This window comes from Clostridium sp. 2218st1_F5_2218SCRN_220325 (assembly GCF_039062665.1).
GTDB lineage: Bacteria > Bacillota > Clostridia > Peptostreptococcales > Peptostreptococcaceae > Intestinibacter.
On record NZ_JBCLNH010000006.1, the window covers coordinates 60,932 to 118,602 of the forward strand.

General features: G+C 27.9%; 47 protein-coding genes and 2 riboswitches (2 of these 49 running past the window's edge). Of the genes, 38 read left to right on the plus strand and 9 right to left on the minus strand.

Annotated elements, in window-relative coordinates; translation table 11 throughout:
• Window positions 1–617: the final stretch of a DUF1846 domain-containing protein gene (locus tag ABCM86_RS05305; protein WP_195929581.1), read on the plus strand. It extends 889 nt beyond the left edge of the window; 617 of the gene's 1,506 nt are visible here — the last part of the coding sequence; the start codon falls outside the window, past its left edge; it ends in the stop codon at window positions 615–617.
• A 407-nt stretch (window positions 618–1,024) separates the two neighbouring features.
• Here the strand turns inward: ABCM86_RS05305 and ABCM86_RS05310 are convergent, their stop codons facing one another.
• Together ABCM86_RS05310 and hydF are read right to left on the minus strand one after the other, a co-directional pair.
• Window positions 1,025–2,449 (minus strand): aspartate ammonia-lyase, encoded by a 1,425-nt coding sequence (locus tag ABCM86_RS05310; protein ID WP_343003654.1) that lies wholly within the window; start codon window positions 2,447–2,449, stop codon window positions 1,025–1,027.
• Window positions 2,450–2,453: 4 nt separating this feature from the next.
• Window positions 2,454–3,680 carry a [FeFe] hydrogenase H-cluster maturation GTPase HydF gene (gene hydF, locus ABCM86_RS05315; protein ID WP_195929579.1) on the minus strand — a complete coding sequence of 409 codons (1,227 nt, stop codon included), beginning with the start codon at window positions 3,678–3,680 and terminating at the stop codon, window positions 2,454–2,456.
• A gap of 336 nt (window positions 3,681–4,016) precedes the next feature.
• Between hydF and ABCM86_RS05320 the strand changes: the two genes are divergently transcribed.
• The 5 genes from ABCM86_RS05320 to ABCM86_RS05340 all read left to right on the plus strand — a co-directional run bounded on the left by ABCM86_RS05320 (window position 4,017) and on the right by ABCM86_RS05340 (window position 9,365).
• Entirely contained in the window at window positions 4,017–5,924 is a 1,908-nt protein-coding gene (locus ABCM86_RS05320) for a hypothetical protein (protein WP_343003655.1), read from the plus strand.
• Between the two features lie 105 nt (window positions 5,925–6,029).
• Window positions 6,030–6,524: a hypothetical protein gene (locus ABCM86_RS05325; RefSeq protein WP_343003656.1), complete on the plus strand. Its 495-nt coding sequence runs from the start codon at window positions 6,030–6,032 to the stop codon at window positions 6,522–6,524.
• A 317-nt stretch (window positions 6,525–6,841) separates the two neighbouring features.
• A complete protein-coding gene (gene dinB, locus ABCM86_RS05330) occupies window positions 6,842–7,951 on the plus strand; it encodes a DNA polymerase IV (protein WP_343003657.1) in 1,110 nt (369 codons plus the stop codon).
• Window positions 7,952–8,081: 130 nt separating this feature from the next.
• A riboswitch (cobalamin riboswitch) is annotated at window positions 8,082–8,278 on the plus strand.
• A gap of 353 nt (window positions 8,279–8,631) precedes the next feature.
• Window positions 8,632–8,925 carry a metal-sensitive transcriptional regulator gene (locus ABCM86_RS05335; protein WP_195931864.1) on the plus strand — a complete coding sequence of 98 codons (294 nt, stop codon included), beginning with the start codon at window positions 8,632–8,634 and terminating at the stop codon, window positions 8,923–8,925.
• A gap of 11 nt (window positions 8,926–8,936) precedes the next feature.
• On the plus strand, window positions 8,937–9,365 hold the full coding sequence (locus ABCM86_RS05340) for a SoxR reducing system RseC family protein (protein WP_195931865.1): 429 nt from the start codon (window positions 8,937–8,939) through the stop codon (window positions 9,363–9,365).
• A 49-nt stretch (window positions 9,366–9,414) separates the two neighbouring features.
• Here the strand turns inward: ABCM86_RS05340 and ABCM86_RS05345 are convergent, their stop codons facing one another.
• Both ABCM86_RS05345 and ABCM86_RS05350 read right to left on the minus strand, forming a co-directional pair.
• Window positions 9,415–9,897 carry a threonine/serine exporter family protein gene (locus tag ABCM86_RS05345; RefSeq protein ID WP_195931866.1) on the minus strand — a complete coding sequence of 161 codons (483 nt, stop codon included), beginning with the start codon at window positions 9,895–9,897 and terminating at the stop codon, window positions 9,415–9,417.
• Between the two features lie 4 nt (window positions 9,898–9,901).
• Window positions 9,902–10,687, minus strand: coding sequence for a threonine/serine exporter family protein (locus tag ABCM86_RS05350; RefSeq protein ID WP_195931867.1), 786 nt, complete (start codon window positions 10,685–10,687; stop codon window positions 9,902–9,904).
• A 520-nt stretch (window positions 10,688–11,207) separates the two neighbouring features.
• Here ABCM86_RS05350 and ABCM86_RS05355 point away from each other — a divergent pair.
• From ABCM86_RS05355 to ABCM86_RS05405, 11 genes are all read left to right on the plus strand, one after another.
• On the plus strand, window positions 11,208–12,581 hold the full coding sequence (locus ABCM86_RS05355; RefSeq protein WP_195931898.1) for a hypothetical protein: 1,374 nt from the start codon (window positions 11,208–11,210) through the stop codon (window positions 12,579–12,581).
• Window positions 12,582–12,685: 104 nt separating this feature from the next.
• On the plus strand, window positions 12,686–13,171 hold the full coding sequence (locus ABCM86_RS05360; RefSeq protein WP_295675677.1) for a hypothetical protein: 486 nt from the start codon (window positions 12,686–12,688) through the stop codon (window positions 13,169–13,171).
• Window positions 13,172–13,397: 226 nt separating this feature from the next.
• Complete coding sequence (locus ABCM86_RS05365; RefSeq protein ID WP_195931845.1) at window positions 13,398–14,363, plus strand: dipeptidase; 966 nt, start codon at window positions 13,398–13,400, stop codon at window positions 14,361–14,363.
• Window positions 14,364–14,453: 90 nt separating this feature from the next.
• Window positions 14,454–16,313 carry a UvrD-helicase domain-containing protein gene (locus ABCM86_RS05370; RefSeq protein ID WP_343003658.1) on the plus strand — a complete coding sequence of 620 codons (1,860 nt, stop codon included), beginning with the start codon at window positions 14,454–14,456 and terminating at the stop codon, window positions 16,311–16,313.
• The gene (locus ABCM86_RS05375; protein WP_195930715.1) at window positions 16,306–18,516 is read left to right on the plus strand and encodes an ATP-dependent helicase; all 2,211 of its coding nucleotides are present in this window, start codon (window positions 16,306–16,308) and stop codon (window positions 18,514–18,516) included. Before ABCM86_RS05370 ends, ABCM86_RS05375 begins: the two co-directional genes overlap by 8 nt.
• Window positions 18,516–19,289 carry a PD-(D/E)XK nuclease family protein gene (locus ABCM86_RS05380; RefSeq protein ID WP_343003659.1) on the plus strand — a complete coding sequence of 258 codons (774 nt, stop codon included), beginning with the start codon at window positions 18,516–18,518 and terminating at the stop codon, window positions 19,287–19,289. Before ABCM86_RS05375 ends, ABCM86_RS05380 begins: the two co-directional genes overlap by 1 nt.
• A complete protein-coding gene (gene addB, locus ABCM86_RS05385; RefSeq protein ID WP_343003660.1) occupies window positions 19,289–22,744 on the plus strand; it encodes a helicase-exonuclease AddAB subunit AddB in 3,456 nt (1,151 codons plus the stop codon). Before ABCM86_RS05380 ends, addB begins: the two co-directional genes overlap by 1 nt.
• Window positions 22,744–26,898 carry a helicase-exonuclease AddAB subunit AddA gene (gene addA / locus ABCM86_RS05390; RefSeq protein ID WP_343003661.1) on the plus strand — a complete coding sequence of 1,385 codons (4,155 nt, stop codon included), beginning with the start codon at window positions 22,744–22,746 and terminating at the stop codon, window positions 26,896–26,898. The genes addB and addA overlap by 1 nt, the downstream gene beginning before the upstream one ends.
• 54 nt (window positions 26,899–26,952) lie before the next feature.
• Window positions 26,953–28,152: an exonuclease subunit SbcD gene (sbcD, locus tag ABCM86_RS05395; RefSeq protein ID WP_295574877.1), complete on the plus strand. Its 1,200-nt coding sequence runs from the start codon at window positions 26,953–26,955 to the stop codon at window positions 28,150–28,152.
• A complete protein-coding gene (locus ABCM86_RS05400; protein WP_343003662.1) occupies window positions 28,149–31,679 on the plus strand; it encodes an AAA family ATPase in 3,531 nt (1,176 codons plus the stop codon). Before sbcD ends, ABCM86_RS05400 begins: the two co-directional genes overlap by 4 nt.
• A gap of 912 nt (window positions 31,680–32,591) precedes the next feature.
• Window positions 32,592–33,842, plus strand: coding sequence for a hemolysin family protein (locus ABCM86_RS05405; protein ID WP_207743865.1), 1,251 nt, complete (start codon window positions 32,592–32,594; stop codon window positions 33,840–33,842).
• Between the two features lie 49 nt (window positions 33,843–33,891).
• Here ABCM86_RS05405 and yfcE read toward each other — a convergent pair whose 3' ends face one another.
• Complete coding sequence (gene yfcE / locus ABCM86_RS05410; protein WP_195931243.1) at window positions 33,892–34,458, minus strand: phosphodiesterase; 567 nt, start codon at window positions 34,456–34,458, stop codon at window positions 33,892–33,894.
• Window positions 34,459–34,492: 34 nt separating this feature from the next.
• Window positions 34,493–35,293, minus strand: a complete 801-nt coding sequence (locus tag ABCM86_RS05415) for an NAD(+)/NADH kinase (RefSeq protein ID WP_195931245.1) — start codon at window positions 35,291–35,293, stop codon at window positions 34,493–34,495.
• A 198-nt stretch (window positions 35,294–35,491) separates the two neighbouring features.
• On the opposite strand from ABCM86_RS05415, the gene ABCM86_RS05420 reads away from it, so the two are divergent.
• From ABCM86_RS05420 to ABCM86_RS05445, 6 genes are all read left to right on the plus strand, one after another.
• A complete protein-coding gene (locus tag ABCM86_RS05420; RefSeq protein ID WP_195931258.1) occupies window positions 35,492–35,986 on the plus strand; it encodes a YbaK/EbsC family protein in 495 nt (164 codons plus the stop codon).
• A gap of 169 nt (window positions 35,987–36,155) precedes the next feature.
• Complete coding sequence (locus ABCM86_RS05425) at window positions 36,156–37,067, plus strand: RluA family pseudouridine synthase (RefSeq protein WP_330593232.1); 912 nt, start codon at window positions 36,156–36,158, stop codon at window positions 37,065–37,067.
• A gap of 14 nt (window positions 37,068–37,081) precedes the next feature.
• Window positions 37,082–38,086, plus strand: a complete 1,005-nt coding sequence (locus ABCM86_RS05430; RefSeq protein WP_343003663.1) for a nucleoid-associated protein — start codon at window positions 37,082–37,084, stop codon at window positions 38,084–38,086.
• An 86-nt stretch (window positions 38,087–38,172) separates the two neighbouring features.
• Window positions 38,173–38,350, plus strand: a riboswitch (cobalamin riboswitch).
• A 301-nt stretch (window positions 38,351–38,651) separates the two neighbouring features.
• Window positions 38,652–39,566 carry an ABC transporter substrate-binding protein gene (locus tag ABCM86_RS05435; protein ID WP_195931249.1) on the plus strand — a complete coding sequence of 305 codons (915 nt, stop codon included), beginning with the start codon at window positions 38,652–38,654 and terminating at the stop codon, window positions 39,564–39,566.
• The gene (locus ABCM86_RS05440) at window positions 39,547–40,572 is read left to right on the plus strand and encodes an iron ABC transporter permease (RefSeq protein WP_195931251.1); all 1,026 of its coding nucleotides are present in this window, start codon (window positions 39,547–39,549) and stop codon (window positions 40,570–40,572) included. The genes ABCM86_RS05435 and ABCM86_RS05440 overlap by 20 nt, the downstream gene beginning before the upstream one ends.
• 5 nt (window positions 40,573–40,577) lie before the next feature.
• Window positions 40,578–41,366 (plus strand): ABC transporter ATP-binding protein, encoded by a 789-nt coding sequence (locus ABCM86_RS05445; RefSeq protein WP_343003664.1) that lies wholly within the window; start codon window positions 40,578–40,580, stop codon window positions 41,364–41,366.
• 88 nt (window positions 41,367–41,454) lie between these two features.
• On the opposite strand, the gene ABCM86_RS05450 is transcribed toward ABCM86_RS05445, so the two are convergent.
• Window positions 41,455–42,210 (minus strand): alpha/beta hydrolase-fold protein, encoded by a 756-nt coding sequence (locus tag ABCM86_RS05450; protein WP_195931254.1) that lies wholly within the window; start codon window positions 42,208–42,210, stop codon window positions 41,455–41,457.
• 301 nt (window positions 42,211–42,511) lie between these two features.
• On the minus strand, window positions 42,512–42,739 hold the full coding sequence (gene acpP / locus ABCM86_RS05455) for an acyl carrier protein (RefSeq protein ID WP_295677763.1): 228 nt from the start codon (window positions 42,737–42,739) through the stop codon (window positions 42,512–42,514).
• 279 nt (window positions 42,740–43,018) lie between these two features.
• Between acpP and ABCM86_RS05460 the strand changes: the two genes are divergently transcribed.
• From ABCM86_RS05460 to ABCM86_RS05510, 11 genes are all read left to right on the plus strand, one after another.
• Complete coding sequence (locus ABCM86_RS05460) at window positions 43,019–43,225, plus strand: hypothetical protein (protein ID WP_195931640.1); 207 nt, start codon at window positions 43,019–43,021, stop codon at window positions 43,223–43,225.
• A gap of 303 nt (window positions 43,226–43,528) precedes the next feature.
• A complete protein-coding gene (locus ABCM86_RS05465; protein WP_295677805.1) occupies window positions 43,529–44,197 on the plus strand; it encodes a GDSL-type esterase/lipase family protein in 669 nt (222 codons plus the stop codon).
• Between the two features lie 26 nt (window positions 44,198–44,223).
• Complete coding sequence (locus tag ABCM86_RS05470; RefSeq protein ID WP_207743888.1) at window positions 44,224–44,697, plus strand: DUF4358 domain-containing protein; 474 nt, start codon at window positions 44,224–44,226, stop codon at window positions 44,695–44,697.
• Between the two features lie 15 nt (window positions 44,698–44,712).
• Entirely contained in the window at window positions 44,713–46,119 is a 1,407-nt protein-coding gene (locus tag ABCM86_RS05475) for an MBOAT family O-acyltransferase (RefSeq protein ID WP_295762454.1), read from the plus strand.
• Window positions 46,120–46,133: 14 nt separating this feature from the next.
• A complete protein-coding gene (locus tag ABCM86_RS05480; protein WP_343003665.1) occupies window positions 46,134–47,348 on the plus strand; it encodes a DHHW family protein in 1,215 nt (404 codons plus the stop codon).
• Window positions 47,349–47,457: 109 nt separating this feature from the next.
• Window positions 47,458–47,655 (plus strand): hypothetical protein, encoded by a 198-nt coding sequence (locus ABCM86_RS05485; RefSeq protein ID WP_195931637.1) that lies wholly within the window; start codon window positions 47,458–47,460, stop codon window positions 47,653–47,655.
• A gap of 165 nt (window positions 47,656–47,820) precedes the next feature.
• A complete protein-coding gene (locus tag ABCM86_RS05490) occupies window positions 47,821–48,042 on the plus strand; it encodes a hypothetical protein (protein ID WP_295762243.1) in 222 nt (73 codons plus the stop codon).
• Between the two features lie 101 nt (window positions 48,043–48,143).
• Complete coding sequence (locus ABCM86_RS05495; protein ID WP_195931635.1) at window positions 48,144–48,320, plus strand: hypothetical protein; 177 nt, start codon at window positions 48,144–48,146, stop codon at window positions 48,318–48,320.
• Window positions 48,321–48,344: 24 nt separating this feature from the next.
• Complete coding sequence (locus ABCM86_RS05500; RefSeq protein WP_195931634.1) at window positions 48,345–48,548, plus strand: hypothetical protein; 204 nt, start codon at window positions 48,345–48,347, stop codon at window positions 48,546–48,548.
• A 429-nt stretch (window positions 48,549–48,977) separates the two neighbouring features.
• Complete coding sequence (locus ABCM86_RS05505; RefSeq protein WP_195930133.1) at window positions 48,978–49,991, plus strand: LacI family DNA-binding transcriptional regulator; 1,014 nt, start codon at window positions 48,978–48,980, stop codon at window positions 49,989–49,991.
• 221 nt (window positions 49,992–50,212) lie between these two features.
• A complete protein-coding gene (locus ABCM86_RS05510) occupies window positions 50,213–50,707 on the plus strand; it encodes an acyl-CoA thioester hydrolase/BAAT C-terminal domain-containing protein (protein ID WP_343003666.1) in 495 nt (164 codons plus the stop codon).
• Window positions 50,708–50,763: 56 nt separating this feature from the next.
• On the opposite strand, the gene ABCM86_RS05515 is transcribed toward ABCM86_RS05510, so the two are convergent.
• Window positions 50,764–51,675, minus strand: coding sequence for an AraC family transcriptional regulator (locus tag ABCM86_RS05515; RefSeq protein ID WP_295762247.1), 912 nt, complete (start codon window positions 51,673–51,675; stop codon window positions 50,764–50,766).
• Window positions 51,676–51,915: 240 nt separating this feature from the next.
• On the opposite strand from ABCM86_RS05515, the gene hutH reads away from it, so the two are divergent.
• From hutH to hutI, 4 genes are all read left to right on the plus strand, one after another.
• On the plus strand, window positions 51,916–53,487 hold the full coding sequence (gene hutH, locus ABCM86_RS05520; protein WP_343003667.1) for a histidine ammonia-lyase: 1,572 nt from the start codon (window positions 51,916–51,918) through the stop codon (window positions 53,485–53,487).
• A gap of 47 nt (window positions 53,488–53,534) precedes the next feature.
• Window positions 53,535–55,559 carry a urocanate hydratase gene (locus tag ABCM86_RS05525; protein WP_343003675.1) on the plus strand — a complete coding sequence of 675 codons (2,025 nt, stop codon included), beginning with the start codon at window positions 53,535–53,537 and terminating at the stop codon, window positions 55,557–55,559.
• A gap of 103 nt (window positions 55,560–55,662) precedes the next feature.
• A complete protein-coding gene (gene ftcD / locus ABCM86_RS05530) occupies window positions 55,663–56,556 on the plus strand; it encodes a glutamate formimidoyltransferase (protein WP_195930128.1) in 894 nt (297 codons plus the stop codon).
• A 37-nt stretch (window positions 56,557–56,593) separates the two neighbouring features.
• Window positions 56,594–57,671, plus strand: partial view of an imidazolonepropionase gene (hutI, locus tag ABCM86_RS05535; protein WP_343003668.1) — the 5' portion only. It continues 200 nt past the right edge of the window; 1,078 of the gene's 1,278 nt are visible here — the first part of the coding sequence; it begins with the start codon at window positions 56,594–56,596; its stop codon lies off the right edge, out of view.

A 57,671-nucleotide genomic window follows, 5' to 3' on the forward strand; every position in this document is an offset into this window, starting at 1 on the left:
AAGCATCAAGACAAGAAATAATAAGAAGATACTTTAAAACTGGTTGTGAATACAAAAAAGGTGAAGTAAATAAAAGTTCATATGAAACTATGTCTTTAATAATGGAAAAATCAAACTTAAAACCTGAAGATAGAAAAGTTGTTATACCAGCTAGAGAATATAGCGAAAAATTAAAAGCAGCTGGAGAAAAAGATGAATTATGCACAGTAGTAGCATTAGAATTAAATGATGGAAATATAATAACAGGAAGAAGCTCAGAATTAATGGGAGCTAGTGCAGCAGCAGTATTAAATGCAGTAAAAGTTCTAGCTAATATTCCAGATGATATGTTATTAATATCACCAGTTATATTAGAACCAATCATAAAATTAAAAACTGATACTTTAGGAAGTAGACAAGTTTCATTAAGCTTAGAAGAAGTATTAACAGCACTTTCAATATGTGCAGTTACAAATCCAGCAGCTCAAATGGCTATGGATCAATTAGTAAAATTAGAAGGAGCACAAGCTCATTCAACTACTATGCTTAGCAAAGATGATGAACAAACATTTAGAAAATTAGGTATAGATGTGACTTGTGAAGCAGTTTACCCTTCTCAAAATTTATACTATGTGTAAATTGTATTTGATAGGAAAATAAATTGTAGATAAATTTTTATATATAGAAAATGAGCCTTCTATCGTAGATAGAAGGCTATAAATTATTTTTATTCGTATAATTTTTTGTGTAAGTATTTTGTGTAAGTATTAAGTATTTTAAAGACCTCAAATTTTTGAGGTGGAATATTATTGTATAATTTTTTTATAGAAAAGTCAATGTATTTTTCATAAAAAATTATATTATAAATGTAAGTTAATATTTGTGATATATTTTTGTTGAGAGAGTGTAGTAGTGTTAAACTGCTACACTCTCTTTTTATAATATATAAAAGTAAATCTAAAGAATGAACAAAGTCGACCGCGAATGGCTGCAGTGAATCTTTGAGCAACGGACGAAGTCGTTGGCGATATGAACGCAGTGAATCTTATAAATAAGTTATAGAATGGTTGTAATTTAAGATTTCATCTAATTTATTTTTATCTAATAATCCTCTTTCTAAGACGATTTCTTTTACCTTTTTAGGATCATTATTGCTTTTAGATACAATTTCGCAAGCCATATCATAACCTATGTAAGGAACTAATGCAGTTGCGAGAAGAACGATTGAATTATCTAGATGTTTTTTGCAATTTTCCTCATTGGCAGTAATAGTATTAATACATTTTGTTCTAAATATTTTTAATGTTTCTGTAAGCAATGTTAAACTTTCAAGTATACTATCTGCAATTAAAGGCATAAATGCATTTAATTCAAAATTACCGTTCGCTGCACACATACTGATTGCAATGTCATTTGCCATGACTTTTATTGCTACTTGTGTTACCATTTCTGGAATTACAGGATTTACTTTACCGGGCATAATCGTACTTCCGGCTTGCATATCAGCAAGATGTATTTCATTAAATGGTTTTGAGTTCATTATGCGTAAATCTGTAGATATTTTCATAATATTTACCGCTAATGATTTTAAAAGTCCTGATACTTCAACAAATACATCATTGTTTTGAGTTAAATCTATAGGATATTCAGATTTTGCAAGTCCAATTCCTGTTAAATCTCTAATTATTTCAATAACTCTAAAAGTATATAATCTATTTGCATTACTTCCTGTGCCTATAGCAGTTCCACCTAAGTTTACTTGTCTTAATCTTTCTTCAACTTTATAAATTCGCCACCTATCTCTAGCAATTGCCTGAGCATATGCTCCAAATTCTTGTCCTAAAGTTATGGGAAGGGCATCCATCATTTCAGTACGTCCTAGTTTAACTACAAATTCAAATTCATTTTCTTTTCTTTGTAGTGCTTCTTGCAACTTACTACATTCATCACTAAGAGCTCTAACTAAGTTAATACATGCAATCCTTAAAGCTGTTGGATACACATCATTTGTAGATTGCCCCATATTTACATGGTCTAAAGGATGAATATAATCGTAATCGCCAGGTTCTTTCCCAAAAATTTTTAATGCTAAGTTAGCTATAACTTCATTTACATTCATATTAGTGGAAGTTCCAGCACCACCTTGAAGGGCATTAGTTATAAAATTTTCATCATACTTTCCAGATAAAATTGCATTACATGCTTCAACTATTGCATTTGCTCTTTCTTTATCTAATGTTTTAACTTTTTCATTTGCCATAGCAGCAGCTTTTTTAACAGTTACCATAGCATAAATAAGTTCTTTTCTTACTTTTGAATTGCTTATATTAAAATTTTCAAAAGCACGGGCAGTTTGAATTCCATAAAGTAGGTCTTTATCAATACTTACTGTCCCTAACTTATCTTTTTCAATTCTTTTTTTAGGATTATTATTTGTTTTGTCAGTTTGATTTATTGTAATATTGTCCATAAAATCACTCCTGTTCTTCTAATAAGTAAGATACATGAGGAAAGGCTTCTACTGTTCTGTGTAAAATTCCCTGCATATATGCTATTAAAATACCATAATTAGTTATAGGAATATTTTGATCTTGTGCACATTTTATTCTATATTTCATCTCTCTAGCATTTAGAGTACATCCACCACAGTGAACTATCATCTTGTACTTTGATAAATCGTATGGGAATTCTACGCCACTTGAAAATTCAAAATTAAGTCTTTTACCACAATGTTGCATTATCCATCTCGGTATTTTTACACGACCGATATCATCACATTGTCTATGGTGTGTACATCCTTCAGAAAGTAAAACAGTATCACCATCGTTTAAACTTTCTATGGCTTTTGCACCTTTTACTAATTCTTCTAAATCGCCTTTATATCTGGCAAATAGAATTGAAAAGGAAGTTAATAAAATATCTTTTGGAGTATCTGCTGAAACTTTAGCAAAAACTTGAGAATCAGTTATTACTATTTTAGGTTTTTTACCTAAGCTAGCTAAAGTATCTCTAAGTTCATATTCTTTTACAACAATTGCAGTTGCATCTGATTCTAATATATCTCTTATTGTTTGTTGTTGAGGAAGTATCAATCTTCCTTTTGGAGCGGCTTTATCTATAGGGACTACAAGGACTACAAAATCAGAAGGGTCTAATAAATCGCCTACAATTTGAAATTTTGATTCATCTGAAGGTGCTTGTTTGGCTATAAGTTCTTTTAATTCATATATATTTTCTTTTGTTATAGAGCTGACCCACATAGTATTAGGAGAGTCTTCTAGAGGTAAGTCTATATTTTTTTCTTTTACTAAGTCTAATTTATTCATTACTACTATATACGGAATTTTCTTTTCTTTAAATTTTTCTATTAAAGCGTTGTCTTGTGGAGTTACCCCGATTAATCCATCGACAACTAATATGCCTATATCGGTTTTATTTAAAACTTGATAACTTTTTTTAACACGCATTTTACCAAGTTCCCCAGTATCATCAAGACCAGGAGTATCAATTATCATTACAGGACCTAAAGGCAACAGTTCCATAGCCTTTGAAACAGGGTCAGTAGTTGTACCTTTTACATCAGATACTATTGCTAAATCTTGATCTGTTATTGCATTTATTACACTTGATTTTCCAGCATTACGTTTCCCAAATATACCTATATGCACACGTTCTGCAGAAGGTGTAGAGTTTAAGCTCATCTAAATTTCCCCCTTAAAATAAAATTACCTTGCAAAAAGCAAGGATATTAAAAAATATTTTGAAACCTTATACTTTTTCCTCGGAATAACCTCTGAATCAGTTTGGTCTTTTATATTAGTTATAACAAAAATAATTTCGGCTACAACTTTAATAAAATTATATCACAGTAAGTTTTTAATTATCAATAAATGGAAAAATTAATATGAAAAGTGTCAAAGATTGGTGTTTTTAGGTTGGAAAATTTATAAATTAACAATATAATTTAAGTAGAAGACAGAATTAGGGTTTATGTGTAATTTTCAAAATTGAAATATAAATAAAAGAAGGTTATTAATATGGATAAAAAACAAATACAAAGAGAAAATCTAAAAAATATACTATATAGTATATTTGATAATTATGGAGATTTATCAAAAAAGATATACATAGTAATTAGTGATGTAGAAAATAATAAACATATTTGTGAAGAAATTTTAAAAATAATAAACAAAAATACACCATCATTTATTAGAAAAATATTAGTTGGTTATAATGATGATAACAAAAATGTCACGGTTAAATTAAAAAGAAGAAATGAAAAATTTAACATAGTAGAAAAATACGATTTAAATAGCAAAGATGACGTAGTAGTAGATGTATATAATATGGATTTATCTAAAGAAAAAGAAAAGTACAGTTATGAAAGTAAATTTATTGTAGATTATATTGTAAGTTTAGATGATATTAAAAAGACTAAATTCTTTAAAGAGATAAAAAAGAAAATTATATCTAATAAAGAAGTTAAAAGTGAAAATCAAATAGCTTTAAATCTAAATGATTTATATAATATTTGCATAGAGCAGACACTATGGAAAAATGAAGATGATATAAGTAAAATGAATAATTGGATTTACAATATAATAAATCCACATGCTTTAAATAGCGAATTACTTAATAAAATGCTAGGTACAATAAATGAGCAATTAGATAATCTAAAATTTTCTTCATACTTAGAATATATTTTATCTAAAAGCGAAAATAAAACACTAGATTATATTTCACCATCAGGAGATTTATACAAACTACTACTTTTTGAAGATATACTTAGAATAGATTATAAAGATAAATGTAAAGTAAAAATTGATTTAGATGTAGAGTATATAGGCAGATGGTGGAGCGAAAATATACTACCTCTATTTAAAGCAAAATATAATAAAGAAGATTTAGTAAACGAATTACAACTAGAAATTAAAAAGAATGAAATAATAGATTTTCATGGGAAAAATTTTGAAAAGTTCAAAAATAAAATAATAAGTGAGATACAAAAAGAATATAGCGAACTTGAAGTTTTAGAAGATAATTCTGAAAAAGATGAGAAAATATCTTTAGAGCAAAATATAAAAGAACTGAAGACTGAAAATATATCGGATTTAGAACATACAATTGAGCAAAGTCATCTAAAATATCAAGGAAATAGGGAACTTTTAAAAGAATATTGTAGCGATAAATTTATAGATATATTAGAAAACAAAGAAAAAAGTTATAGCCTAAAAGAATTAGAACAATTTCTAAGAGAAAATGAAGACTACTTCAATGATAAAGCATATGTATATTTTGAAATATGTATACAAAAGAAAATTCAAAACTTAGAAGAAAATCTTTTAAATGATATTTGTGATGTAAAAGATTTACCAGACCTTGAAAACTTACATAATAAAATTTTAGAAAATGGTGACTTTGTAAAATGTGAAGATCTAGAGAGTATTATTTTTACAAAAATGGAGTCAATCATAAAAAAATTAAATTTAGCAGAAATAAACGACGAGGACAATATAAGAATAGCAAACAATATATATGATAATACTGGATCAATTAATTTAGAAAAATATCCTGTTGCTGAATTGCTTATCTGCAGAGATATAAATATAGACTTAGACAACGTAATGGATTCCATAAATTATTTGAAAGATACAATAGACGAAATCAAAGAAACTGTAGTAGATAACTGTATTTTTAATTATGAATATTACAATATGAATATACAAATAAATGGAACAGACAATTACTATACTATTAAATTTAGATACTTAAATGATTTAGTAGACTATATAAAAATAAAAGAGGGAAATAAATTTTTACTTAATTTAAAAAGCATAAATAAAGATGTAAAATATAAGAAAAGAGTTTTTAATAAAGGCAATACTGAAATAATAAAAGAAATAGATAATTTCTATTTAGAAAAACAACTTGCTAAAAGTAAATAAAAATATACTAGAAACTTTATTCGAGGTTATATATTAAAACATATAAAGACAATTATAAAAATATTTGATATACTTAACAGTGAATTTAAATTTGGGAGGGAAAATATGAACAATAAGGAAATAAGCATCACCCCATCTAACAGCAAGAAAGTTTCATATTTAGTAGTTTTTGCAATAGTTGCATTAGTATATCTAGTAATGATGAAATTTAACTGGATTACACGTGAACTTGGAATAGGGTTAGTAGCATTTTGTGCATGTGTATCACTTTATTTTTTATATAGCTTATGTTTTCCAAAAGCATCTCTTGTTATCAATCAAGATGGTATAAAAGAAAAAGCTATAAGAGGTAAAGGTCTTATTAAATGGGAAAAAATAAGTGAAGTGTATATATGTATAATTCCAAAGAAAAAATACGATACATATTACTTAGGTATTAAATACCGTAAAGATGAAAACGATAAAAGAAAAGTTAAATTTAAAGGTAAAGTCAACGAACGTATAGGAGATGTTGTACTTACTTTAGATGAACTTGAAATGGAGCCTTATGAAATTTATAATAATATTCAAAAATACTATAGCAAATTTATAAAAAGATAGTAAAATTATTATAATATAAGAAACAAAAAAGGGAGTCTTAAAAATAGAAATAACTATTTTTTAGTCTCCCTTATATAATTTCACAAAAAGAAAAGACCTATTTAATGAAACGGTCTTTTTACAATAAAGTAAATAAAATAATTTGGTTATGAGTAAGGAATTCTTAATTCCCTGGATAATTTAATTTTATATTATTTTTATTATGATTTCAATATATATAACAAAAAATAATCATATGAAGAGGAATAATAGATATAAACAATAAGAGAAATATTTTAACTTATAATAAATTAAAAACTATAAAAAAGGTGATTTAAATGGAGCAAATTAGGAAAATAATACATATAGATATGGATGCCTTTTTTGCATCTGTAGAACAAAGGGACAATCCAAATTTAAAAGGGAAACCAGTTATAGTAGGAGGAAGCCCAAACAGTAGAGGAGTAGTGGCGACTTGTTCTTATGAAGCTAGAAGATACGGGATTCATTCCGCAATGCCATCAAAAATAGCTCAAAAAAGATGCCCCTATGCCGTTTTTGTAAGACCTAGATTTAATACTTATAGACAAGTATCAAACCAAATAAGAGATATATTTCATAGGTATACAGATTTAGTAGAGCCGTTATCATTAGACGAAGCTTTCTTAGATGTGACTAATCCCAAAATACCTATAAAATATGCTACAACTATTGCAAAGTTTATAAAAAGAGATATCTTAATGGAGACAGGACTTACTGCTTCTGCGGGTATTTCATACAACAAATTTCTGGCTAAATTAGCATCTGACTATAATAAACCAAATGGATTTACAGTAATAACCCCAGATAATGCTCAAGATTTTTTAGATAAATTACAAATACAAAAGTTTTTTGGTATTGGAAAGGTAACTGCTAAAACACTAAAACTTATGGGAATAAATAATGGATACGATCTTAGACAACTTAGTTTATATGAATTAGAAAAATTGTTTAAAAGCAGAGGATATATTTATTATAATTTTGCGAGAGGAATAGATAATAGACCTGTTGAACCATATAGAGAACGTAAATCTGTAGGTTCAGAAACAACACTAGACCACAATTACAGATTAGATGAAGAAGAACTTGTAAATATATTAGATGAATTATGTCTAGATGTAAGCAATAGAATTATGTATTTAAATAAATTAGGCAAAACAGTAACACTTAAGATGAAGTTTGAGGATTTTACACAAATAACGCGCAGTACAAGTCTAGAATACGGAATAAACTCACATAAAGATATAAGAAAAAATATATACAATCTATTTAGAAATATACAGTGTAATAATCTACAAATACGTTTAGTAGGTGTAACTTTATCAAATTTAATAGATATAAATGAGAGTACACACAATATAACACTATTTGAATATATGGAAAATATAAGCGCTGATAAAGATGATTAAAATAAATTTATTTAAATATTGTATAATAAAATAGCATATCATAAAGTATTATAATTTATTGAAAAAATTGTAAAATAAGGATATAATTAAGTATACACATTGTTGTATAGATTTTTTGAATAAGATTCACGAATTGAATATTGTTCAAGGTGTATTTAAAACAATACTTAAAAGGGAATGTGGTGAAAAGCCACAGCAGCCCCCGCTACTGTAAGAATGACGAAAGCTTAAGGTTTTGGAGAACTTAACCTCCACTGTTAAATCGGGAAGGAGAAGCAAGTAGGATGATTTCAAGCCAGGAGACCTGCCTAAAATGATACATGCTCTTTCGGAGGGAGAGAAATACTGTAATATGGGTTATTTATAATCGCGCGGAAAATAGACAATATACATATTATAGATTTTTTTGGGACCGAAGAAAATGGTTCTTTTTTTGTGAATAATAAAAGAACATTAATTCAATTTGTGAGTCTTATTTTATTGGATAAATTTAATAAAAAGAAAGTGTAATATTTAGTAACTTAGATATTTAAAGTTAAACATATTAGTAAGATTTTAAAATAATAAAAAATATATAATAAACCATTTTTTGAAATATGAAAATGAATAATTTTTAGGAGTTAAATTTACACTTTTTTAATGATATAATAATATATATCACTAATAAGAGGTGTTAAATAATGAGTGAAAAAAAATTGGCTAAAGGAAATGACAAAGCTGCACTAAATAGAAGGCTTAAGAGAATTGAAGGACAAGTAAAAGGAATTCAAAAAATGGTAGAAGATGATAGATATTGTGTAGATATATTAGTTCAAATATCAGCAATTAGATCTGCTATAGATAATGTAGGCACAATGATACTAGAAAACCATATTAAGGGCTGTGTTTCTAATGATATAAAATATGGAAATGAAGAAGAAAGTGAAGCGGCAATTAAGGAATTAATGGATACAATAAAAAAATTCACAAAATAGGGGGGGCTATTATGAATCAACAGGGGTTTATAGTTGAAATAGTAGATGATAAAACTGCTAAAATGCGTATGCAAAGACATTCTGCATGTGCTTCATGTGGTAAATGTGCAAAATTAACTTCAGAAAGTCAAGATTTAATAGTAGAAGTCGACAATCAAATTGGAGCAAAAGTAGGGGATCACGTAGAAGTTAGTATGGATAGTGTAAAAGTAATGAAAGCAACTATGTTGGCATATATGTTGCCACTAGTATTTTTAATTGCAGGGACAGCTATATGCTTTTTTGTACTTAATAATATAAACTTTAACGGTCCAATAGAATTATTAAGTGGACTATGTGGATTATTATGTACATTTTTAAGCTATCTTTATCTAAGAAAAAACGATAAAAAATATAGAGAGAGCAGAGATTATATTCCGATAGTAGTGAGAATAATTTAAATATAAGGGGTTTTGTAGCTGTAATTAATAAACCACAGCCACAAAACCCCTATTTTTCTAACTTTTCTTCAAGTTTTTTTAAATGCATCTTTTTAACAAGTATATAATAAGTTTTTGTAAAAGATGTAATTATAAGAATTCCGATTGCTATTCCAGTACTTTTAAATAGAGAATCCGTTCCAGTAGATACAGCAAGTGCATAATCTTTTTGAACTAATGAATACATAGTATTATATAATCCAAGACCAGGCACAAGTGGAAGTATTCCAGGTATTATAAAGTTTATAGCTGGATATTTTAATTTACGAGCTAAAATTTCACTAAATAATGAAACAACAGCAGATGCTATAACCATAGAAAATACATTTGAAATATATTCTGAGTTAGCCATAACAACATAAGTACACCATCCTATACCACCTACTATACCACATGGAATAAGTGATTTTTTAGGTGCATTAAAGAATATAGAAAAACCTGCTGTAACTGCAAATGAAAATATAAAGTTTATTATTAAATCTTTAATAGTCATTTAATCAACCTCCAATTTTAATCCAAAAATCAAGTACAACACCGACTCCTACAGCTATAGCTCCTGCTGTTAAAAATGCTTCAAATACACGAGAAACACCAGAAACTAAATCACCAGATATTAAATCCCTAAGTCCTTTTACGAAAGCAACTCCAGGAAGTAGAGGCATTATAGAACCTACTATAAGCATTTTAGGGTCATGTAAAATTCCAATCTGACAAAAAGCAACCCCAAACGTAGCTATTGCAAATGAAGATACTAATGTAGCCATAAATGCCATAGAGTTAAGTTTCATTATTCCATTATATATAATAGTTCCAACAACTGAGATTATTAATGTAAGTAAAAAATCTGCTATACTTGTACCACCTATTAAATAAGCGAAACATGCAGAAGAAATTGCAGTCCCCGCATAAAAAGAAATTATTCCATATGGTGGAGGTAAAGTAGCTATTTTTTTAAGTTTATTAATCGCTTCATCAGTTGTCATTTCAGGGTTTTGAACAAAATCTCTAGATACAGTATTTAAAAGGTCTATTTTGTTTAAGTCGATACTTCTACGCTTTATAGTTCTCATAAATGACAATCCGTCGAACTTATCATCTGCAATTATTATACACGTAGGAGTTGTAAATACATTAATATGTCTGTATCCACGAGAAGTACAAACTCTTAAAACACTGTCTTCCGCACGAGATGTTTCTACACCATTAGTCAACATTAATTCTCCTAGAAAAAGAGCAAACCTAAGAATCTCTTTTTTCTGTATTAATTGATATTCTTCCCTCATAAAATCATCTTATTGTCAAAAATATAATTTTGACAGACTCCTTTCCTTTTTATTTAGTTTTTTCATAGTAATAATTAGACTATTATAATATGTTATTAAACATCTAATACTAATTAATTTAGTGAGAAATAGTCTAAATTGGATTTTTTACTTAAAAAACCTATGTATATATTTACTATATTATACTTGATTATATCAAAAAAATAAAAAATGTATATATATATTATTTTAAACTTAAATAATATATAGCGCTTCCGATATATTATAAAAAATTATTATACATAATTTGGCCAAAGATTTAAATATATATTTTTAATATATCCTCAAAAATTTAATTTATTATAAAGTTGTAGCAAAGTAATTATAAAAATACAGTTATTTATAATTAAATAAATAATTTATCATAAATGCTTAATAAATTAAGAAATGTGCTTATTTTCATATGTTATATCAATGTAACCAAAATTTAACACAATCATATAATACTATTATCTAAAAATTGAAAAGGAGAATAAAGTATATGACATTAACAGGAGCGCATTATATTTATATTTTATTCATGGTTATAGTCCTTGTAACTATGATTATGAAAAAGGATGTTATAATTCCGTGTATCCTAGGAATCTTTTGTCTAGGATTGTTTTATACGCATAATATTGCAGGATCGTTAGGAGCAGTATTTAATTCATTTATTGTGTCTTTAAATGAACTCGGTTCCATAATTTTGATTATATCTATTATGGTTGCGTTGTCAAAAACACTGGAAACAAATAAAGCCATAAATTATATGGTTAAACCTTTTTCACGATTTATAAAGAATCCTACATCAGCATTCTTTGTAACAGGTTTAGTTATGTTACTACTTTCTTGGTTTTTCTGGCCAACACCAGCAGTAGCATTAGTAGGAGCGGTTTTCCTACCAGTTGCTTTAAATGCAGGTCTTCCAGCTATAGGTGTGGCAGTAGCGCTAAATCTATTTGGGCATGGTTTAGCATTATCTACTGACTTTGTAATTCAAGGTGCACCAGCTATAACAGCAGGAGCTGCAGGGATTGAAATATCTCAAGTAATTCAAGAAGGTATGCCTTTGTATTGGGTTATGGCAATAGTTACAATAGGTGTAGCTTTTTATGGACTTAGAAAAGATATCAAAAAAGGAAAATTTGATTTAGAATTACAAGCTGTAGAGCATGAAGAAATCACAGAATTTAATCCAAAAGCAAAAATAGCTGTATTTTTAGTATTAATAGGATTTGCTTTAGATATAGTAGCAATGTATGTATTCAAATTAACAGGTGGAGATGCAGCTGCATTATTAGGTGGAACTGCTGTACTTCTTATAATAATAATTAATATAATGAATTTTAATAAAAAATGTTTTGAACAAACATGTGATAATATTATAGAAGGATTTGTATTTGGTATTAAGATATTTGCAGCAATAATTCCTATAGCAGCATTCTTCTATATGGGTGAAGTTGCGCCAATAACTGCTGTATTAGGTGAAGTATTGCCAAGTGGCTCACAAGGTTTATTATCTGATATGGGTGTAGCATTATCAAATACAATACCACTTAACAAATTTGCAGTTTGTAGTATACAGACAGTAGTAGGTGCAATAACAGGTCTTGATGGATCTGGATTCTCAGGTATATCATTAGTAGGTTCTTTAGCTAACGTATTTGGTACAGCTGTAAACGGTAGCGTAGGAGCTTTATGTGCATTAGGTCAAATTGCAGGTATATGGACTGGTGGAGGATGTTTAGTTCCTTGGGGATTAATTTCAGCAGCAGCAATATGTGGTGTAAGCCCAATAGAACTTGCAAAGAGAAACTTAAAACCTATATTAATAGGATTTGCTGTTACTACAATAGTAGCTGTATTTATAATTTAATATAACGTATTTATAAACTTAAAATAACATATATTTATTAATAAAAGAGTCACAATCCCTTTATTTTGTGAATATAATAAAATAAAGGGATTAGAGGTGACTTTATGGAGAGAATAATTAAATACGGAGGAAAATTATTTTTTGGCAGTTTAATTATATGTATATTGTCATTTTTTTATTTTAAGTTAATTCCTTATAGTCAAATAAGCAATTTAATTGGATATATATTTTTGGAAATATTCCTTATTTATAGTTTTTATATAGGTTATAGATATAAATTAAGTATAAAAGAATCTTTGATGAGTGGAATTTTGGGGTGCGGAGTTGGACTATTTTTGTTATTTTTTGCAACTTATACGTATTATATAATTGATACGTATTGGGGAATTTGGATGGTAGAATTCTATTTTATACCAACAATGTCACTTATAAATGATTTTTTTGAGAATATAACACTTAGTTATACAGTTGTTTTAATAATGCTTAATATATTTTTAGTATTATTAGGTTCAAGGGTAAGATTTATAAAAGAGAAAATAATTTCGATTAAACAAAAAAATAATTTATGTACAAAAAAAGACTTCTTATAATATGAGAAGTCTTTTTTTTATAAGAAAATTATATTGATTTATAATTTGATATAAGTTCAATAATAGAGTTTAATATATAATTATAATATTGAAACTATAAATTAATAGTTTAGTTGAGATTTATTTTATGATTTTATATCATTTTAGATAATTAATAATAATAATTTATTATCACAAGAAGATTATGATAAATAAAAAATATATTATAAAGTTTTGGAGGCTTAATATGAAGGTTATAGATATGCATTGTGATACAATGAAGGCGATTTTAGATAATCGAGATGAAAATAGATATGTTAATTTAAAAAAGAATGGTTTTAGTGTTGATATAGAGAAAATGAAACAAGGAGATTATATGTTACAAGTATTTGCAGCATTTACAAATATGGCCGAGGGCGATACACTAGTAAACTGTTTGAGAACTATTGATCTTTTTCACGACGAAATAAAAGCAAATTCACAAGATATAGGGATAGTTTTGAGCTATGATGATATATTAAAAAATATAGAGCAAAATAAAATGAGTGCGCTTTTATCTATAGAAGAAGGGGCTTGCTGTAAAGGTGATTTAGGTATTCTTAGAAATTTTTATAGACTGGGTGTTAGGATGATGACTTTAACTTGGAATTATGAAAATGAGCTTGGATTCCCAAATGAAATAATAAACAATAAATTAGTTTGTGATAGAGGATTAAAAGACAGAGGATTTGAATTTATAGAAGAAATGGAGAATCTAGGTATTATTATAGATGTATCTCATTTATCAGATGCTGGATTTTATGATATTTTAAATAATACTAAAAAGCCATTTGTTGCAAGTCATTCAAATGCAAGGAGCATTTGTAATCACCGTCGCAACATGACCGATGATATGATAAAAAAACTAGCAGACAGAGGCGGAGTTATGGGTCTTAATTTTTATTCTAACTTTTTAAATGAAAATACAAAGTTTAGCGACTTATCAAAATTAGACGACATGATAAAACACTTAAAACATATTAAAAATATAGGTGGAATAGAAGTTATAGGATTAGGAAGTGACTTTGACGGAATAGATTGTAAAGTAGAAATTGAAAATGCATCAAAAATGCAAATTTTAGCGGAAAAGATAAAAAAAGAAGGATTTACGGAAGATGAAGTAGAACATATATTCTATAAAAATGTTTTGAATTTATTCAAAGAAATATTATAATATATTTTAAACAAGAAAATAAATTTTTAAAAATATATAAAATTAAAGCTTGCTATATGCAGGCTTTAATGTTTTAAGAGAGGTGACAGTATGATTACTAAATTGCACAATAAAAATAAAATCTTAGATAAATATATAGAAATAATAAAACAAAATAACTTTAAATCAAGTGATATACTTGTGTTTGTGGATAATAATATAAATCGACTAGAGTATATAAAAAAGATAGAACTTAAAATAAGTGAAGAACTTAAGATATGTACATATAGTCAATTTGTAAGGGGCGAAATAATAACATACTGGCCGATTATTTTAAATGATTGCGAAGATATAATAAAAAAGAATTTGACGCCGACATTTATATCTAGTAATTTAAAGACGTATATATTTGAAAAAAAGGTAGAAATGAAGAGAAATAAGGAAAATTATTTTGACGATATTACGGGGACTAACAAATCAATAGCATCTAATATTATGAATAATTTAGATAATGCTATTTATAATCAAATAGATTATAAAAAAATAGGAAAAAAGATTTACAACTCAAAAGCTAATAAAGAGAATATCAAAGACAAATCTTATATTGAAATGGAAAAAATAATAGAAGAATATCTAAATGAAATGATAAGCAACTCCATGGTAGATGATAGTATAAGTATTTACCTATACAATCAGTATCTATTAAAAAATAAATTATATAAAGAACAATTATTAAATAGATATAAATACTTATTTATAGACGATTTACAAAATATAAGTGTTAGTCAGGTAAACTTGATAAAAGAATTTGACAATAATGAAAAAGAAATATTTGTTTATTGCTATCACAGTAGGTATTTCTCTTCATTTATCAAAAATGATATTAACTATGTATATAAACAATTATTAGGACGAGATGAAACTTACAGCAATATAGGAGTTTTTGATTTAATTAATGAAAATGCAAGTATAGAGTTGGACCAAAGTAGTCAGCTATATGGCGAAATGATAGAGAATATATCACAAAAAATAGAAAGCTTAATTTCAAATGGAGTTTCTAAAAAAGATATTGTAGTAATAAATCCTATAAATACTCCAGTATTAGATTATGAAATTACAAATAAGTTAAAGGCTAAAGATATAGAGATATTAAATACAAAGAAAACAAGCAAAATAATAGATTATCCATATGGAAATTTATTATATGTTGCAGTCGCTATATATTGCGAACTTCAATCTCATATAAAAGAAGAAGAGTATATAAATTTTATTCAGATTTTATTTAATTTAAATAGGATAAAATCATATAAAATCTATAGAAATAGGGATAAAGAAGAAGATTATAAACAAATAATAAAATATATAGATGAAAAACGAAAAGAAAAGCTCAGTATAGGAGAGTTTCTAACTAAATTTTATATAGATAAAGTTTTAAATTTAAAAGATGGAAAAGAAAATGTATCTATTTGTAAAAATATAATTGAAGAAAGTGAGTCATTTATAGACTCTTTAGATAAATTAGATTTAAATAAAAATGCAGATGAAGTATTTATAATATCATTAAAAAAATTTATAAAAGACTACTTTAATGCAAGACAAATAGAAGAAATAAAAGATAGAGATGCAGTATTAATAACGACACCTTTTTCTTATATATCAAATAATATTAAAAGAAAGACTCAAATATGGGTAGATATAGGAAGTAATACTTGGAATATGAAGATAGAAAAAGATTTAGCAAATCCACTTGTCTTAAAAAAATCTTTTAGAGATGAAGATATATACACAAGTGATATGGAGGAAAGTTATAAAAAGTACTTCTTATACAACACTGTTTATAATTTGCTAAAATACGCTGAAAATGTATATGCATATAAAAGTGATTATTCTATAAATGGGTATATACAAGAAGGTGGATTATACAGCTTACTGCTTAGACTTATAAATAAAGGAGGGGACGCTCTTGAGTAAGATAAATTATAGAAAAGACCAAATACCAATAATGAACTATGAAAATGGGACGATGGCAGTGCCGGCAGTACCAGGAGCGGGAAAGACTTTTATAGTGACAAATTTAGTTACTAAACTACTAGCAGAAAATAAAAATGAAAAAGGGAAGATATTGATTCTTACATATATGAACAGTGCCGCAAATAATTTTAAAGGCAGAATAAAAAAGATTTTAGAAGAAAAGGGAATAGACTCTACTAACGGATTTGAAGTAATGACGATACATTCTCTTGCAGCTAAAATAATAAAAGAAAAGCCAGAAGTCATGATGTTGAGTGAAGACTTTAATATTGCAGATGATCTTCAAAAAACGATGATGTTAAATGACTGTATAAATACGTTTAGGGCTAGTGGAGGAGAAACTGCATATAGATATTTTTTAAAAGAGCAAAAAAATCAAATGTGGTACGATATACAACTTGAAGCGTGGCAAGATGGATTTTTTGAATTAGTAGCTAAAGCTATAAGTAGTTTAAAATACAACGATATAACCCCACAAAAGCTAGAAGAAAATACACTTAGCAACAAAGGTATTTTAAAAATGATAAGTTTTATATATAAAGATTATGATAAAAAATTAAAACAAAATGGTCTTTTAGATTATGATGATTTATTAATTTATGCTTATAAAACTTTGAGTATAGACGAGCAGCTAAGAGAAAAATTCCAAAATAGATATAAATATATATTTGAAGATGAATGTCAAGATTCTAATGAGATTCAAGGGAAGATAATAAAATTAATCTGTGAAAAAAACAATAACTTAGTTAGAGTTGGAGATGTAAATCAAAGTATAACAGGTACATTTTCTTCTTCTGATCCTAGATTCTTTAAGGAATTTATGGAAGAAGCTGATCATTGTTATGAAATGAATATGTCCAATAGAAGTTCAGCAGACATACTAGAACTTGCTAATAACTTAGTGGAGTTTGTATGTAATGATTTAGAAGAAACAGAATGTAGGGAAGCTCTACAACAAATAGAGATAGAAACAGTAGAAAAAGGACAAGGCTATAAAGAAAATCCTAATCCAGATAAATATCAAATAAATGCAATGTGGTATAAAACTTTTGAAGAAGAAATACTTCAAACAGTTAGATATGTAAAAGGATTAAAATTAAAATATCCAGAAAAGAGTATAGGAATTTTAGTTCCTTATAACTCACAATTAAGCCAAGTTTCAAAAGTTCTTGAACAAGAAGGACTAGAATTTGAAGAATTGGGGCCAAATTCAAAAAACAAAAGAAGGATAATCGATAATATAGCTAAAATAATAAATTTTATAATAAATTGTGACGATATAGAAGTTTTAATAGATGTCCTTTCTAGTGTATTTATAAAAACAGACAACAGAGAAGGCAAAAATGACTTTTTAAATATATTAAGAGAGTATAGTGTAGAAGAGTTGTTATATAGCAATGTAAAAGATAAACCTCTTATAATAGACGACAAATGTGAGATGTATATAACTTTTAAACAAGGACTAAATTCTTTAGTTGAAATTTTAGAACATTCTACAACAAAGATTGATGAGTTGATTTTATTTATTAAAGAAAAACTAGATTTAAAAGACGAAGAAAAGTCACTAGTTGATTATATTGCATTTTATGTTAGATATATTACAAATGAAATGCCAAATATAACGCTTTGGGAGATATACGACGTTTTATCTGACAATAAAAGCAAAGTATTTAATTATATGATAGATGTAGTATACGAAATAAATGGATATGAACCACAACCGGGAAGCATAACAGTATGCAATTATCATAAATCTAAAGGGATGGAATGGGATTGTGTATTTTTACTTCAATTGACGCAGTTTCATTTCCCAGATAATATAAATCAGAAGTTTCAATGTGATAAATGGTACTTAAAAGATAAATATAAAAATACTGAGGCTTTAATCAACAATCAAATAGACTTAATAGTAAATGGGAAGTTGACACAAAATTATTATAAACAGACGAAAATAGATATTATAAATGAAAAAATTAGGCTGTTATATGTAGGTATTACAAGAGCTAAGGAAATGCTTATAATGATGGGAAGTAGTTATAAATCAGAAGAAGAATCAAAAAACACTAAGAAAAAACAAGAGCCTTGTTTATATCTTAAAATATTAAATCAATTAATAAAAGAAAAAAGGGAGATGAATAAATAATGGATCAAAAACTTAAATATTTTCTATACAGTCAAAATTCATTAAACACATTTAAATCATGTCCTTTAAAGTTTAAATATAAATATATAGACAATATAAATTGGAGATTAGATTCCATAGAAAGCCGAGATTATTATGAAGGACTAAAATCGGGGAGTGAGTTTCATTTATTATGCGAAAGATATTTTAAAAATATTCCAATTGGAGAAAATATAAGTGAAGAGTTTAAATTATGGATAGAAAAGATAAAGGACATAATTTATATAGATGAATCTAAAATATATTTGCCAGAATACGAAGTTAGAATTAAAATAGGAGAAAATTACTTAACTGCAAAATACGATTTAGTAATTATAGATGATAACAGCATCGAAATTTGGGATTGGAAGACAGAATCACAAAACTCAAGCTATAAAAACATAGAAAATAGAATGCAGACAATAGTGTATATGTATCTAGCAAAAGAAGTAATTCAAAAGATTTACAATTTAAATATTGATACTGAAAATATAAGTATGAAGTACTTTAGATTGAAAATAGATAACTACCCTATAACTGTAAAATACAATAAAGAAAAACATCTAAAAAGTAAATATATTATAGAAAGCTTTATAAACAATATAAGCAATTTGGATTTTGATGGATATATACAAAAAAATAAAAATCACTGTAAATACTGTGAGTTTAATAAACTTTGTAACAATAAAAATATAAACTACGATATTATAGATGAAAATATAGATTTTGATGAAATGATAGAGGAGGAGGATTAATGGGACTTAGATTTGTATTTGGAAGAGGCGGAAGCGGAAAAAGTACATATTTGTTAAATGAAATAAAACAAAGAGTTCAAGACAATGAGACAACACCTGTAATATTATTAGTTCCAGAGCAGTATTCCTTCGAGATGGAGAAAAAAATAAGTTCTCTATATTTAGGAAAAGAAAAGGACAAGTATATGAGAACTAGAGTACTTACATTTAATACTATGAGTGCTCTTGTATTTACTAAAACAGGCGGTTTAACAGATGTAAATATAAATTCAAGTGGTAAAGCAATGATAACTTATAAAGCTATAGAAAAAGTAGCAAGTGAGTTAAATGTATTTTCAAAGGCAGCAGCACAAACTGGATTTGTAGGTTCAGTAAGTGAGATAATAAGCGAATTAAAACAATATAATGTAAATTACGATATGCTAGAGTATATAGCTGAAGATATTGAAAACGAAACACTTAGATTAAAATTAAAAGATGTAAGTAAAATATACGAAGCTTTTGAAAATGAGCTACACGAAAACTACGTAGACTCACAAGATATGCTTGGTTCTCTAGCTCAAAAGCTAGAAAATACTAGTTACTTTGATGGATGTTATGTATATATAGATGAATTTACAGGGTTTACACCAAAACAGTACTCTATTTTAGCAAAACTTCTTAAAAAGGCAAAAGAAGTTAGTATATCGCTTACTGTAGACAATGTAAACTACTTAAACTATAGAAAAAATGATCCATTCTCAAGAACTAAATACACTTATGAAAAGTTGAGAAAAATAGCTATGGATAATGGAGTAAAAATAAATCCATATATAGACTTAAATAAAGGTAAAATAAAGCGTTTTGAAAATAATAACGAGCTTTTACATTTAGAAAGATACTATAATGCTTATCCATACCATGATTATGAAAAAGAAGTTAATTATCTTAAGATAAAAGAATTTAACAACTTATATGAAGAAGTTGAACATATTGCAAAGGAAATAGTCAACTTAGTCAGAGATAAAAATATAAGATATAAAGATATAACTGTGGCGACAAGGGACTTAAATAGATATGACTTTTTAGTACATTCTATATTTAATGAGTACGAAATACCAAACTTTATAGATAAAAAAAGAGATGTCAAATCAAACCCAATAATAGTATTGATTACTTCAGCGCTTGAAATAAAAAATAAAAGATATTCATATGAAGTTATGTTTAGATACTTAAAAAGTGGACTTATAGGTCTTAGTGTAGATGAAGTCAGCTTAATCGAAAATTACGTAATATTAAACGGAATAAAAGGCAAGAAGTGGTTAGAAGAAAAATGGGAATATAGGGCTGTGAATAACTATAATTCTGATATAACAGAAGAAGAATCTCAAACTATACAAACTATAAATGAAATAAAAAATAGAGTTCTAAGTCCAGTTATAAAATTACAAAATAAATTAAAAGGCAAAAAAAGCTGTAGAGAGATCTGTAAAAATATATATGAATTTTTAGTAGAAATAGACATGGAACAAACTATTTACGACTTGGTTGAAGACTTTAAAGCTAAAGGTGAGTTGGAAGTTGCGAGCCAATACTCTCAAGTTTGGGATATAGTAATCGATATACTAGACCAAATTGTAGAGATAATGGGAGATGATGTCGTATCTATAGACAGATTTATTAAAATAATAAGCCTTGGATTTGAAGAATATGAATTGGGATTAGTCCCACCAAGTATAGACCAAGTTTTAGTCAGTAGTGTAGACAGAATGAAAAATCCAAACACAAAATACCTTTATTTAATTGGAGTTACTGACGGGATATTTCCGCTAATAGCTAAAGAAAAGGGAATATTAAACGACAAAGATAGAAATACCCTTATGGATAGAGGGGTTGAAATAGATATAGATAGTAAGACAAAGACTTTTGAAGAACAATTTTTAGTTTATAAGGCGCTTACTTCAACTTCAGAAAATCTTATATTAACTTATCCAGTTGCTGATTCAGAGGGAAGAAGTTTGAGACCGTCTATTATAATATCTAGGGTTAAAAAGATATTCCCAAAACTAGAAGTAGAAAGTTATTTACTAGAAAATAAAAGAGAAAATGAAGAAGAAATGATGGACGATATAACTGTTAAATCTCCAACATTTAATAAAATGGTAAATAAAATAAAATCATTTGACAATGGTGAAGAAATCGAAAATTTATGGCTAGATGTATATAGATATTTTGCAAATGACAATAAATATAGAGAAATTACAAGAAAAATAATTTCAGGACTTACTTATACGAATATGGTACACAAGGTATCACAAGAAAAAATAAATAAATTATACGAAACACATAATTTAAGTGTATCTAAGTTAGAAAAGTATTCAGCTTGTCCATTTGCCTACTTTATTCAATACGGGCTTAAGGCACAAGAAAGAAAAGAATATTCATTTGCTGCACCGGATTTAGGAACATTTATACATAACATAATGTACGAGTTCTCAAAATCACTAGAAAAAGATGGTCTTCATTGGAACCAAATTAACGAAGCCTATATAGATAAAAAGGTAAACTCTATTGTGGATTTCATGGTTTTACAAATTCCAGGATTTATATTAAATAGTTCACCAAGATATAAATACCTATCTTATAGACTTAAAAAAATGCTTATGGCAGCTATAAATATAATTGCCAAACAAATTAAATCTGGAGAATTTGAACCTATAGATTATGAAGTTAACTTTGGTCAAACGGGAAAATATCCACCTATAAGAATAATATTAGAAGATGGAACACAGATAAATCTAATCGGTCAAATAGATAGAATAGATGAATTTGATGAAGGTGATGATAGATATATAAGAATAATAGATTATAAATCATCAGATAAAAATGTAAACCTTACAGAAGTATACTACGGATTGCAACTTCAATTATTAGTATACTTAGACGCGATAATTGAAAGTGCAATGAAAAAAGGAACAAGTATCCATCCAGCGGCAATTTTATATTGTAAGATTGACAATCCAATTGCAAAGTTTAGCGAAAATAAAGATGAAGAACAGATAGACGAAGAAATATTAAAACAATCTAAGATGAAGGGACTTCTTGCAAAAGATGCCCACATAATAAAGAAAATGGATAAGGCACTTTATGAAGAAGATGTTAAAAACTCACTTATAGTTCCTGCTGGTTTAAATAAAGATGGAAGTCTATCAAAAAGTACAAATAGTGTAACATATCAAGAGTTTGAAATACTTAGAAAATATGTAAAACACGAGATAAAGGATTTATGTGAAGGTATGTTAGGTGGAGATATAAGTATAAGCCCTAATAAACATAAAGACAGGACTTCATGTGATTTCTGTATATATAACTCTATATGTCAGTTTGACCCTACACTTAAAGACAATAATTACAATATTATAAAAGATAAAAAGAACGAAGAAATTATTCAAATGATGGCAGAGGAGGTGGAATAATGAGTTCTCCAAAATGGACAAGTGAACAACAAAGTGTAATTGATAGTAGAGGTGGGAACTTATTAGTTGCAGCAGCTGCTGGCTCTGGTAAAACTGCTGTTCTTGTAGAACGTATAATACAGATGATTTTAAATCCAGACTTAAAAGTAGATATAGATAAATTATTAGTCGTTACATTTACAAATGCAGCAGCATCTGAGATGAGAGAGAGAATAGGAGATGCTATATCTAAGAAATTAGATGAAAATCCAGAAGATGAACACCTTCAAGACCAATTAGTACTTTTAAATAAAGCTAGTATAACGACAATACATTCATTTTGTTTAGAAGTTATAAAATCAAATTTTCATAAAATAAATTTAGACCCTAATTTTAGAATAGGTGATGAGACAGAGTGTTCTCTTATGAAATTAGAAGCTATAGATGAAGCATTTGATATTTTATATGAAGAACAAGACGAAGAGTTTTGTTATTTAGTAGATTGTTATGCCGAAAAAAGAGGAGATTCAAATTTACAAAACTTGATTTTATCTATATATAGTTTTGTTATGGCATCTCCATATCCAAAAGAATGGTTAATACAAAGTGCAGAAGATTTTAATATAGATGAAAACTTTGATTTTGCAACATCAAAATGGGCTAAAGCTATACTTGAAACTGTAAAAATACAAGTTGAAGGTGTGGAGGCATCTATGGCTAAGGCGATTGAAGATGTATCTGGGATAGAAGAGTTAGAGACTTTTATAGCTAAGTTAAAGATAGAGTATGAAAAAATAAAAGATATATTAGATGCATGTGATATATCTTGGAATGAGGCTTATTCACAAATAGCGACTATGCAATTTGAAAACTATGCAAAAGGAGTCAAAAGAATTCCAAAAGATGCACCACCTTATGTAAAAGAAGAAAAAGATAAAGCTAAAAACACTAGAGATAATGCTAAAAAATCTATAGAAAAAATAAAAACATCAGTATTTAGTAAACATTACGATGATTTAAAAGAAGAGATTAAATTTTTATATCCAGTAGTTAAATCGCTATCAGATGTAGTTTTAATATTTGATAAAATCTATAACCAGAAAAAACGAGACAAGGGAATTATAGATTTCCACGATATAGAGCATTTTGCACTACAAATTTTAACACAAACTGATGAAAATGGAGATTTCTTATTTGATAAAGATGGTAAAAATATACCTTCTGATATTGCGCTTGAATATAGAGAAAAATTCTATGAAATCTTTATAGATGAATACCAAGATAGTAACCAAGTACAGGAAGTTATCTTGTCTACAATAGCTAAACAAAATGAACCAAATAGGTTTATGGTTGGTGACGTTAAGCAGAGTATATACAGATTTAGACAGGCAAAACCAGAAATATTCCTTCAAAAATATGCGACTTATGATACTGATTTAAGCAGTAAATATAAAAAAATAATGCTTTATAAAAACTTCAGAAGTAGAAAAGAAGTAGTAGATAGTGTCAATTATATATTTGAGCATATTATGAGTAAAAATTTAGGTGAAATTGAGTATAACGAAGAAGAAAAACTAAACTTAGGGGCTAGTTTTGAAGAAGTAGATGACGAAAAAATAATACTAGGTGGGCCTACAGAAATTCATCTAATGGAAAAGAAAGTCGAAGAAGCTGAAAATCCAGAAAAGGATGAGGAAGAGTCAGAAGATCTAGATGCAAGTCAAATAGAAGCTAGAATGGTCGGTAAAATAATAAGAGATATTATGAGACCTAATGAAAATGGCGAAATAATGCAGGTATTTGACAAAAAAAGTGGAGAATATAGAAATATCGAATATAAAGATATTGTAATATTACTTAGAGCCACATCAGCATGGGCACCAGTATTTGCGGAAGAACTAATAAATATGGATATTCCGACATATGCAGATATGGGACAGGGATATTTTGAAACTATGGAAATACAAGTTATAATGTCTTTCCTAAAAGTAATAGATAATCCAATGCAAGATATTGCCCTTATTTCAGTACTTCGTTCTCCTATATATGGATTTACTCCAGAAGACTTTATAGATATAAGAACGGTAGATAAAAAGGTAAGTTTTTATGAAGCTATGAAAAAGTACGCTGGAGAAAGTATAGACTTAAGTATATCAGAAGAAGAAAATAGTGATGATGATAAAGATATAGATGAAGTTATAGACCAAGAAATTGAAAAGCTTAGCTCTACTATAATAACTCATATAGAAAATGAAGTTGATAATCAAAATATTCAAGATGAAATAGATGATTATTATCAAAATATAGACTACAGTGATTTTATATATGAAGATGAAGAAATAACATATAATGATGAGATTATATACGATCAAGATTATATAAACTATCAAGTAGATTCAGAAAATCAATACGATGAAGAGTTTAATAATCAATATAGCGAAGAATATATGTATCATAATCAAGATGATTCTATTTATAATATAGATTTAGAGACTCAAGATAAAAATCACCAAGAAGAAAAAACATTAAGTGAGCTTGATTTAAAAGTAAGAAGATTTTTAGATGATTTAAAAGAACTTCAAGAAAAATCTATGTATATGAGTACAGATGAATTTTTATGGTATATATATACAAATAGTGGATATTATGCATATTGTGGAGCTTTGCCAGGTGGAAGTCAAAGACAAGCTAATTTAAGAATTCTATTTGAAAGGGCTAAACAATTTGAAGAGACTAGCTTTAAAGGTATTTTTAACTTTATAAACTTTATAAGCAAACTTAAGAAATCTAATTCTGATATGGGAAGTGCAAAGACTTTAGGAGAAAATGCAAATGTAGTCAGAATAATGAGTATCCACAAAAGCAAAGGGCTAGAATTCCCAATCGTTATTTGCTCTGGCATGGGAAGAAACTTCAACACCATGGACTTTAGAAAAGACGTATTATATCATCATGAACTAGGGTATGGTCCACAGATTGTAGATTTTGAAAGAAGAATCTCGTATCCAAGTATTGCAAAAGAAGCTCTAAAATGCAAAATAAATATAGAAAATATATCAGAAGAGATGAGAATACTATATGTTGCACTTACTAGAGCGAAAGAAAAACTTATAATAACAGCATCTATAAAAGATATTGAGCAAACTATACATAAGTGGTCGTCAAATATATCTAATGAAAGAAGAGTTTCAAAATACGATATATTAAACGGTAAAAACTATCTAGATTGGATGATGCCAGCAGTTATAAAACATAGAGATTTAGAATCTATTAGAGAAAAATATAATATATGTACGAGAATATCACTAGAAGATGAATCAAGATGGTCTGTTAAGACTTGGGTTAGAGCTGATATAGATTTTGAAAAACATGAAAAAGAAGGCATCAGAGAAGTTTTAAATAATATTGATTTATCACAAAGTGATACACAATATTATGATCAAATACAAAATAAATTGAATTTTGAGTACCCGTATTTAGGTGTTGTAAAAAAAGCAGCAAGTATATCTGTTACTGAAATAAAAAAGAGACAAGAAGAATATGAAGAACAAGATGAATTATCAAATCTTTATAAAATGAAGACAACACTTAAAAAGCCAAAGTTCTTGAGTGAAGCTCAAACAAAAGAAAAAATAACAGGTGCGAGACGAGGTACAATAGTACACTTAATAATGGAGGTTTTAGACTTTAATAAAGTAAAAACAGAATCAGAGATAAAAGCTCAAATTGAAGATTTGATAAAACGAAGAGTTATAACAGAAAAAGAGTCTAAAGTTTTATCTCCTAGAAAAATACTTAAATTCTTTAAAAGCCCTATAGCGAAAAGAATATTATCATCAAACTTTGTCAAAAGAGAACAAAAGATATACACTCAGGTAAAAATGAATGATATATATTTAAATGACGATATTTTTAAGAATAATAGAGAAATATATGAAGATGAGTCTGTGATGCTTAGAGGAGTTATAGATTTATACTTTGAAGAAGATGATGGACTAGTAATTTTAGACTATAAGACAGATTGGATAGATAACAACAATAAAAAAGAAATTATCCATAAATATAAAAAACAATTAGAAATTTATGCAGAGGTACTTTCTACATTAACTGGTAAAAAAATAAAAGAAAAATATTTATATTTATTTAGTATAGATGAACAAGTAAAAATTGAGTAAAATAATCGGACACATATTAGTGGGCGAGGTATTAAAGGAGAGATAGATAAAACGATGAGATTTATTCATACATCAGATTGGCACTTGGGAAAAACATTAGAGGGAAATAGTAGACTAGAAGAACAAGAGATGTTTTTAAATGATTTTGTAAATATAGTCGAAGAAAATAATATAGATATGGTAATAATAGCTGGAGATATTTATGATACATCAAATCCTCCAGCTGCTGCTGAAAAATTATTTTATAAAACTGCATGCAGATTAGCTGATGATGGGAATAGATGCGTTATAGTCATTTCTGGAAATCATGATAATCCAGAGAGATTATCGGCGATTACACCTTTAGCAGAAGAAATGGGCATATTAGTATTTGGATATCCACTTAGCAAAACTAATAAAGCTAAATATAAAGGTTTTGAAATAACTGAAGCATTAGAAGGGTGTACAAAATTTGATTTTAAGGGTGAAAAAGTAACTTTAATTACTCTTCCTTATCCAAGTGAAAAAAGGCTAAATGAAGTTATAAAAGGAGATACTGATAGAGAGCAGCAGATATCATATAGTAAAAAAGTAGGTGATTTATTTAGAAAATTAGAGCAAAACTTTGAAGAAGGTAGTATAAATATAGCTACAAGTCATCTATTTGTTGTTGGAGGTGAATCGACAGATTCTGAAAGACCGATAGAGTTAGGTGGAAGTCTTCTTGTTCAAAAAAATGACTTACCACAAAACTCACAATATACAGCACTAGGTCATCTACATAAGCCTCAAAAAGCATCAGAGAGATTACATGCATATTATAGTGGTTCTCCAATTCAATACAGTAAAAGTGAAAGAGTATACTCAAAGGGTGCTAAAATAGTAGAAGTTCATCCAGGACAAGACGCTATAATAGAAGATATTTATTTTAAAAATTATAAACCTATAGAAGTATTTAAATGTAAAGGAATAGAAGAAGCAATAAATATATGCGAAGAAAATAAAGACAGAAATATATGGTCTTATTTTGAAATAGTTACTGACGAAGTAATAAATCAAAAGAATATAAAAACAATGAAATCTCTATTAAAAGATATTATAGAAATAAAACCTATAATAAATCAGAAGTTTGAGTATGAACATGTAGATATGAGAGAAAAAACGATGAAAGAATTATTTATCGAATACTATAAATTTAGAAACAAAGTAGAGCCAAAAGGTGAATTATTAGATTTATTTTTAAACATAGTTGAAAAAGAGGGTGACAATAATTGAGACCAATTAGATTGGAGATAAGTGGATTAAATAGTTATATAGAAAAACAAGTTATTGATTTTAGCGAGTTAACATCGAGAGGTCTATTTGGTATATTTGGAAAGACTGGTAGCGGAAAATCCACTATACTAGATGCTATAACTATAGCTATGTATGGAAATATATCTAGAGATACTAAAGAGTATATAAATACATCGTGCAATAGCGCTAAAATAAAATATATATTTGAAATAGGCAATAAACACAATAAAAGAAAATACTGTGTTGAGAGAATATTAAATAAAAACAAATCAGGAAGTGCTAATTCATATAGGGCTATATTGACTGAAATTCATATGGATGGCAAAGAAACTGTTATAGCAGAGCAAAAAACTAATGTAGATAAAGCTATTATAGATATAGTAGGTCTTACAGCATCTGATTTTACAAGATCAGTTGTTTTGCCACAAGGTAAATTTAGTGAGTTTTTACAATTAGACGACAGTAAAAGACGTGAAATGCTTGAAAGAATTTTCAATCTTGAAAAATACGGTAAAGTTCTTACAGATAAAATAAAAGGCAATAGAGATAATAAAAAGATAGAAATAGACAAACTAGAAAGCAACCTTTTACAATATGATGGAACTACACAAGAGATATTTGATGAAACGTATGAAAAACTTACACAGTTACAAGCTACATCTAGAAGTATGAGACAAGAGTTAGAAGATACTGAAAAAACATACAATCAATATAAAGAAACTATAGGATATCAACAGTCATTAGAAGATAAAGAAAATAAAAAGAGAAAGCTAGATGAAAAAGAGCCAAAAATAAATGAAAATAGAGTTAAAGTAGAGCGTTCTGGTCATGCAAAGATAGTAAACCCACATATAAAAAATGTGCAGGAATTTGAAAAATCTATAGAAGAGTATAGTATGGAATTAGCCACTTTAGAACATGATTTTACATCATTAAATAGAGAGTATGAGTCTACTAAACTGAAATATGAACATGCACAAAAAGAAAAAGATACTAAATTAGAAGGACTAATTTCTAGCAAACAGAGATTTGAAAGTGCAATAAAAATAGAAGAAAAAATAAAAGAAATAATAGAAGAAATAGATGATTTAAAATCTAAAATCTATGATTTTGAAAAAGAAAAAACTACTTTAATAAAAGAAATTAATGGGTTAGATGAAGAAAATAATAAAGTAAATAACTCTATAAAAGAAAATGAAGCTAAAATAGCTGAACTTAGAACGAGTGAAGACTTTAAAGAAAAAGTATACAAGGCGTTTGAGATAGAAAAAGAATATTTGAGAGTTAAAAAAGACCTTGAGGAAAATAGAAAATATATTCCAGAGTTGACAAAAGAGCTTGAAACATTAAAAAGTAATTTTAGATATGCAGAAAACTCTACAAAAGAAGTAAATACAGAGCTTAAAAATATTAATGATAAGTACTCAATATTACTATCAAAATCACCTGGAACTAATGATGAGGTTGTGCTTATGTCCACTAAACTTTCATCATTAAAATCACTTTATGAAGCTACAAAACAAAATGAAACAAAATTAAACTCATTACAAGATAAGCTTAATAAAGATAAAGAAGAAAAATTTAAGTTAGATAGAAATGTAAAGAATTTAGAACAACAACTTGAAAGATATAAAAATGAAAAAAATAGATTAGAAAAAAATCTAAATGAAGAAAAGTTTTTAAATTTGGCAAATGAATTGAGAAGCGAACTACAAGATGGGTGTCCATGCCCAGTATGTGGTTCAACTCATCACCCAAATATAGATAAAATAAATAATAATGACAAAATTTTATATATAGAAAGTCAAATTAAAAAAATAGATGAGAAGATAAGTTATGCAACAAAAGACTATGATGAATCTATACGTTCTCAAAGTCAATTATTGAGTACAATAAGTATAACAGAGCAATCAATAGCAGAGATAAAGCAAGAAATTGGGGATTCAAACTCATATGAGATTGATGAAGAATTCAATAAACTCTCAAAAGAAGTTATTTCGCTTAGAGAGAAGATTGCTGATTGGACTAAAAATAAAGAAGATTTAGAAGAAGAGATCAAAGAATTAGAGAAGAGTAAAAATAAAAAAGAAAAAGAAGAAATAGAATTAAGTAAAGATATTTTAAATAAGACTGAAAATCTAAATGCAATCAAAGAAAATGTAGAAAAAATAACTAAACAATATGATTCTATAAAAACAGAGTATTTATATTTAAGTTCTAGCTTAAAAATAGATGACTTAAAGTCAAAGGTAGAAGAAATAAATAAAAATTCTAGAATTGTTGAACAAATAGAAGAAGAAAATTCTTCACTAAAGCTTAAAAAAGAAGAAATAGATTCTAATTTAAACCAAAAAAGAAATACTTTTATAGAATTAGATAAAAATATATCTAGTTTAAATAAAGAAAATGAAAGCAATCAAAGAGATAAGGTTGAAAAAGAAACTGAATTTAATTTAATAACTAAGGGGCAAAACCCAAAACATCTTTTAAATAATATAATTGATGAAATAGATAGCATAACTTCGACAGAAGCTAAACTTAGAGTTGAAGTAGAAGAAGAAAAATATGCAACTGAAAAATTAAAATCAAAAATAAGCCAAGTAAAAGGTAAGCTTGAAGAGTCAAAAGACAAGTATAAATCATCTAAAGAAAATCTAAAAGAGTTATTATTTGAATACAAATTTGAAAGTATTTATGCAGTTAAAAATGCTCTAATAGATGAAACTGAAAGAGAAAAATTAAAAGATGAGATAGAGTTCTTTGAAAAAGAAGAAAAAACTCTTTCGGCTGAAATAAAAACATTAAAAGAAAAACTAGATAAAAAGACAGTAAATTTAGATGAGTTTTTAAATCTTGAAAAAAATAAATATAAATTAGCACATGATATTGATGAAATAACAAAAGAAATAGGTGCAAAACAAAATGAAGTTATGACATTAGAAAAGAACTTAAAAAAGGTTAAAGAACTTCAAAAGCAATTAGATGAATCTGAACATAAATTAGAATTATTAAAAGAAATAGAAAAATTATTGCAAGGAAAAAGATTTGTAGAGTTTGTAGCTAAAAATCAACTTGAGTACATAGTCATAGAGGCATCTAAAAGACTTGATATAATGACGAAAGGTAGATATGTACTAGAGATAGACGATAATCTTAATTTTGTTATAAGAGATAATTATAATGGTGGGTTGAGGAGAAGTATCAAAACTTTATCTGGAGGAGAAACTTTCTTGACATCATTAGCATTGGCGCTTGCACTATCTTCACAAATTCAATTAAAGGGAAGTGCGCCGTTAGAATTCTTCTTCTTAGATGAAGGATTTGGATCTTTGGACAATGAGCTTTTAGATATTGTTATGGAATCATTAGAAAAACTTCACAGCGAACAGTTAAGCGTAGGTATTATAAGTCATGTTGAAGAACTTAAAAATAGAGTACCAGTTAAACTTATTGTAACTCCTAATGATGGAGGAAATGGCTCAAAGATAAATATTGAATATAGTTAAAATAAATTTAAAAAGCATCTATAGTAAAAATAAAACTATAGATGCTTTTTGTTATATATGGTGAAGACTTAAAATTAACTTATAATAAATATTTATTTAAATTTTTATATCAAAATTTATCAAAATAATGCGATAAAAGAGTAGATTTAAAAATTTAAGTAGATTAAATGAAAATAATGTTGAAATTTAATTAATAAAAAAAGAGGCACCTACAAGGGGGAAAAAATTGTAGATGCCTTAAAATATATACTTATTAGGGGGAGAGATATATATAATTTCCGCTCTCATATATAAGTGTTGCCTAAACTTCAAGTATATATACATGTTTTTTATAATTTTTTTGAAAAATTAAAAATCGTTCATCTCATATCAACAAGAGGTTTCAAGAAAAATATTTAAATTTTTCTTAATATAATATATGTTTTAAACTACAATATGACACAAAAAAAGACAAAAAACGAGCATATTTTTTTAAAAATATAAAATGAATCGAATTAATAAAAAATATGTATATTTATCTTGAGTTATATAATTATTAATAATCTTGAGTTTATACTTAAATATAGTTTGTATTTTGTCAGAAATAATATTTATTATAATTTGCTTGTCCTAAATTAAATTTATAAATCTAGTCTAAAATTTATATTTAACAATATAGTATAATTATAAAGCTATATAAATTTAAGATATAAGATTTTAATTAAAATTATGATTTCCAATTATAGTAATTTATAGTTTATAGTTAATTTTAATTATTTTTTAATAATAAATTCAAATAATATAATTATAATTAGATAAGATAATTTTAAAAATGTTTTTTAGGTAAAGTTTTAACTATATTTTCAAATTAGTTTTTTTTATGCTATAATTAGTACTAATATAAAATTTACGAAATTAGGAGAGTGGTAAAGGTTGGGTTCGACCGAAAATATATTACAAATAGGTTTATTAATAGTTTTACTGTTGGGATCAGGATTTTTCTCAGCATCTGAGACATCATTAATGTCTCTTAGCAAAATTAGAATTAGGTATATGGAAGAAGAGGGTGTAAAAGGTGCTAAATTAGTATCTTCACTTATTGAAAAATCAAGTGATTTACTTAGTTCAATTTTAGTAGGAAACAACGTGGTAAATATAGCTGCAACATCTGTTTCAACATCTTTATTTATAAATATATTTGGAGATGGAGGAGTTGCTATAGCTACAGCTGTAATGACAGTACTTGTTTTAATTTTTGGAGAAATAACACCAAAAACTATCGCAGCAAATAGCCCAGAAAAAATAGCAGTTATAGTATCTAAACCAATTAGTATAATAATGAAAATTACAAAACCGATAGTTTGGGTATTTAATCTTTTAACAGGTATTATCTTTAAAATTATGGGAATAGAAAATGACGGAGTTAAACCATTTATAACAGAAGAAGAATTAAAAGCTATGGTAAATGTGAGTCATGAAGAAGGCGTTTTAGAAATTGAAGAACGCGAAATAATAAATAATGTATTCCAATTTGGAGATATGCAAGCAAAAGAAGCTATGATTCAAAGATTAGATATGGTAGCTGTAAATATAGAAGATAGTTACGATGAAATAATAGAATTATTTAAAAGTGAAAAGTTAAGTAGATTACCTGTATATCAAGAGAGTATAGATGATATAGTGGGAATATTAAATATAAAAGATATTATTTTCTTAAGTGATGAGGAAATACAAAACTTTAATATAAAAAATTACGTTAGAGAAGCATTTTTTACTTACGAATTTAAAAAGATAACTCAACTTCTTGAGGAAATGAAAAAAGAAAAGAGTCAAATGGCTATAGTTGTAGATGAGTACGGTGGTACAGCTGGACTTCTTACAATAGAAGACTTAGTCGAAGTAATCGTTGGGGATATAGACGATGAATACGACGAGGAAGAAGAGGAAATTGTAAAAGTAAGTGATAATGAATATTTAGTTGAAGGTAGTACAAAAATATCAGATGTAAATGAGCAAATTGGAATAAACTTTGAATCAGATGAATTTGATTCTATAGGAGGATTTATAATCGGATATTTAAAACGTATACCTGAAGAAAATGAATTAATCGAAGTTGGAAATGTTAAATTTAGCGTTGAAAGTATCGATAAAAATAGAATAAACAAAATTAGAATATTTGTATAAAAAAATTGCTAGATATAATCTAGCAATTTTTTTATTCTAGCGAATTTTTTTATAATTCTATAATTTCACCAGTAGTTATATCTACTAAATTGATATCCATATCTACTTGGTGATTGTTGCCTTCGATAGGCTCGATTTCTATTATAGCTACAGAATGGCTTCCATCTTTAGGTATAGATGTACTTCCTGGATTTAGAACTACTAAATCTTCATCCATATATAATTCTTTTACATGAGTATGTCCTAAGATTAATACATTGGCTTCTTTAGCTTTGGCTCTTTTTATAATTTCTTCTTTTGGCTCTAGATATCCGTGATCTAATAAGAATGTTACTCTACCAACTTCAGTTAAAACATATCCATCTTCAATAGGATGTTTTATAACCATTTGGTCTACATCAGCATCACAATTTCCTCTAACTATTATCATATTATCTAGATTGTTTATTTTTTCTATCACACCTTTAGGGTTGTATCCTTCTGGTAAATCATTTCTAGGTCCATGATATAAAACGTCTCCTATATGGAATATTACATCACAGTCCTCTAATAAGTCTAATGCTTTTTCGAAATAAGGTAAGCTACCGTGTGTGTCACTCATTACACCTATTTTCATAGTTATCCTCCTGGAAATATTAAATTTATAAATTTTATAAGAACTTTTCAGTTACTCTGCTCCAAAACTCGTAGTTTGACATTCTAAGTAGTTTTACTTTTAAATCAGATACAAATATAGATATATCTACTATTTGTTTAAATTGATATTCGACTCCGTCAACTACTATTAATATAGAGTCTTCAAATCTATATTCTGGAGCTATTTTTACGATTGAATCTTTTGAACAAATAATGCTAGAAGTAAAACTTCTGTAAGCATTTGTATTTATAGGGGCAAGGGGTGTAATTTGCATTACATTTATACTTGGGTCTATTATACTTCCGCTAGCAGCATAATTATATGCAGTAGATCCTGTTGAAGTTGATACTATTAGACCGTCACCACTAAAATTTTGTACATGGTGGTCATTTATTCCTAAAGATAAATGTATAGTTCTAGATTTATATCCTTTTACAACGACTTCATTTACAGCGAATACATCATTGCAATTAGATTTAGTACAGACAGTTGACTGAAGAACGGGAATTTCTTGAACTATGTAGTCTCCAACTAAATATGATTCAATAAAATGATCTATATCAGATGGAGCAAAGTCTGGGAAGAATCCTAAATGTCCAGTATTTATTCCTAAAATAGGAACTTCTGGAAATTCAAAGTCATGTACCGTCTGTAAAAAAGAACCATCTCCACCTATGGAAATAATAAGTTCAGTTTCAGGGTGAAATTCATCGCAAACTGTAAATCCTGCCTTTTGTAATTTATCTGTCAAAATATCCTTAGTCATTATAGATTTTGGTAAATTATTTGAGTTAATTGTAATAATTCTTTCCATTATCCCACCTCTTTATAAGATGTATTATAACACATATTCTTGTAGACTATAACAATTTAGAATTATTATTATAAATTTAATGTAATTTTAGAAATATATAGTAGATGCAAATAAATGTTAATATTTGTTATATAATGGTATAGGGAAGTGAAATGTATGATATACTATATTGTAAAGACTAAATATAGAGGTGTAAAAATGTCAATAGAAAAAGTTAAGGAATATTTTGCGGAATATGGAAGAGAAGATGACATTTTAGAATTTGACAAATCAAGTGCAACAGTTGAATTAGCAGCACAAGCGGCTAATGTTATACCAGCGAGAATAGCTAAAACTTTATCTTTTAAAAATAAAGAAGGAGACAATGCTATTTTAGTAGTAGTTGCTGGTGATGCTAAAATCGACAATAAAAAATATAAATCAGAATTTGCTACTAAGGCAAAAATGCTAACACCAGAAGAAGTCATTAAATATATTGGACATGCTATAGGTGGAGTTTGTCCATTTGCAATAGAAAATAAAGGTGTAAAAGTGTTTTTAGATGTATCTATGAAGAGGTTTAATACAGTATTTCCCGCTTGTGGAAGTAGCAACTCAGCTATAGAATTAACTTGTGATGAGATGGAAAAATACTCACATTGTGAAAAGTGGGTAGATGTATGCAAATCATATGATGAGACACTATCAGAATAGACATAAAATTAAAATAAAGATTATTTGAATTTAACTACATAAATATCAAAAGGAGTTTCTCATAGAGATACTCCTTTTAATGTTGATTGGATATTTATGGAACAATATTTACCTTCATTATATTTGAAAATTAGTGTAAAATATATATGTTAATAAAAAGGAAGTGGGTGTGAATTTGTTCAAAAAAGAAGATCAAAAATATAATCTTATTTCATATATAAATGAAGATGACGACTTAACACTAAAAGAAATTTTACTAGATAAATTAAATTTCTCAGTTAGATATGCATCTAAATTAAAAAGATTTAAAACAGTTACAGTAAATAAAAACTTCAAAAAATTAGATAAAAAAGTTAAAAAGGGCGACTTAATAGAAGTAGAGATAAAAGAAGATATGGCAAACTTTGCGCCACAAGATTTAAACTTAAATATAATTTATGATGATTTTGATTTAATTATGGTAGATAAACCTCCATTTATGGTAGTTCATCCGACAAAGAGCCACTTTGAAAATACTATGGCAAATGGAGTTACAGACTACATTGTTAAAAAGGGCGAAGATGTCAAAATAAGATTTGTAAATAGACTAGATATGAATACATCTGGATTAGTAATAGTAGCAAAAAATCCATTTGCTCAACATGTATTATCTAGTGAGATGAAAAGCGATGATTTTGAAAAGAAATATATAACAGTAGTAAAAGGAATCATTAAAGACGACGAAAATACTATAAATGAGCCAATTTACAGACCTACAGATGACAGCATAAAGAGAGTTGTAGATCCTAGAGGACAAGAGTCGATTACTCATTACAAAGTATTAGAAAGATTAAATGATGCTACTGTAGTAGAAGTTAAATTAGAAACAGGAAGAACTCACCAAATAAGAGTACACATGGCACATATAGGCCATCCAATTATAGGAGATGAACTATATGGTTATGTTGATGAAAATCTAATAAAAAGACAGGCTCTACATGCATATGGTCTGAAGTTTAAACAACCTAGAACAAAAGAAGTTTTAGCGTTTAAAGCTGAAATTCCTGATGATATGAAGATGCTAATTGAAAAATTAAGATAAAAGGAGAGAAGTAAATGATTATACATAAATCCATAGTACACGTACTAGATAAAAATAGCGATAGTCCTATATTAAATGACTACGAATGTAGAAACAGCTTAGAAGTGGATAAATTTTTCCAAAAAATAATAAACAGAGTTTCAAAAGACGACGATTTAAGAAAAGCTGAATTTAACGATTATAACAATAATATTGTTAAAAACTGTTGTGAGCAAATTATATATGACGAAGATACATTCTTACAAAATTCAAAAGAAATAGCGGCATATTTATTTGAAATTATGAAACAAAGTGAAGAGATGGACTCTTGTGACTTAGCTATTTGTCTATACAGTGTAAAAGATGAAAAAAATGTAGCTATAATGAGATTAGAGTATAAAAAACTTTATACACATTCAATTGAATTTGTAGAAGATAAATTTAATATACAAATAGTATCAAATGAAATTGGAATACCTGAGACAGGGCGTCCAAAACAATGTGCATTAGTAGGTCTTAGTAGTATAAATGATGAATATCATTTTAAACTATTAGATAAAGATGCTGAAAAAGAACAACTAGAAACAAAGTTTGTTACAGCGTTTTTAAATGCTAAAAAAATAGAAGATGATAAATATAAAACAAAAGTATTTAAAACAACAGCAGAAAATTGGATAACAAATGCAATTTCAGATGATATGAAAAAAGCAGAAGATATAAGAAGTATGCTTAATTATACATTAAAAGAAAAAGAAGAAATAAATGTTGAGGAATTTGTTCAAAATAATATAATCGATAAAGATTTAAAAGAAAGTTTCAAAGAACACATGGAAGACAAAGGATTAACTGAAAACTTTTCAGTTGATAAAAAATGGGTTGAAAAGAAACTTAAAAAGAGAAGTATAAAAACAGATAATGGATTTGATATAAAAGCAAATTTATCAGATTTTGAAGACCCTATGAAATATAGTGTTAGAAAAAATGAAAATGGTACATTCGATATAGTAATAAAAAATATATCTTTCTATGAAGAAAAATAATTTTACATAAATTTCATTTTATGGTAGTTATTCGAAGTTGCTTTTTACTCTATTAAAATAATGTTAGATTATGTTATAATTACGTGAAAGCATAAAGGTATAGAGGTTCTAATTTAGATTAATAGGGAAGCTAGGTGAGATTCCTTCGCAGCCCCCGTTACTGTGATGCTGACTATTTATTCGATAACCACTGCTATTTTGCGGGAAGGTGAATAAATGGGATGAAGCTAAGCCAGGAGACCTGCCTTATATACAATAAGAAAATCTTCGGGGTGGAGAATTTTACTTTAAAATAAGAACGGTATTTTAAAAGAAAAACTAACCTTGTGTTAGTTTTTCTTTTTTTGCAAAAGATACATATAATTTATAATTTTGAAAAATAATATCGTAAAAGCATAACAAAATGTTATTGCTTATTTTAAAATTTAGTTACAAAAAAAATTGTAATTCTGCTATAATCATAAAATATATGGAGATTATAGTCAAATTATGGTAAAACCCTGGCTGGATTAATCTTGATATAAGCTTTAAAAATTTTAAAAAAGGTATATGAGGAGGAATTCATATGAAAAAGAAATTATTATCAATTTTACTATGTTTAACACTTATATTTTCTGTTGGGTGTAGTAAAGGCGAAAGCGAAAAAACAATAACTGACAGAGCTGGTAACGAAGTTAAAGTTCCAACAAAAATCGAAAAAATTATATCTACTGCACCATCAAATACAGAAATATTAGTTGGGTTGGGATTAGCTGATAAAATTATAGCAGCAGATACATACTCAGAAGGAATTGAAGGTTTAAGCAAAGACACTAAATTAATGGACTTCCAAAATCCAGATGCAGAAGCAATGGTTGAGTTAGATCCAGATATAGTAATAGCTTCAGGATATAACCAAGTAGGTTCATCAGAAGATCCATATAAATCAGTAAGTGATGCAGGTATACCTGTTGTATATATACCAAGTAGTAGCAGTATAGACGGTATATATAAAGACATAGAGTTCATAGCTGAACTTGTAAATGAAAAAGATAAAGGAAATGAAATAATCGATTCTATGAAAAAAGATGTAGAATCAATAAAAGAAATAGGCAGCAAAATAAAAGATAAAAAGACAGTTTATTTTGAAATAGGTCCAGCACCAACATTATACAGTGTAGGAAAAGACACATTCATAAATGAAATGATACAAATAATAGGTGCAAAAAATATATTTGCAGATAAAGATGCTTGGATATCACCAAGTGAAGAAGCTGTAATAGATGCAAATCCAGATGTTATATTAACTAACGTTAACTATGTAGAAAATCCAACAGAAGAAATAATGAGTAGAACTGGATGGGAAAACATAACTGCAGTAAAAGATAAAGCAGTATATTCTATAGATGCAAACTCATCTTCAAGACCAACACAAAATATAATAAAAGCTTTAAAAGAAATGGCAAAAGCTGTATACCCAGATGAATACAAAGACAAATAGAACAAAGTGTGCAATTAGTATACTTATACTTATATTTATTATTTATATTGGAACTTCCATTGGGAGTTCCAATATTAGTATGTTAGACACTATATCTATAATCGCAAATAAATTGATAAATATACCTCTTAGAGACGGTGTAATGCCAAAGGACGTATCTATTATATGGAAGATTAGGTTGCCTAGGGTTTTATTGGCGTTTTTAGTAGGAGGGTGTTTGGCTACTAGTGGTGCAGTTGTACAATCGATATTAAAAAATCAACTAGCATCACCATATACATTAGGTGTATCATCAGGTGCATCTTTAGGAGCAGGTCTTGTAATTGTAACAGGAGTAACAATTCCTGTAATAGGAGGTTTTACACTTCCGTTTGTTGGATTTATATTTGGACTTTTTACAGTTTATTTAGTTATATTATTTTCTAGTAAAATTGACAAAACCATGTCCAATAATACAATAATATTAGCGGGGATGGTTTTTTCTTTATTTGTCAATGCCTTACTTACAACTTTAACTGCGATGTTTTCAGAAGACTTAAAGAGTATAGCACTTTGGCAAATGGGAAGCTTTGCTATGAGAGGTTGGACATATGTATGGCTTATAATTCCATTTTGCTTAGTCGGTATGATAGGCATACTTAGATACACAAAAGAGATGGATATACTTACTTTTGGAGAAGAACAAGCCCAATCTGTAGGTGTAGATACATCAAAAGTAAAGACAAAACTATTTGTATTTTCAGCAATATTGACAGGAGGAGCAGTATCGCTTAGTGGTACAATTGGATTTGTAGACTTGATAGCTCCTCATGTTGTTAGAAAAATATTTGGATCTAATCATAAATATGTAATACCGATGACATTTATATTTGGAGGATGTTTAATGGTAATTACAGATTTGATTGCAAGAAGTATTTTTGACTCAACTGAATTACCAGTAGGGGCGGTGACTGCTATTATAGGAGCACCATTCTTTGCTTATGTTTATTTTAAAAAGGCGAGTTGATAATTATGTTAGAAATTAAAAATCTTTATAGTGGATATGATGAAAAAGATATATTAAAAGATATAAATTTTAAAGTTAAAAATGGAGAAAATTTATGTATAGTTGGTCCAAATGGATGTGGAAAAAGTACACTTCTAAAATCTATTGCTAATCTCTTAGAATATAGAGGAAGTGTAATGATTGATGGCGAGGAAGTATCATCTATGGATAGAAAAGAATTTGCAAAGAAAGTTGGACTTATGAGCCAAGTTACTCAAATTTATTTTCCATACACAATTTACGATACTGTAGCATTAGGTAGATATGCTTATAGCAAAGGAGCATTTAGTAAATTATCTAAACAAGATGAAAAAATCATATTAGATAGTATAAAAAAAGTCGGACTTTTAGATATAAAAGATAAGCTTATTACTGAACTTTCTGGTGGGCAAATACAAAGAGTTTTCTTGGCTAGAGTATTCGCTCAAGACCCGGATATTATACTACTTGATGAGCCTACAAACCACTTGGACTTAAAAAACCAAATAGATTTATTAGAAAATCTAAAAGAATGGATTAAGGTAAATAATAAAATCGTAGTAGGAGTACTACACGATTTAAATTTAGTTCAATATTTCGCAGATAATGTACTTATGTTGAAAGATGGACAAATAGTAGCTTATGGAGAGCCACAAGAAGTATTAAATAATCCTATCTTAAACGAATTATATGGAATCAATATAAAAGAGTTTATGTTAGATATTTTAAAGAAATGGGATAGACCATCTATTACAAAAAAGCATATAATTAAATAAATATTTTACTAAAAAGACTAGCTCAATAAATTAAGCTAGTCTTTTTTTAGTTGTATATGTTATTAATTTAAAAGATTAGTTTTAAATATTAAAGTAGAAAATCTATAAAAGCAGGCACTTGTTTTTCCCAACTAGCTTCATTATGTTCTCCACCAGGAACTAATCTAGGATAACATATAGCTCCTTTAGATTGAAGTGTATGGCATAACTCTAACATATAAGAAGTAAAGTCAACTAATTTATTATTTTGTTCTAATTCATTACTTCCTATACTCATAAAGAACTTGCTACCCCTTTGAGAGTCGTTTTGTACTGCTTCTGCTATTAATTTATCATAGCAAAATTCAAATGAAGGAGATAAACACGCGCATTTTGAGAATATATGAGAGTATTTAATTCCAGCATATGTTGCCATTAATCCACCTAAAGAGCTTCCACCGATAAGCGTATTTTTTTTATCGGGTTTTGTTCTGTACTCAGAATCAATCATAGGTTTTATTACATTTACCATCCAATTTAAATAAGCATCTCCCTTGCCTTCAATAAACTCACCATTATAATTATCTAAATTATAAGGAGAGTATTCTGAGACTCTCTCATTGCCTTCAAAACTGCATTGAATACCTACGACAATTAATTGTACATTATTAGAATCTAAATATTCTTTCATACCCCATGATTTACCGAAAGCAGCTTCTTCATCAAAGAATAAATTATGCCCATCGAACATATAAAGCACAGGATATTTCTTTCTTCTTTCATTGTAATCATCTGGAAGATAGATGTTTATAACTCTACTACCAGAAAACACACCTTCCATCTCAATATACTTTTTTTCTATCATCAGTAACCACCTCATGTATATTTTAATTTATTATTTAATATACCATAATTTGGAAAATAAATGTATACAAAATATACAGAAAGATAAGTTTATACATATAAAATAGAATATATGACAAAAAATACGAAAATATAACATATAAAAATAGGTATTTTAAGAAATTATGTATTATAAAGTCATCAAAATTGAGATCGAAGGTTTACATATTGATAAATAAAAAATTGTAAAATAAAAAGCTATAGGAAATAAACGTTTATTTTCTATAGCTTATTTTTTAACTTCTGAAATATAGAAGTCTTTATTATTTATTTTCTTCAATGTAATTCACTATATCGCCGATAGTTTTGAATTTTTCAGCGTCTTCTTCAGCAATTTCTATATCATATTTATCTTCTAATGCCATGATTACTTCAACTGCATCTAAAGAATCAGCATTTAAATCATCTTTCAGAGAAGTATCTAAAGTTAACTCATCTAAATCGTCTATGCTTAATTGCTCTGCTATTATGTCTCTTATTTCTTCAAACATTTCATACCTCCAACTGTATTGAATAATTAAATTTTTAATAGTAGTTTAATATAATAGTAATTAATTTTCAATATATATTTAGAAAATAGTAGAATTATTTTTAAATTCTATAAATAGTAATTTTTTTTAATATAATATCCCAAGTTGAATATACTATATAAAAATAAATATATTTTCAATATATATTATGAAAATATAAAAATTTAATAAAAGTAACTTATCAATACAGAAAATCATATATTAAACATAGAAAAACCTTTTTATTTAGGGGGAGAAGCTATGGCAAAATTAGAAGATACTCTTTCAAGATTTTTTGGAGATTGTGGATTTGATTTTAATGGTGGAATTTTAATTATAATTGTTTTAGTATTTTTGTTGTTATGTACAGACTTTTTGGATGATATATTTGACGATGATAATATCTGGATTTGGGTTATATTAATAATTTTACTATTATTTAATTTTGATGATGGATGTTGCTGCTAATAAAATATTTAATAAAAAAGTTAGTTTTTGGTAAAACATCATAAACTAACTTTTTTTACTTTATCATATTGTAAAACAGTGACATATTTGTTACATTATTAGTATTTAATAAAGAAACATAAAATGTTATAATATGTATTGAAATGTAGGATGTTTATAATATTAAGAGGGGGAGTGATTTAAATAAGACTCAAAAAGAAAGTCAAGAGAACTCTAATTGTACTTGGACTTGCAGTTACTGGATTAATTATTACAATTTCTGCAAAGGCTTTAAATGCTCCAGATGCCACAGAAGATCAACAAGTGGCCCAAGGTGTAGAAGCTATAAAACAATTAGAAACTCAAGATGTAGTACAGGTTGAAGAGCAAATAGAAAATATCAAAGCTCAGCATGGAATAAGTGAACAAGTATCAAGTGTAAATACAAATGATACTTCAGCATCAGTAGACTATAAGAAAAAATTTTCGACATCAGTTATAGCTGGCGACTCAAGAGCTGAAGGAATATCTGCCTACGGAGTATTAACTCAAGCCTCTGTAGTTGCACAAAAAGGTAGAAGTCTTTCAACCGCTGTACAAAATGGTGATATAGACACAGCTATAGGAATGTATCCAAAGAATATGTTTTTAACATATGGAATAAACGATGTAGTAGGCGTTCAAAGTAGTGATGCATTTATTAAATTATATGGAGAGGTTATAGAGAAAGTTAAATCTAAATTACCTAACTCAAACATATACGTCTGTTCAATACTACCAGTTACAACAGCCGCAGCGAATAAACAACCAAATCTTAAAAATATAGCTCAATGGAATCAAGATTTAAAACAATTATGTGAAGAAAAAGGCGTAAAATTTATCGATGCTAGTAGCATTATGTCAGAAGGTAACTATGAACCTGATGGTATACATTTCGGAGTTACTTGTATAAAAAAATGGTTAGATTTATTTATACAACAAGCCAACTTATAGGAATCTAGAGAGGGTTAATAATAAAGATGAAATTAAAAAAAACAATAACAACTATCGTATCTGTAGTATGTGCATGTACAATTTTAACTGGATGTACAAAAGTTAACGATAACTTAACAGCAAAAGATATACAAAAATCGATAGAAGAAACAGGGCTTGTCGAAAATATGGAAGAGACAGGTACTAAGGGATTAAAAAGATATTACGGCTTAAATGCAAGCGATTTTGACAGTGTAGTATTATATACTCCTGAATCATCTATGGAAGTAGATGAAATGTTAATTGTAAAAGTAAAAGATAAATCACAAATAGACTCTTTAAAAGACACAATTGACAATAGAGTAAACTCACAACTTCAAAGTTTTGGAAGTTATGGACCACAACAATGCGCGTTATTAAATGACTATGAATTAAAGTCAGAAGGAAAATATGTATTTTTTGCAGTATCAGAGAATGCAGAACAACTAAAAGAAGCTTTTAAAGAGGCAGTAAAACAATAGAGGGAGGCGATTAAAATAGTATTCAGTAGTATTATATTTTTGTTTACATTTTTGCCAATAACATTATTACTATATTATGTTAGCCCTAGAGTATTAAAAAATTCGATTTTATTACTAGCTAGTTTAATTTTCTATGCATGGGGAGAGCCTATATACGTATTTTTAATGATAGGTACAATCTTAATAGATTATTTACTTGCAATTTTAATAGATAGAAATAGAGATGATTACAGTAAGTGTAAATGGATATTTATACTTACTATTATTTTGAACGTAAGTATATTAGGATTTTTTAAATATTTTGGATTTTTCGTTAATAACATAAATAGTATATTTAATTTAAATATTCCTTTTGATGGATTAGCACTTCCAATAGGGATATCGTTCTATACATTCCAAGTATTATCTTATATAGTAGATGTTTACTTAGGAAAAGTTGAAGTACAGTATAATTTAATTAATTTTGCAACATACGTTACAATGTTCCCACAATTAGTTGCGGGACCTATAGTTCAATACCAAACTATAGAAGAACAATTAAATACTCGTCAAGAAAGCGTATTTAAATTTGGAGAAGGTGTTGAAAGATTTATACAAGGTTTAGGAAAGAAAATTTTACTAGCTAATAATATAGGGATGTTATGGACAACTATTTCGTCACTAGAATTATCTTCTATATCTGTCCTTACTGCATGGCTAGGTATAATAGCTTATACTTTCCAAATATACTTCGACTTCAGCGCTTACTCAGACATGGCGATTGGATTAGGAAAAATGTTTGGATTTGAATTTATGGAGAACTTTAACTATCCATATATATCAAAGAGTGTTACTGAGTTTTGGAGAAGATGGCATATATCTCTAGGAACTTGGTTTAGAGAGTATATATACATACCTCTAGGTGGAAATAGAGTTAGTGTACCAAAACAAATTAGAAATATATTTGTAGTTTGGGCGCTTACAGGTTTATGGCATGGAGCGAATTGGAATTTCGTAGTATGGGGATTATACTACGGTATTTTATTGTTAATAGAGAAGTTTGTTTTAAAATCTTTCTTAGAAAAAGTGCCAGACAGCATAAAACATATTTATACAATGTTATTTGTAATAGTAGGATGGTTATTCTTTGCAAGTGAGGATCTTGGATTTGCACTTGATTACTTAAAAATAATGTTCTTTGCATCAGGAAATACAATAGTAGATACAGCAGGAATTTATTATTTATACACTAATATAGTGATGTTTGCGATACTTATAGTATTCTCAACACCTATTATAAAACGTACATTAGAAAGTCTTGCTCAAAAATATAGAGATAAATTAATAAATCCATCATTAGTTATATATGGTTTAGTTTTATTTTTAGTTACAGCTTATTTAGTTAATGAAACTTATAATCCATTCTTATATTTTAGATTTTAAAGGTGGTGGGAAATATGACTGAAGCATATAAAACAAAAAATAGAAATATAAAAAATAGACCTAAAAAGAACAAGCCAAAACATAAACATAAGCTTGGCAAAAAATATTGTATATCACTGTCAGCATTATTTATATGTTATATGGCATTCTTTGTCGTAGTAAATACTTTTGGAGAAAAAAGAAGTTTCTCAGAAACTGAAAATAGAGTACTTCAAACAAAACCTAGTTTTTCAATAGAAAAATTGTTAGAAGGAAGATTTATAAGTAAATATGAAGATTATAAAGTAGACCAATTTTATAATAGAGACTTTTGGAATGATGTAAAAGTAAAAGCAGATAAATTACTACTAAAAAAAGAATCTAATGGAGTTTATTTAGGTAAGGATGGTTATTTATTAGATCAATTTGATAAACCTAATGAAGAAAATGTGGCTAAAAACTTAGAAGCTATAAATACATTTGCTGAAAAATACAAAAATGTAAAACAGTATATGTTGATATCACCAACAGCTGTTAACATACTTGGCTCTAATCTGCCTATGGCAGCACCAGCACAAGATCAGCAAGAGTATATAGATAATTATGCCCAAAAATTAGATTCAAATATAAAATTTGTCGATACTTATACAACATTACTTGAGCATAAAAAAGAAGATATATTCTATAGAAGTGACCATCACTGGACAAGTTTAGGAGCATTTTATTCATATCAAAAACTAGCAGATGTTATGGATTTAAGCAAAAAAGATAGTGATGATTATGATATAGAGTTAGTATCTAATTCTTTTGTAGGTGCATTATCGTCTGAAAGTGGATACAAAACAAAAAAAGACAAGGTAAAAGTATATATACCTAAAGATGAAAACGACAAAGTAGTAGTTAATTATGAAGAAGAACAAAAGAAAACAGCTACTTTATATGAAAGTGAGAAATTAGACGAAAAAGATAAGTATCAAGTATTTTTAGGTGGAAATCATCCACTTGTAAAAATCAATACTGCATCAACAAGTGGCAAAACACTGCTTATTTTTAAAGATTCATATGCAAATAGTTTTGTTCCATTTTTAACATCTCATTTCAGTAAAATTATATTAGTTGACCCAAGATACTATTATGAAGATATAGATGAGCTTATGAAGTCAGAAAATGTAGATGAAGTATTATATCTATATAATGCAAATACATTCTTTAGTGACTCAACTTTAGCGCCAGTATTAAACAACGAATAACATTAAATAACTAAAAATGATAAATTTTGTAACCTTTCGACTTTTATCTGCATAATATTTAGTAAATAAATAATATATTTATTAATATCTAAAAAGGGAGAGGAATATAATGCAAGAACAAAATTTATCAAGATTTTTTGGTGGGGGTTTATTTAATTTCTTTGATGAAGATTTCTTCGGAGGTTTCTTCTTAATAATAATTATATTATTATTAATGGTTGGAGACGACTTAATAGAATGGATAGCATGTAACCCAGAAATGTTAATTTGGATAATAATCTTAGTATTATTATTTAGTTGCTTTTAATTTTTAATTAGCTAATTTTAAACTATCTATATATTAAAAAATAGATTTTTAAGAAATAGGTAACAAATAAATATTTTTATCATAATATATAATAGAGCATAAAGACCTTTATCATTAGAATATGATGGAGGTCTTTTTTGATATATCAATCAAGGAGGGATTTTTATGAATCGTAAATTATCCAGAATGTTTGAATGTATCGGAGGTAGTGGATGGTGGATTATAGTTTTATTTTTCCTATTTTTAGTCTTCCAAGAATGTTTTGTAGATATCTGCTTAAGCGACTGGATACCATTTTTAATTCTACTTCTAATCGTTTGTTCATGCGATTGTGATGATAATGACTGCTACGATAATTACCAAAATGGATACACTTGTGGATGCTAAAAAAACTTAGAGATAAATATTTTAAACATTATCACAAATTAACACTTTTGCATATTATAAGTTAAGAGCAAAAGCTCAAACATCAACAGGAGGTAAAAAAAATGTTAGACAGATTATTTGGAGAAGATGGATTCTTTGGAGCAGGAGCATGGTGGATAATAGTATTATTCTTCTTATTCCTAGCATTTGGAGAAAGCTGGGTAGACATCGACATAATGGCATGGATACCATTCTTAATAATATTATTAATATTATGTAGCTGTGGTGGAATATTATAATTTTAAAATAGGGGGAATAGAAAAATGTTAGATAGATTATTTGGAGAAGGCGGATTCTTTGGAGCAGGAGCATGGTGGATAATAGTATTATTCTTTTTATTCTTAGCATTTGGAGAAACTTGGGTAGATATTGATATAATGGCATGGATACCATTCTTAATATTATTATTAATAGCTTGTTCATGTGGCGGATTCTTCGGTGATGGTATTGGAGGATGTGGCTGCTAGTTTCAAATTGAGATTTTATAGAACATAGTCACTGTATAAAATTTATTTTAGGAGAAGGTTGATTTTAAATTGGCCTTCTTTTTTAATTCTAAGGAAAATTTATTTATATATAAAATATTAAAATAGAGTAATTTATATATAGACCTGTATTTACTAAAATTTCATAATATATACATATTTTTTTGTACATTTACTATTTACGGGATTTTAAAAATAGTATAAATTATTAATATAGGTACATATTTTAAATTATATTAATAAAATAAGTAAAGAAAATAGGATATATATTGTATTCAAATAAATAAACTTTTAAATATCATAAGCATAGATATTGCAAAAAGTATAAATAATATATTTATAAAAATCAAAAAGTATGTTACAATTAATTTTTAATATTATGAAACGAGAATAAAATAAGGAGGAAAAATAATGAAAAATAACGTTACAATAAAAGACGTTGCAAAATTAGCTGGAGTTTCAATATCTACAGTTTCAAGAGTAATAAATGACTCAAAGCCAGTTACGGATGAAGTTAAACAAAGAGTCTTAGATGTAATAAAAGAAACAGGATATGTTCCAAATCCTCTTGCAAGAAGTTTAGTTACTAAGAAAAGTAAGTTATTAGGTGTTATAGTACCAGAAGTATCAGATTCATTCGTAAATGAAATTGTAAATGGTATAGAATGCGTTACAAAAATGTACGGATATGATATATTATTAGCAAATACATATTCTGAGAAAAAGCAAGAGTTAAAGAGTATAGATTTATTAAGAGCAAAACAAGTTGAAGGGATAGTTATGATTTCATGGACGTTAGATGAAGACCATATACAATCAATCAACAATAGTGGTATACCTGCAACTTATATAAGTAAAACAGCTCAAACTTTCGATGTATATACAGTAAGTACTAACAATGAAGATGCTACTTATGATATGACAAAATATCTAATAGATAAAGGACATAAAGATATAGCTCTTATAATGACTAGTGAAGCTGATACTATACTTGAAACAGAAAGAAGAAGAGGATACGAAAGAGCATTAACTGATAATAATATAAATGTAAATCCAGATATAATAAAATATGGAAATACTGATCATGATAGCGGATATAGAGTAATGTCAGACTTATTAGAAGAAGGTATAAAACCTGATGCAGTATTTGTGACAGGTGATGAGGCTGCTATAGGAGCTATAAATGCTATCTTTGATAAAGGTTATAATGTTCCAGAAGATATTTCTGTAGCAGGATTCAACAATACTAAGCTTTCTAAAATGTATCGTCCAAAATTAACTACAGTAGGTCAACCACTTTATGATATGGGAGCTGTAGCTATGAGAATGGTAATAAAAATGATAAATGATGAACCACTTGAAGAAAAGAAATTCGTTTTACCATATGAGATAATTGAAAGAGAAAGTGTAATCGAAAAAAAATAAAAAAGAAAATCCAACAGGCTTAAACTGGTGAATTTTAATTTTTTAAAATAACGGCATAATTTACAGCAATGTAACTTATGCCGTTTTTTAATTCTAAGGAAATTATATCCATCTTAATAATGTATGAGATGAGAATCGCTCTCACTATGTGATATAATTGGCAAGGGTTTATGCAAGGTAAAAAAGACGGATGCAAAGAATGGCCTATAGAAGGTGAGTCATTGTTTTCTTATAGGGGTGAAGCATTGCCTTATATGCCTTTTGCTTACAAACATCCTGATTATTGGAAACTTATAAAATCAGAAAGTAAACGAACTGGAGATATGATTAATTCATGGAAATTATTTGATGATTCGGAAAAAGCTCATCCACTTAAGGAAGAAGAAATGATTAAGGTTGAAAATATAAAGGGAGATCTTCTACTTATAGGAGCATCTGATGATGTTTTGTGGGATACTGTTAGGTATATCAGACGTATGGAAGAAAGGCTAAAAAATACAAATCATGAGTGTAATGTTATAGTTGCAACTTACGAGCATGGTACACATTTTATATTTCCAGAAAGCATGCTTAAAAAAATGATTCCGGTCTTTTCTGGCACATTTGTCAAATTAGCATTTAAAGAAGCGAGAAAGTATCCTGATGAGTGTAAAAAAACACGCATAGATATCGACAAAAAAGTCAGAAAAGCAATCGAAAAATGGAAAGAAAGATAAATACATAAAATAAAAAATTAATAGGCAATAGCTCTTTTTAAATAGATTATGATTTTTTAAAAAGAAGAAATACTTTTTAATTTTTCCTTTTTATATTTAGTAGGCGACAAATCCATAACTCTTTTAAATATTTCTGTGTAATAACTGGCGTTTGAAAAGCCGACATTTTCTGAGATTTCGGTGATATTTAAATTATCGCTTAAAAGAAGAGGTATACTTTTTTTAATACGATAATTTAAAAGGTATTCAAAAGGAGTTTGTTTGGTCGCCTTTTTGAAAAATCTGCAGCACTCGCTTTTACTTATATTGCATGATTCTGAAATATCATAAAGTGTTATTTTGTTTTGATAATTGCTATGTATAAAGTTGAGTATTTTAGAAAGTCTTATAATATCGTTTGAATTAAAGATTTGTTCATCTTGTAAAATAGAACTGACCTCATTAAAAAATAATGACCACATTTCACATATTTTGCTTTTGACTAATAATTCATAACAAGATTTCTTTTCATAAAATATATTACTTGCTTGAAGTATTATAGATATAATATTTTGGTGAATTTTATTTTTAGAATCTAAGAAAAATGCCGGACATTGAGTAGAATTTTCAATTATATCAATATACTTAGTTTTTATTATACTTTCTTCATGGCCAAAAATAAAATTTGGTCTAAACATAAGTGCCAAAAATGCACAGTCTTTATTATTATAGCCTTTAGCAGTATGCAATGTATGAGAATTTATAAATAATCCATCTCCCTTTTTCATATTGTATATCTTGTCATTAACTCTATACTCCATAGAGCCTTCTAAAATTATAGAAAAAGTCATTTCATAATGCCAGTGATAATCTAAAAATCCATATTCATAAGCAAATAAGGTATTATAATCGAAATCAATAGGAAAAGTATAATCACCATACTGTTTCTTTTCTAATAGATTGTTTGCAACAATTATTTTTCTCTTCATAACAATCCCTCCTAAAATATAATGAACTTTTAGCGCAATATAGTTATAGAAATTGATAAAATCCTTATAGATATAATTTATATTATTAATTATACTTATAACATAACACCCTAGCAAGTCACGTAAAGAATAATTCAAATGTCAGAAAATTTCAGCCTAAAATTAATATTTGTTTAGTAAATCTATAAAAAATCTATAAAATTTTCATTGTATAAAATAAAAATTAAGGAGGTCTTAAATATGAGCGTAATTAAATTGGACGGATATAATTTATCTTTAGAAGATTTAATTAAAGTCAGTAGATTTAATCACAAAGTTGAGCTTACAGAAAATGCAGTTGAAAGAATAAAAAAATCGAGAGCCATAGTTGATGACTTAGTAGAAAACGAAAAAGTCTCTTATGGTATAACAACTGGATTTGGAAAATTTTCAGATGTAGTCATATCTAAGAAAGATACTCATAAACTTCAAATCAATTTAATAAGAAGTCATGCATGTGGTGTTGGAAATCCTCTTTCAGAAGAAATCGTAAGAGCTATGATGTTGCTTAGAATAAATGCATTATCAAAAGGATATTCAGGTATAAGACTTGAGACACTACAAATTTTAATAGATATGTTAAATAAAGGTGTTCATCCAATAGTACCAGAAAAAGGCTCTCTTGGTTCTTCTGGAGATTTGGCTCCACTTTCTCATATGGTTCTAACTATGATAGGAGAAGGAGAGGCTATATATAAAGGTGAAAAAATGTCTTCTAGAGATGCACTTGAAAAGGCAGGTATAAAACCTTTAGAGTATTTATCTTCAAAAGAAGGACTTAGTTTAAATAATGGAACTCAATGCATGACAGCAATTGGTGCAATAACTGTCTATGATGCTATAAACTTAATGAAAACTGCAGATATAGCACTAGGGCTTACAATGGAAGGTTTAAATGGTATAACTTGCGCTATGGATGAGAGAGTCAATTTAGTAAGACCTCATAAAGGACAATTCAATACAGCTAAAAATGTATTAGAAATATTAGATGGTAGTGAAATGACTACAGAACAAGGTGAACTTCGTGTACAAGATTCTTATACTTTAAGATGCTCACCACAAGTTCATGGTGGATGCAAAGATGCGCTTGACTATGTAGTTAAAAAAATAGAAATAGAAATGAACTCTGTAACAGACAATCCTATAATATTTCCTGGTGAAAATCAAAAAATTATATCTGGAGGTAACTTCCACGGAGAACCTATGGCACTTGCCTTTGACTTTTTGGGAATAGCTTTATCAGAAATTGCTAATATATCAGAAAGACGACTTGAAAAGATGGTAAATCCAGCACTTAGTCACGGTCTTCCTGCGTTTTTAGTTAACGAAGGCGGAGTTAACTCAGGATTTATGATAGTTCAATATAGTGCAGCATCATTAGTATCTGAAAATAAGGTACTTTCTCATCCAGCAAGTGTAGATTCAATACCATCTTCAGCAAATCAAGAAGATCATGTTTCTATGGGGACTATAGCATCGAGACACGCTAGAGATATATTAGATAATGCTAGAAAAGTATTAGCTATGGAAATACTAGCATCAGCACAAGCTATAGACTTAAGAGGAAAGAAAAAACTAGGAAAAGGCACAGAAGAAGCATATAAAATTATAAGAGAGAGAACGCCTTTTGTAGATAAAGATAGAATAATGTATAAAGATATAAATATTTGTGAAGATATTATAAAAGAAAATTTATTAGTAAAAGCAGTAGAAAAAGCTATAGGAAAAAAATTATTAGTAGGTGAAGAAATAGTTAGCGATTTAAAACTTTAATTTACACAGGAAAATTTAAGGGGGAATTTAAATTGAATAATTTAAATATAAGAAATGAAGAGATAAATAAAGCTTTAACTATCAAACTCGACAAAATTCCAGATAAAATTCCAGCATTTCAAGAACATATAAGAAGAGCACCTAAACGCGAATCAAAATTGACAAATTCAGATATAAAACTAGCATTAAAAAACGCTTTAAGATACATACCACAACAATATCACGAACAATTAGCACCCGAATTTTTAGATGAATTATTGACATATGGACGAATTTATGGATATAGATTTAGACCAGAAGGAAAAATATATGGAAAACCAATAGATGAATATAAAGGAAAATGTATAGAAGGTAAGGCATTTCAAGTTATGATAGATAACAACCTTGACTTTGATGTAGCGCTTTATCCTTATGAATTAGTTACATACGGGGAAACAGGACAAGTATTTCAAAATTGGATGCAATATCAACTTACAAAAAAATATTTAGAAGAACTTACTCAAGATCAAACTTTAGTGCTACATTCTGGTCATCCAGTAGGGCTTTTTAAATCTAAACCAGATGCACCAAGAGTAATTCTCACAAACTCTCTAATGATAGGTATGTTTGACAATCAAGAAGAGTGGAAAAGGGCAGTTGCAATTGGTGTTGCAAATTACGGTCAAATGACGGCTGGCGGTTGGATGTATATAGGTCCACAGGGAATAGTTCATGGTACATATTCAACAATATTAAATGCAGGTAGATTAAAACTTGGTATACCTAAAGATAAAAACTTAAAAGGAAAATTATTTGTAACTTCAGGTCTTGGCGGGATGAGTGGAGCCCAAGGTAAGGCAGTAGAAATTGCTGGTGGAGTTGGAGTAATAGCAGAAGTAGATTCATCGAGAATAGAAACTAGATATACCCAAGGTTGGATTAGCAAGGTTACACAAAGTCCAAAAGAAGCATTCGACTTAGCAAAAGTAGAAATTGAAAAAGGGGAAGCCTGCGCTATAGCATTTCATGGGAATATAGTAGATTTACTTCAATACGCAGTAGATAATGATATACATATTGATTTACTGTCAGACCAAACTTCTTGCCATGCACCTTATGATGGAGGATATTGTCCACAAGGAATCACTTTTGAAGAAAGAACAGAACTTTTGGCAAATGACAAAGAAAAATTTATAGAATTAGTAGATAAAACTTTATTAAAACATTTTGAATTAATAAAAATATTACACGACAAAGGCGTTTACTTCTTTGACTATGGAAATAGTTTTATGAAGGCTGTATATGATGCAGGTGGAAAAGAAATATCTAAAAATAAAATAGATGAAAAAGATGGATTTATATTCCCATCTTATGTTGAAGATATATTAGGACCTCAATTATTCGACTTTGGTTATGGACCATTTAGATGGGTTTGTTTAAGTGGAAAACGTGAAGACTTAATAAAAACTGACCATGCTGCAATGGAATGTATAGACCCAGATAGGAGATATCAAGATAGAGACAACTGGATATGGATTAGAGATGCAGAAAAGAATAACTTGGTAGTAGGAACACAGGCGAGAATACTATACCAAGATGCAATTGGAAGAACTAAAATAGCACTTAAATTCAACGATATGGTAAGACGTGGCGAAATTGGACCAGTTATGATGGGAAGAGATCACCATGATGTATCTGGAACAGATTCACCATTTAGAGAAACTTCAAACATAAAAGATGGAAGCAATATAATGGCAGATATGGCGACTCACTGCTTTGCTGGAAACTGTGCAAGAGGAATGAGTTTAGTAGTTCTTCATAATGGTGGAGGAGTTGGAATAGGAAAATCAATCAATGGTGGATTTGGTATGGTTCTAGATGGTTCACAAAGAGTTGATGACATACTTAGAACTGCTATGCCATGGGATGTTATGAGTGGCGTTGCAAGACGTGCTTGGGCTAGAAATGACAACTCAATCGACACTGTAATAGAATACAACAAAATGTGCGAAGGAAAAGATCATATAACACTACCGTTTTTAGTTGATGATGATTTAATTGAAAAAACAGTTGGAGATAAAAAGTTTTTTTAAATAAGACTTAAGTAAGTTAAATATATTATGTATAAAAATATTATCCTAGCTCAATAATACAATTTTTTTGGGCTAGGAATTTATATACAAGGAGGATAAGATTGTGGCTATAGTTCAATGTGTACCAAATTTTAGTGAAGGCAGGGATTTAGATAAGATAGAGAAAATAATTAATCCTTTAATAGGAAAAGAAGGCGTAAAACTATTAAATTATGAAGCTGATAAAAATTACAATAGATTAGTAGTTACGATAATAGGAGAGCCCCAAAAGGTAAAAGATGCAGTATTTGAAGCTATAGGTGTGGCAAAAGATATTATAGATATGAATAAACATAAGGGACAGCACCCTAGATTTGGTGCTACTGATGTTTGCCCATTTATTCCTATAAAAGATATGGATATGGATGATGCTATTAAACTAGCTAATGAGCTTGGTGAAAAAGTCGCAAAAGAATATAAAATACCTGTATTTTTATACGAATGTGCAGCTACTAGAGGTGAAAGAGAAAACTTAGCAACAGTTAGAAAAGGAGAATTTGAAGGACTAGATAAAAAATTAGAAGATACTAATTGGACTCCAGATTATGGTGTTAATAAAAAACATAAAACAGCAGGAGCAATTGCTATAGGAGCTAGAAGACCATTAATTGCTTATAACATAAATCTAGATACTACAAATATTGATATAGCATCAAAAATAGCAAAAACAATTAGACATTCAAATGGTGGATATAGATATATAAAAGCGGGCCCTGTAGAAGTACCAGAGAAAAATATGACTCAAGTTACAATGAATTTAACAGACTATACAAAAACGAGTATGTACAGAGCGTTCGAGGCGGTAAAAATGGAAGCTAAAAGATATGGAGTAAATATTATAGGCAGCGAAATAGTCGGTCTTTGTCCTATGGAGGCACTTGTCGATGTGGCATCATATTATTTAGGGCTTGAAAATTTTACACTAGATAAAGTTTTAGAAACTAGTTTAATGGAATAAATTTTTAAATACTTGTATATAAAGCGGGGGAAGTACAATGAAAGCCGATTTGATTTTAAAAAATATTGGGAAATTAGTTACAATGCAGGGTTCATCAAATTTTAAAGTAAAAGAAGAGATGAATAACACTCAGATAATAGAAGATGCGTATATAGCAGTTAAAAACGGTAAAATACTAGCTATAGGAGTAGGAGATATATTTGGAAATATTATTGGTCCAAATACACAAATACACGATGCACAGGGGCTTTTAGTAACGCCTGGACTTATAGACTCACACACACATTTAGTGCATGGAGGTTCAAGAGAAAATGAATTTTCGATGAAATTAAATGGTATACCTTATATAGAAATTTTGAAAAATGGTGGAGGAATATTAAGTACTGTAAAATCTACAAGAGAATCATCAAAAGAAGAATTATACCAAAAAGCTAAAAAAAGCTTGGATAGAATGTTAGAGTTTGGAGTAACTACAATAGAAGCAAAAAGTGGATACGGATTAGAATTAAATACAGAAATTAAACAACTAGAAATAGCTAAACTATTAGATAAAACTCATCCAATAGACTTAGTACATACTTTTTTAGGAGCACATGCTATTTTACAAGAGTACAAAGAAAATCATAAAGTATATATAGATATATTAGTAGATGAAATGTTGCCGAAAATAAAAAATATGGGACTGGCAGAATTTTGTGATGTATTTTGCGAAGAAGGAGTATTCAGTATAGAAGAAAGCGAGTACATACTAAGTAGCGCAAAAAAAATGGGATATAAATTAAAAATACACGCTGATGAAATTGAGTCTTTAGGAGGAGTAGAGTTAGCAGCAAAATTAGGATGTATATCTGCAGATCATCTTATGGCAGCTAGTGATAAAGGCATAAAGATGATGATAGAAAATAAAGTTGTGGCAAATATACTTCCTGCTACATCATTTAACTTAAATAAAAATTATGCTGATTGTAGAAAAATGATAGATATGGGAGCTATAGTGAGTTTATCAAGTGACTATAATCCGGGAAGTTGTCCTAGCGAAAATCTACAATTTGTAATGCAGTTGGGATGTCTACATCTAAATATGACTCCAAATGAAGTTCTTACATCAGTTACGA

Bases quoted from the DNA above. Each gene is read 5' to 3' on its own strand.
- ABCM86_RS05310 (WP_343003654.1), bottom strand. From the start codon at position 2,449: ATGGACAATATTACAATAAATCAAACTGACAAAACAAATAATAATCCT.
- hydF (WP_195929579.1), bottom strand. From the start codon at position 3,680: ATGAGCTTAAACTCTACACCTTCTGCAGAACGTGTGCATATAGGTATA.
- ABCM86_RS05320 (WP_343003655.1), top strand. From the start codon at position 4,017: ATGGATAAAAAACAAATACAAAGAGAAAATCTAAAAAATATACTATAT.
- ABCM86_RS05325 (WP_343003656.1), top strand. From the start codon at position 6,030: ATGAACAATAAGGAAATAAGCATCACCCCATCTAACAGCAAGAAAGTT.
- dinB (WP_343003657.1), top strand. From the start codon at position 6,842: ATGGAGCAAATTAGGAAAATAATACATATAGATATGGATGCCTTTTTT.
- ABCM86_RS05335 (WP_195931864.1), top strand. From the start codon at position 8,632: ATGAGTGAAAAAAAATTGGCTAAAGGAAATGACAAAGCTGCACTAAAT.
- ABCM86_RS05340 (WP_195931865.1), top strand. From the start codon at position 8,937: ATGAATCAACAGGGGTTTATAGTTGAAATAGTAGATGATAAAACTGCT.
- ABCM86_RS05345 (WP_195931866.1), bottom strand. From the start codon at position 9,897: ATGACTATTAAAGATTTAATAATAAACTTTATATTTTCATTTGCAGTT.
- ABCM86_RS05350 (WP_195931867.1), bottom strand. From the start codon at position 10,687: ATGAGGGAAGAATATCAATTAATACAGAAAAAAGAGATTCTTAGGTTT.
- ABCM86_RS05355 (WP_195931898.1), top strand. From the start codon at position 11,208: ATGACATTAACAGGAGCGCATTATATTTATATTTTATTCATGGTTATA.
- ABCM86_RS05360 (WP_295675677.1), top strand. From the start codon at position 12,686: ATGGAGAGAATAATTAAATACGGAGGAAAATTATTTTTTGGCAGTTTA.
- ABCM86_RS05365 (WP_195931845.1), top strand. From the start codon at position 13,398: ATGAAGGTTATAGATATGCATTGTGATACAATGAAGGCGATTTTAGAT.
- ABCM86_RS05370 (WP_343003658.1), top strand. From the start codon at position 14,454: ATGATTACTAAATTGCACAATAAAAATAAAATCTTAGATAAATATATA.
- ABCM86_RS05380 (WP_343003659.1), top strand. From the start codon at position 18,516: ATGGATCAAAAACTTAAATATTTTCTATACAGTCAAAATTCATTAAAC.
- addB (WP_343003660.1), top strand. From the start codon at position 19,289: ATGGGACTTAGATTTGTATTTGGAAGAGGCGGAAGCGGAAAAAGTACA.
- addA (WP_343003661.1), top strand. From the start codon at position 22,744: ATGAGTTCTCCAAAATGGACAAGTGAACAACAAAGTGTAATTGATAGT.
- sbcD (WP_295574877.1), top strand. From the start codon at position 26,953: ATGAGATTTATTCATACATCAGATTGGCACTTGGGAAAAACATTAGAG.
- yfcE (WP_195931243.1), bottom strand. From the start codon at position 34,458: ATGAAAATAGGTGTAATGAGTGACACACACGGTAGCTTACCTTATTTC.
- ABCM86_RS05415 (WP_195931245.1), bottom strand. From the start codon at position 35,293: ATGGAAAGAATTATTACAATTAACTCAAATAATTTACCAAAATCTATA.
- ABCM86_RS05420 (WP_195931258.1), top strand. From the start codon at position 35,492: ATGTCAATAGAAAAAGTTAAGGAATATTTTGCGGAATATGGAAGAGAA.
- ABCM86_RS05430 (WP_343003663.1), top strand. From the start codon at position 37,082: ATGATTATACATAAATCCATAGTACACGTACTAGATAAAAATAGCGAT.
- ABCM86_RS05435 (WP_195931249.1), top strand. From the start codon at position 38,652: ATGAAAAAGAAATTATTATCAATTTTACTATGTTTAACACTTATATTT.
- ABCM86_RS05440 (WP_195931251.1), top strand. From the start codon at position 39,547: ATGAATACAAAGACAAATAGAACAAAGTGTGCAATTAGTATACTTATA.
- ABCM86_RS05445 (WP_343003664.1), top strand. From the start codon at position 40,578: ATGTTAGAAATTAAAAATCTTTATAGTGGATATGATGAAAAAGATATA.
- ABCM86_RS05450 (WP_195931254.1), bottom strand. From the start codon at position 42,210: ATGATAGAAAAAAAGTATATTGAGATGGAAGGTGTGTTTTCTGGTAGT.
- acpP (WP_295677763.1), bottom strand. From the start codon at position 42,739: ATGTTTGAAGAAATAAGAGACATAATAGCAGAGCAATTAAGCATAGAC.
- ABCM86_RS05460 (WP_195931640.1), top strand. From the start codon at position 43,019: ATGGCAAAATTAGAAGATACTCTTTCAAGATTTTTTGGAGATTGTGGA.
- ABCM86_RS05470 (WP_207743888.1), top strand. From the start codon at position 44,224: ATGAAATTAAAAAAAACAATAACAACTATCGTATCTGTAGTATGTGCA.
- ABCM86_RS05480 (WP_343003665.1), top strand. From the start codon at position 46,134: ATGACTGAAGCATATAAAACAAAAAATAGAAATATAAAAAATAGACCT.
- ABCM86_RS05485 (WP_195931637.1), top strand. From the start codon at position 47,458: ATGCAAGAACAAAATTTATCAAGATTTTTTGGTGGGGGTTTATTTAAT.
- ABCM86_RS05490 (WP_295762243.1), top strand. From the start codon at position 47,821: ATGAATCGTAAATTATCCAGAATGTTTGAATGTATCGGAGGTAGTGGA.
- ABCM86_RS05495 (WP_195931635.1), top strand. From the start codon at position 48,144: ATGTTAGACAGATTATTTGGAGAAGATGGATTCTTTGGAGCAGGAGCA.
- ABCM86_RS05500 (WP_195931634.1), top strand. From the start codon at position 48,345: ATGTTAGATAGATTATTTGGAGAAGGCGGATTCTTTGGAGCAGGAGCA.
- ABCM86_RS05505 (WP_195930133.1), top strand. From the start codon at position 48,978: ATGAAAAATAACGTTACAATAAAAGACGTTGCAAAATTAGCTGGAGTT.
- ABCM86_RS05515 (WP_295762247.1), bottom strand. From the start codon at position 51,675: ATGAAGAGAAAAATAATTGTTGCAAACAATCTATTAGAAAAGAAACAG.
- hutH (WP_343003667.1), top strand. From the start codon at position 51,916: ATGAGCGTAATTAAATTGGACGGATATAATTTATCTTTAGAAGATTTA.